This is a genomic window from Gluconobacter sp. Dm-74 (assembly GCF_018256135.1).
GTDB classification, from domain to species: domain Bacteria; phylum Pseudomonadota; class Alphaproteobacteria; order Acetobacterales; family Acetobacteraceae; genus Gluconobacter; species Gluconobacter cadivus.
The window spans coordinates 112,868-168,207 of record NZ_JAERLX010000004.1; the positions used below are offsets into that span (position 1 = coordinate 112,868).

Here is a 55,340-nt window from a genome sequence, read left to right on the forward strand (position 1 = left end):
GGTCGTCCCGGCCGTCGCTCGGACATCAAGAAGGCGTATGTACAGCTTGCTGAAGGTCAGTCCATTGACCTTACAGCCAAGCTGGGCTGACGCGGGGTAGGATACCATGGCACTCAAGCACTTTAATCCCACGACGCCGAGCACACGCGGCACCGTGCTGATTGATCGCAGCGAGCTCTTCAAGGGCAAGCCGATCAAGCAGCTCACGGAAGGCAAGAACAAGTCCGGCGGCCGTAACAATCACGGTCGTACCACAGTTCGTTTCCGTGGCGGCGGGCACAAGCAGTCCTATCGTTATGTCGACTTCAAGCGTCGCAAGTTCGATGTGGCCGCAACGGTCGAGCGTCTCGAATACGATCCGAACCGCACGGCGTTCATTGCGCTGATCAAGTATGAAGACGGCGAACTCGCCTACATCCTTGCTCCGCAGCGCGTGAAGGTTGGCGATCGCGTCATCTCCGGCGCCCACACGGACGTCAAGCCTGGCAACGCCATGCCGCTGGGTGCAATGCCGGTCGGAACGATCGTGCATAACATCGAGCTGAAGCAGGGCGCTGGCGGCAAGCTGGCCCGTTCCGCTGGCACCTATGCCCAGCTGGTCGGTAAAGACGCCGGTTACGCTCAGATCAAGCTGCAGTCCGGTGAACTGCGTCTTGTTCGTGGTGAATGCATGGCAACCGTTGGTGCCGTGTCCAACCCGGACAACATGAACCAGCACATGGGCAAGGCTGGTCGTTCCCGCTGGCTCGGACGTCGTCCGCACAACCGTGGCGTTGTCATGAACCCGGTCGACCATCCGCATGGTGGTGGTGAAGGCCGGACCTCTGGTGGTCGTCACCCGGTTACGCCGTGGGGTGTTCCGACCAAGGGTTACAAGACGCGTGTTAACAAAAAGACGGATAGTCTGATCATCCGTCGCCGTAAGTCCGGCAAGTAAGAGGGGGCAAACAGAGATGGCACGTTCCGTCTGGAAGGGCCCGTTCGTTGACGGGTATCTGTTCGGTAAGGCCGAAGCGTCGCGCGCTTCGGGTCGTAATGAAGTGATCAAGATCTGGTCGCGTCGTTCGACGATCCTTCCGCAGTTCGTTGGACTTACGTTCGGCGTCTATAATGGTCACAAGTTCCTGCCAGTGCAGGTCACGGAGAACATGGTCGGTCACAAGTTCGGTGAGTTCTCGCCGACACGGACCTACACCGGTCATGGCTCTGACAAGAAGTCGAAGCGGGGCTGAAAATGAGCAAGCCAAAGCATATCCGCACGCTTGCTGACACGGAAGCGCAGGCTATCGCCCGCAACATCCGCGTCAGCCCGCAAAAGCTGAACCTGGTTGCGGCAATGATCCGCAACCAGCCGGCTGACAAGGCTATCGCCGCTCTTGCCTTCTCGCGTCGTCGTATCGCGCAGCAGGTCAAGAAGACTCTTGAGAGCGCCGTGGCCAACGCTGAGAACAACCATCAGCTCGATGTCGATCAGCTGGTGGTCAAGACTGCAGAAGTCGGCAAGTCCATTGTCATGAAGCGTTTCCACGCTCGTGGCCGTGGCCGTTCTTCTCAGATCCAGAAGTTCTTCAGCCACCTGAAGATTGTTGTTGCCGAGCGTGCGGAAGCACCGGAAGAGACGAAGCCGTCTCGCGGAACCAACAAAGAGCAGAAGGCAGCCTGATCCATGGGACATAAGGTCAATCCGATCGGGCTTCGGCTCGGCGTCAACCGTACCTGGGACAGCCGCTGGTACGCTGGTCAAGATTATGCGCGTCTGCTGCATGAAGATCTGAAGCTTCGTGCGTTCCTGCGTCGCAAGCTGTCCGGCGCAGGCGTGTCCCGCGTTGTTATCGAGCGTCCGGCAAAGAAGCCCCGCGTGACGATCTACGCTGCCCGTCCGGGCGTCGTGATCGGCAAGAAGGGCCAGGACATCGACGCGCTCCGCAAGGAACTGAGCCGTATGGCTAAGACCGATGTGGCGCTGAACATCGTCGAGATCCGCAAGCCGGAAATCGATGCCACTCTCGTTGCCGAGAACATTGCTCAGCAGCTGGAGCGTCGCGTTGCATTCCGTCGTGCCATGAAGCGCGCAATCCAGTCCGCAATGCGTTTGGGTGCCCAGGGCATCCGGATCACCTGCGGTGGTCGTCTGGGTGGTGCTGAAATCGCTCGTGCCGAAAAGTATCGTGAGGGACGCGTTCCCCTGCATACCCTTCGCGCCGATATCGATTACGGTACGGCAACTGCCAAGACAACGTATGGTACCTGCGGTGTGAAGGTATGGATCTTCAAGGGTGAGATCCTGGCTCATGACCCGCTGGCACAGGATCGTCGTGCTGCGGAGCAGGCTCCCCAGCGTTAAGACTGTGAGCGAAAGCTCACAGTTCCTTTGCTGGTGCTGATTTGAGGATTTAACAACATGCTTTCCCCGAAGCGGACAAAGTTTCGTAAGGCCCACAAGGGCCGCATTCACGGTCTGGCGAAAAGCGGAACCCAGCTGAACTTCGGTGCCTTCGGCCTGAAGGCGCTGGAGCCGGAGCGGATTACCGCTCGCCAGATCGAAGCCTCCCGTCGTGCGATCACGCGTGCCATGAAGCGTGCCGGTCGCGTGTGGATTCGTATCTTTCCGGATACTCCGGTCTCGACAAAGCCTGCAGAAGTGCGTATGGGCTCCGGTAAGGGTAACCCCGAGTACTGGGCCGCACGTGTCAAGCCGGGTCGTATCCTGTTCGAGATCGAAGGCGTTCCGCCTGAGGTTGCCAAGCTGGCCCTGAGTCTGGGGGCTGCAAAGCTTCCGATCAAGACCAAGTTCGTTCAGCGTATCGGAGACGCGTAATGGCCGACACGTACAAGCCTGCCGATCTGCGCGCGAAGAGCGAAGATGAGCTGAATGCTCTTCTGCTCGACCTCAAGCGCGAACAGATCAACCATCGTTTTTCGGCTGCCACGGGGCAGTCGGAGAACACAAGCCGCGTCAAGGTCGTGCGCCGTGCAGTAGCACGTATCAAGACACTGGCTCACACATCGAAGAACCGTGCGGGCGCCAAAACGTCCGCCGCTAAGTCCTGAGAGGAGACGGACGATGCCAAGGCGCGTCCTGACAGGTCGGGTCACGAGCGACAAGATGGACAAGACGGTCACCGTTCTTGTCGATCGTCGCATCATGCACCCGCTCTACAAAAAGTTTATTCGCCGCTCCAAGAAGTACGCGGCTCATGACGAAGAAAACGTCTGCCAAACGGGCGATCTGGTCCGCATTGAAGAATGCGCGCCGATCTCCAAGCGCAAGACGTGGTCTGTCGTGTCGCGCAACGGTGAGGAGCTGGCTGCAGCGTCCTCTTCCGTCAGCGCATAAGGGGGTAGGCACATGATTCATCCCGAGACCAACCTTGACGTCGCCGATAACTCCGGCGCACGTCGGGTGCAGTGCATCAAGGTGCTGGGCGGCTCCAAGCGGAAGACTGCCTCGGTCGGCGACGTCATTGTCGTGTCCGTCAAGGAAGCAATTCCCCGCGGCAAGGTGAAGAAGGGTGACGTCCATCAGGCCGTTATCGTTCGCACCTCCTACCCGGTTCGTCGTGCAGATGGCTCCGCCATCCGCTTCGACAAGAATGCCGCTGTTCTTCTGAACAAGCAGCAGGAGCCGATTGGTACGCGTATCTTTGGCCCGGTGGTTCGTGAACTGCGTGCGCGCAAATTCATGAAGATCATCTCGCTGGCTCCGGAGGTGCTGTAATGGCTGCTCGTATCAAGAAGGGTGACCAGGTTCTGGTCCTCTCCGGCAAGTCCCGTGGCGTTCGCGGCGAAGTTCTCGCTGTGATGCCGAAGGCCGAAAAGGCTGTTGTGCGCGGCGTGGCTATTGCCAAGCGTCACACGAAGCCCAACCGCGCAGGCGGAGAAGGTGGAATCATCGAGCGCGAAATGCCGATCCATCTTTCCAACCTGAAGCTGGTTGATCCGAAGAGCGGCAAGCCGACGCGTGTTGGCTTCCGCATTCTGGAAGACGGTCGCAAGGTTCGTGTTGCCAAGGCAACCGGCGAAGTGATCGAAGGCTGAGGAACGCAACAATGAGCGAACAGAAGAACGCTTTGCCGCGTCTGCACCAGCGTTACGAAGATGTGCTGAAGAAGCAGCTTCGTGAGCAGTTTGGTTATGCCAACGAACTCCAGGTTCCCAAGCTCGAGAAGATCGTGCTGAACATGGGCGTTGGTGAAGCCGCCGGTGACCAGAAGAAGCTTGATGCCGCTTTTGCGGAAATGACCGTGATTTCGGGTCAGAAGCCTGTCAAGACCCTTGCTCGCAAGGCCATTGCTGGATTCAAGATCCGCGAAGGTCTGCCCATTGGCTGTAAGGTCACGCTCCGTCGTGCCCGCATGTACGAGTTTCTTGACCGTCTGGTGACGATCGCCATGCCACGCATCCGCGATTTCCGCGGCCTGCCGGCAAACAAGGGCTTTGATGGACACGGCAATTTTGCCATGGGCATCAAGGAACAGATCGTGTTTCCTGAGATCGAGTATGACAAGATCGATGCCGTTCGCGGTATGGACATCATTTTCGTGACCAGCGCCAAGTCTGATGCTGAAGCAAAGGCCCTGCTGAAGGCCTTTGATCTGCCGTTCAACGGCTGATCCATAATTTTTCAGACCGATCACGGTTAAAATCAGGATTCGGCCTTCCATTGGAAGGCCGCTTTCCTTTATAGACACGCTGATTGGAAAACCGTCGGGATAGGCCTGACAGGTTCCGGGAGAAAATTCGAGATGGCGAAGGTCTCAGCGGTAAACCGTAATAACCATCGCGCTGCCCTGGTGAAGCGCGACAAGGAAAAGCGGACCGCTCTCAAGAACATCATCAAGGATCGTACACTGTCGGTTGAAGACCGCTTTGATGCGACCCTTAAGCTGGCCCAGATGCCGCGCAATGGATCCGCGACCCGTGTCCGTCTGCGTTGCAAACTTTCTGGTCGCCCCCGTGCCAACTATCGCAAGTTCGAGCTGAGCCGTATTGCTCTGCGTGATCTTGCCTCCGCCGGCCAGATTCCTGGCATGGTCAAGTCGAGCTGGTAAAGGGTAGATCGAATGTCTTTGTCTGATCCACTGGGCGATATGCTGACCCGGATCCGCAATGCACAGCGTGCCCGTCATGCTGTCTGCGTTGCGCCTGCATCCAAGCTGCGCGCAAGCGTTCTGGAAGCCCTGAAGCGTGAAGGCTACATCCGTGGCTTTGCTGCTGAAGAGCTTCGCAAGGGTGTCGCACAGCTCCGTATCGAGTTGAAGTATGTAGAAGGCCAGCCGGTCATCAAGGAAATCCATCGCGTTTCCAAGCCCGGCCGTCGCGTCTACTCGAAGATCAAGGAACTTCCGCGCGTTTATGCCGGCCTTGGTGTGTCGATCCTGTCCACCCCGCGTGGCGTCCTGTCGGACGTCGAGGCTCGCGCTGCCAACGTTGGCGGCGAGGTCCTCTGCCGCGTCTTCTAAGGAGGATCGCATGTCTCGCGTAGGTAAATATCCCGTCGAAGTTCCGGCTGGCGTGCAGGTTTCTCTTGCTGATGGCGTCTTCAAGGCCAAGGGCAAGCTGGGTGAACTGACTGTGCCGGTTTCCCGTCATGTGGAAGTCAAGATCGAGGGCGGCAACGTCTCCGTCGCTCCTGTCGGTCGTCGCTCCCGCGAAAACTGGACCATGTGGGGAACGACCCGCGCTCTGATCGCCAATACGGTCAAGGGTGTGTCTGACGGTTTCACCAAGGGGCTTGAAATTCAGGGTACGGGTTTCCGTGCTGCTGTTCAGGGTTCCAATCTGGTGATGAACCTCGGCTTCTCGCACGATGTTGTCTATCCGATTCCGGAAGGCATCAAGATCACCACTCCGCGTCCGACCGCGATTGTCGTTGAAGGCAATGACAAGCAGCGTGTTGGTCAGGTTGCGCTCGATATTCGCAGCTTCCGCAAGCCGGAGCCCTATAAGGGCAAGGGCGTTCGGTACGACACCGAGGTTCTGCGTCGCAAGGAAGGTAAGAAGAAGTAATGGCAACGCAGCAAGGATTGCAGGAACGCCGCCGTCAGCGGCTGCGCTTCCAGCTTCGTCGCAAGAGCGGCGGCCGGCCGCGTCTGTCGGTCTTCCGTTCCAGCAAGCACATTCACGCCCAGATCATCGACGATGCGCAGGGCCGTACACTCGCCAGCGCCTCCACGCTGGAGAAGACGCTTCGCGACGCTGGCAAGACCGGTGCCGATGTGTCCGCGGCTACGGTTATCGGCAAGCTGATTGCCGAGCGTGGTGTCGCGGCTGGCGTCAAGACCGTCGTGTTCGACCGCGGCTCTTATCTGTATCATGGCCGGGTCAAAGCCCTGGCAGAGGCTGCCCGTGAGGGCGGACTCTCGTTCTAAGGAGATCACACATGGCACGTGAGCCAAGAGAAGGCGGCCGTGGTGGTCGTGAGCGCGAGCAGGGCGATGATCTGATCGACAAGCTCGTCACCATCAACCGTGTTGCCAAAGTCGTAAAGGGTGGTCGCCGTTTTGCGTTCGCCGCCCTCGTTGTTGTCGGTGATCAGAAGGGTCGCGTTGGTTACGGTGCGGGCAAGGCTCGTGAAGTTCCCGAGGCAATCCGCAAGGCAACCGAGCGTGCAAAGCGCACGATGATCCGTGTGCCGATGAAGGAAGGTCGTACCCTCCATCACGACACGTTCGGTCATTACGGTGCTGGCAAGGTTGTTGTTCGTGCGGCTGAAGCCGGTACGGGTATCATCGCTGGTGGTCCGATGCGCGCAGTGTTCGAAAGCCTCGGCGTCAATGACGTTGTGGCCAAGAGCCTGGGAACGCGGAACCCGCACAACATGATCAAGGCAACTTTCGCTGCGCTTGAAAAGGCCAGCAGCCCGCGTCATGTTGCGTCCCGTCGCGGCAAGAAAGCTGCTGAACTGTTTGGCAAGCGCGAGCAGGGCCAGACAGAAGCGGAGGTGACAAATGGCTGAGAATGGCAAGACCGTTCAGGTTACGCAGATCGCTTCGGTCATCGGTCGTAAACCGGGCCAGGCTGAGACCATCATTGGTCTTGGTCTGCGTGGAATTGGTTCCACGCGCACGCTGGAGGATACTCCGGCCGTGCGTGGAATGATCCGCAAGGTTGCCCACCTCATCAAGGTGGAGGGTTGAAATGAACCTCAACGAACTGCGTGACAACGAGGGTTCTCGTTATCGCAAGAAGCGTCTTGGACGTGGCATCGGGTCCGGCAAGGGCAAGACGTCAGGCCGTGGCGTTAAGGGTCAGAAGGCTCGTGAAGGCGTCTCGCTCAATGGCTTCGAGGGTGGTCAGCTTCCGCTGTACCGTCGTATGCCGAAGCGTGGCTTCGTGAACATTTTCCGCAAGGAATATGCTCCGGTGAACCTCGGTGCGATCTCCAAGGCCATCGAAAACGGAAAGCTGGACAAGGCTGCAACCGTCACTGAGGAGACCCTGCGTAAGGCTGGTCTTGTCAACGGAAGCAAGCTGGCCGGTGTCCGTCTTCTGGCCCATGGTGAACTCTCGCATGGCGTGACCATCGAAGTTGCTGGCGCCTCTGCTGCTGCTCTGGCAGCAGTCGAGAAGGCTGGTGGTACCGTTAAGGTGCTCGAGACCAAGAAGGACGCCCAGGCTGAGGCCTGAGTTCTCTTCTCCCGGGCTTTGTCCGGGTTAGGGTTGGATAGTGAACAGCGTCCCGTGCTTATGTGCGGCGACGCTGTTTTCATGAAAGGACAGGTGGATGGCTTCCGCAGCAGAGCAGCTCGCCGCCAATCTCAATATGAGTTCGTTTTCCAAGGCGACCGAACTCAAGAAGCGCATCTGGTTTACTCTCGGAGCGCTGATCGTCTATCGACTTGGCACCTATATTCCGGTGCCCGGCGTCGATGCGACCGTGATGGGGCAGCTTCTTGCCCAGCATCAGGGTGGCATTCTGGGGATGTTCGACATGTTCACGGGCGGTGCGCTTGGGCGTATGACCGTGTTCGCATTGAATATCATGCCGTATATCAGCGCCTCGATCATTATTCAGCTTCTTTCCACGGCGCTTCCTTCCATGGAAGCGATGAAGAAGGAAGGTGAGGCGGGTCGTAAAAAGCTCAATCAGTACACGCGCTATCTTACTGTGTTTATCGCTCTTTTCCAGGCTTACGGCATTGCCGTCGGGCTTGAAAACATGACGGCGCATGGTGCGAATGCTGTGGTAGCTCCGGGAGCGTTCTTCATTGCCTCCTGTGTGGTGACGCTTGTCGGCGGGACGATGTTCCTGATGTGGCTGGGCGAGCAGATTACGTCCAGGGGTGTCGGGAATGGCATTTCCCTCATCATCTTTGCGGGTATCGTCGCCAATCTGCCGAATGCTCTGGCCAGTCTTTTCGAACTGGGACGGACAGGAGCGCTTTCGCCAATTTTCGTGGTGATTTTTCTGGTTCTGGCGATTGCTGTCATTGGCTTCATCGTCTTCATGGAGCAGGCACAGCGTCGCGTTGTGATTCAGTATCCGAAGCGTCAGGTCGGAAACCGTATTTTCGGCGGTGACTCCACCCACATGCCGCTGAAGGTCAACACTGCCGGTGTTATTCCACCGATCTTTGCATCGTCCGTATTGCTGATTCCTGTGACCATTTCCGGTTTCATGAACGGTCATTCGATGCCGGGATGGCTCTCCATTCTGGGGCAGCAGCTTGGCCAAGGGCAGCCGCTCTACATGCTGTTCTATGCTGCGATGATCCTGTTCTTCTCCTATTTCTATGCGGCGATTACATTCAATCCCGAGGAAACGGCAGAGAACCTGCGGAAGCAGGGTGGCTTCATTCCGGGCATTCGGCCGGGTGCGAGCACGGCTACGTATTTTGACAGGATCCTGTCCCGTCTGACCGCGATCGGCGCTCTGTATCTGGTTGTGGTGTGTCTGTTGCCGCAGATTTTGATCAGCAAATATAATGTCCCGTTCTATTTTGGGGGGACGAGTCTGATCATTATCGTCTCGGTCACGATTGATACGGTCACGCAGATTCAGTCTCATCTGGTGGCGCATCAGTATTCGGGTCTGATCCGCAAGCAACGTAGTCGCGGAAGCCGTGGCGGAGTGCAGGGAGGCACGAGACGTCGATGAACATCATTCTTCTTGGGCCGCCCGGAGCCGGCAAGGGAACACAGGCCAAACGGCTTGAAGCCCTCTATGGCTTCAAGCAGATTTCCACGGGCGATATGCTGCGCGCTGAGGTGGCCGCTGGTTCGGCAATTGGCAACGAAGCCAAGGCGATCATGGAGAAGGGACAGTTCGTTCCAGACCCGATTATCGTTGCCATGATTCAGAACCGTATCGCACAACCGGATTGCCAGCGTGGATTCATCCTTGATGGCTTTCCCCGGACAGAAAGTCAGGCCGAGGCGCTCGATGCGATGCTGTCTCTGCGTGATCTGACAATCGGTGCGGTCATTCTGCTGGACGTCAACGAAGACGAACTTGTGGAGCGTATCGCCAGCCGCAAAAGTGAGGACGGAACGCGGCGTCCGGACGACAACCCCGAGGTTGTCCGTGCGCGTCTGGATGTCTATCGCAAGCAGACCGCTCCGATCCTCCCTTATTATGAAAAGGCCGGGCGTCTGCTTCATGTCGACGGCATGAAGGACGTTGAAAGTGTTGGCAAAGCACTCGATGCCATCGTGACAGGCACGGCAAAAAACTGAGTTTCAGACAGATATCACGAAAAAGTGATCTCTATTATTTGACTCAGGTGGGGTGGGCAGTCTATTGCGCGCCCTCGACATAGGTGTAGCCAAACTGTTCGTGCGTCTGCCGGAATCGGTAGGCAGCAGGTTTGGCTACAAGATCATCGACCTGGCCATGGCTGGGGATATAACAGTCTGAAGCGGCTCCGGGCCGTTTCAATGGGAGTAACAAGCGTGGCACGTATTGCCGGCGTAAACATTCCGACCAACAAGCGGGTCGTCATTGCCCTGCGTTATGTCTATGGCATCGGTCCGGCGACAGCGCAGTCCATCTGCATGAAGCTCGAAATTCCCGATGCCAAGCGCGTCAACGAGCTGTCTGACGACGAAATCGTCAAGATCCGCGAACTGATCGATTCCGAACTGCGCGTCGAAGGCGATCTTCGTCGTGAAACCGCAATGAACATCAAGCGTCTGATGGACCTCGGTTGCTACCGTGGCCTTCGTCACCGTCGTGGCCTCCCGGTCCGCGGTCAGCGTACGCACACCAATGCCCGTACCCGCAAGGGCAAGGCTGTGGCGATTGCAGGCAAGAAGAAGGTTACGCGCTAATCCGCGCATAATTTTTTTTCATCGACGTTTTGCTTAAACTTTTAGGACGACCTCTCTCATGGCGAAGGCCGCTGCTCCGCGTATCCGTAAAAAGGAACGCAAGAATATCATTTCCGGTGTTGCTCACGTGCTTTCCACGTTCAACAACACCATGATCACCATTTCTGACGCACAGGGCAACGCGATTGCCTGGTCGTCGTCGGGTGCGCAGGGCTTTAAAGGCTCCCGTAAGTCCACGCCGTATGCTGCTCAGGTCGCTGCAGAAGATGCCGGCCGCAAGGCACGCGAGCATGGCATGGAAACGCTTGAGATCGAGGTCTCCGGTCCGGGTTCGGGGCGTGAAAGCGCTCTTCGTGCTCTTCAGGCCGTAGGGTTCAACATTACGTCCATCCGCGACATGACGCCCGTGCCGCACAATGGCTGCCGTCCCCGGAAGCGTCGTCGCGTCTGAGTGATGCTGTGCTGCGTATCGCGTGCGATACGTAGCATCTGTAAGTGATTGCATCTTTTACCGCACCGATGGTGCGGGCCCAGGTGCCGCCAATCCCCTTGGCGTGCTTCGTTGTTTGAAAGGCCACGACCTTGGTTCTCCAGAAAAACTGGCAGTCCCTCATCAAGCCGGAGAAGCTTGAAGTCGAGCCCGGACCGGTTGCCTCGCGCATCGCCACTGTCGTGGCCGAGCCTCTGGAACGCGGCTTCGGCATGACGCTCGGTAATGCACTGCGTCGTATTCTCCTGTCGTCACTGCAGGGCGCTGCCGTGACCGCCATCCAGATCGATGGCGTGCTGCATGAATTCTCCGCCGTGCCGGGTGTGCGTGAAGACGTCACGGACATCGTCCTGAACGTCAAGCAGCTTGCTCTTCGCATGCATGGTGAAGGCCCCAAGCGCATGATCCTGACGGCCACTGGCCCGGGTGAAGTGACCGCTGGCCAGATCCAGGCAGGTCATGACATCGAGATCATGAATCCCGATCTGGTGATCTGCACGCTCGATGACGGCGTGAAGCTCGGCATGGAATTCACCGTCAATATGGGCAAGGGCTATGTTGCAGCAGCAGCAAACCGTCCCGAAGATGCTCCGATTGGCCTGATTCCCATCGATGCGATTTATTCGCCAGTCCGTCGGGTTTCCTATAAGATCGAGCAGACGCGTGTCGGTCAGGTCACTGACTATGACAAGCTGCTGTTGACGGTTGAGACCAACGGTGCGGTGACACCCGAAGACAGTTTGGCTCTTGCAGCCCGGATTCTTCAGGATCAGCTGCAGCTGTTCATCAACTTTGATGAGCCGCGTCCGGTCCAGCATGAAGAGCCGCAGGATGACCTGCCGTTCAACCGCAATCTTCTCCGCAAGGTTGACGAACTTGAGCTGTCGGTGCGTAGCGCCAACTGCCTTAAGAACGACAACATTGTTTACATTGGCGATCTGGTGCAGAAGTCCGAACAGGAAATGCTCCGTACGCCTAATTTCGGGCGCAAGTCGCTCAACGAGATCAAGGAAGTTCTCACCGGTATGGGGCTGTCGCTCGGCATGAGCGTCCCAGCCTGGCCGCCCGAGAACATCGAGGATCTGGCCAAGCGTCTCGACGAGACGTTCTGAGAACTTTCAAGGTAAGGAAAACTAGCAATGCGTCATGGTGTGAGCGGGCGTAAGCTCAATGTCACCTCTTCTCACCGCGCTGCCATGTTCCGCAACATGGCCGTGGCTCTCATCAAGCACGAGCAGATCACGACGACGCTCCCGAAGGCGAAAGAACTTCGCCCGGTCGTCGAAAAGCTGATCACGCTCGGCAAGCGTGGTGATCTGCACGCCCGTCGTCAGGCCTTCGCGCAGCTGCGTGACGATGCCGTCGTGACGAAGCTGTTCTCGGCTGTCGCCGAGCGTTACAAGGGACGTGCCGGTGGCTACTCCCGCGTTCTGAAAGCTGGCGTGCGTTATGGCGACAATGCCGATATGGCCGTGATCGAACTGGTTGATCGCGATGTCGCTGCGAAGGGCCAGGACAGCGGACCGAAGCAGAACGTTGCTGCGGAGCAGGAAGCCGCCTGAGGCTCCTGTTTTTTTAAGCATTGAGAAAGGCCGGGGCAGGAATGTCCCGGCCTTTTTTGATTCGTGGTTTCTTGGTCACGCAAGTGTGTGATATGTAGTCAGCACTCTTTGCAGAATCTTTCCTGTCTCTTTCAGAGACAGTCTGAATTTCCGTTCCTTCACAAGGCGCGGTTTCTCCCTTTTGAAGAATGCTCCGTCGTTCTTTTTCATAGGGGCTGCATCATTCTGAGAAACAGGCCCGAGCACTCTCGTAGGGCCTGCCACGACGCATCGAATATGTATCCCGGCAATGAGGCCCGGATGGGTTCGTGATGCGTCCAGCGTTTGGAGAGCGTTATAATGTCTGAATCTTCTCCTCCAAAACATGGGTTGGCGGAAACCCTTGGAATACCCAGAGCCCTGTTCTGGGCGTTCGTGGGACAGCTCCTGTTCATGGTCGGTGATGGTGTGGAGGCGGGGTATCTCGATACCTACATGCTCCATCATGGCCATACGCAGGGTTTCGTGAATGAAATGTTCACGTTTTATGGCATCACCGTGATGATCGCCGCCTGGTTCTCCGGGCCTCTGTCGGATCTCATGGGACCGAAGAAAGTCATGTGGCTTGGTCTCATTCTGTGGAGCGTGCTTGAAGTCGGGTTCCTGGCTCTGGGACTTGGGCCAAACAGTGGGCCGATGATCCTGATGTTCTATACGCTGCGAGGGTTTGCATACCCGCTGTTTGCGTATGGCTTCCTCGTCTGGATTGCCGCCGCAACGCCGACAGCCATGCTGGGCTCGGCGGCGGGCTGGTTTTGGTTTTCCTTTTCAGCAGGTCTGCCCACTCTGGGATCGCAGTTCGCACGCTTTGCCATTCCGGAAATTGGCGAGCTTCGCACCTTCTGGTGTTCCTTGGGGCTTGTGATTCTGGGCGGTCTTGTTGCGCTGCTGTTCACGCATGAACCGACGGGTAAGAAACGCCTTCTGCCGGACCATATTCCGACCAAGGATATTTTCTTCGGCTCCATGAGCATCATGTGGCGTGAGCCGAAGACGCTGATCGCGGGTATCGTTCGCGTGATTGATACATCTTCGGAATATGCGTTTCTCGCAATCATGCCCGCGTTTTTCGTGGATCATCTTGGCTTCTCCCTTGCCCAGTGGCTGAACCTTCTGTCGCTCATTTTCCTGAGCAACATCCTGTTCAACCTTGTCTCGGGCATGGTGGCCGATACGCTTGGACACCGGTTTGTCGTGGCCGTTTTCGGTGGGATCGGTGGTTTCGTGGCCATTCCGCTGTTTTATTATGTGCCGCTCTGGTTTCCGGGAAATTTCTGGGCCGTGGCCGCAGCAGGAATTTTCTATGGCGCGACCGTCGCGGCTTTCGTGCCGCTGTCAGGCTTAATGCCGCAGATCTGCCCACGCGAGAAAGCAGCGGCACTGTCCATCCTTGGTCTGGGCGCCGGTGCGTCCACATGGGTCGGACCGGCTGTTGTTGCTGGTTGTGAAGCGGTTTTCGGACCGGGCATGCAGTATGTGATCTGGACGTTTGCGGTGATCTATCTGCTGTCTGCCGGGATGACGATGGCTCTGACCATCTCTCCTGAAGCGCAGCGCTATAATGAAGAAGCCGCACGTCGGGGCGAAGATGCTCCGGCAGTCGGTCACTGAGTGGACGGTCTCATTCAGATCATCCCTTAAGTGTTCTGACGATGTAAAAGAAAAGGCAGTCCGATAGCGGACTGCCTTTTCTTGTGTTGGGAGGATGTCATGGCGGGAAGAAGATTTACGAACACGGATTCGGAGCGCTTGCAGCCCGGGATGATCGAGAGTTCCTGTAAAAGCGCGCTCGTAACAAAAATTTCTCGGGTAACAAAAGAAACGGAAGCACTTGTCAGTGATCTGATGGTGGATCAGCCTCTCTTCTGGCTGCTGGCCGCATCTTTTATCGGGTTTTTCCTGGGAAAGCGTCTTTTAAGAAGAAATTAAACTTCCGCACGTGCGTGACGTTACGACATGACCACGAACTCTTGGGCAAGGAACTGCCGTCATGCTGCACTACGCGATTGTTTTCTTCATCATTTCCATCATCGCCGGCGTTTTCGGTTTCTCAGGCATCTCTGCCGCCACAGCAGGTATTGCCAAGCTGTTTTTCATTCTCTTTCTGGTCCTGGCGGTGCTGGCCATTCTCGCAGGTGTGGCAGGACTGCACGCGCTCTGATCACCTGATACGATGCTGATATGAAGAGGGCGGGTGCCGATGGCCCCGCCCTTTTTTTATGATCTTTAGTTCCCGTTCTTGTCCCTCTGGATGAAGGAAGGCAGGAACGGATTATCCGTCTGAAGCGAATTTTTGCTTGGAAGCTGTTGCGTCGTCCAGCCTCCGCCCAGATCCGTCATGAGCTTGACCTCGGCGAGAAACTGCTGCTGCCGCACGCTGAGCTGGGTCTCCTGATACTGAAGGGCGTTCTGTTCGGCGGTGATGACTGTCGTGTAAATCTGCGTTCCGGCGAGATACTCGTTCATGGACACCTGAACGGCGCTTTCGGCGGTTTTCACGGCAGCATTCTGCAAGGCAAGCTGCTGATCGAGATAGCGCAGGCCGGACATCTGGTCCTCGGTGTCCTGAAGGGCTGCGAGAACCGTCTGGCGGTAGGTGGCTACGGCATTGTCGTAATCGGCTTCTGCGCTGCGCACCGCAGCGGAACGCGCGCCGCCCTGGAAGATGGTCTCGCTCGCCGCTGCACCGAGGCTCCATGTGCGCGTAGCAGTCTGGATCAGCTGTTCAAGAGGATTGCCGCTATAACCATAGGACGCGGAGAGCGTGACCTGTGGGAAGAACGCGCCGATCTCGTACCCGATTTCCGCATTATAGGCTTCCATGTTGCGCTCGGCCTGCGCCACGTCCGGACGACGCTGAAGCAGCATGGAGGGCACGGCGACGGGGGCGGCGGGGATCGTCTCGGGGAGGGGAGAGGCTGCCAGCGTGAGTTCTGCTGGAGCCCGGCCCGTCAGCATGGCGATGGCGTGCTCGTACTGTGCGCGGGCGATATGGGCGTTTGACAGGCTGGCCTGCGTCGATTGCAGCAGGTAGCGGGCCTGAAGAACGCTGGTCGGATCAGCGACACCGGCATCAAGCTGATTCTGGAGGATTTCCAGATTGTGGCGATACAGATCCACGTTGCGGGCATAGAGCGCAATCAGGCTGTCCTGATAGCGCAGATCGAAATAGTCCTGCGCGAGTTGAAGCTGATAGGACAGCCGCATGTTCGCAACGAGGGCGGCGTCGGCCTGTGTGGCGGCAACCTGCTGCTGAACCTGCCGGCGGATCATGCCCCAGACGTCGACGGTCCAGCTTGCGGACGGTCCGGTGGTCCATGTGTTGGACGTGTAGGACTGGCTGGACGTGTAGGGAATGCCGTTGCTGGCATTCGAGGTGCTGCCGCCCTGTGAGTTGCGGTTGAAGCTGAACTTGCCGCTCAGGGTCGGGAAAAGCTGCGCACGGATCGAATCAATCGTTGCGGCCGCCTTGCGGTACTGTGCTTCATATTCTTTCAGGCTCTGGTTGGACGTGGCCACGCGTTCTTCAAGGTCGTTGAGAACGGGATCGTTAAAGATCGTCCACCAGTCTCCTTTGGGCATTTTCGCAAGATCGGGGGCAGCCATCTGCCAGCCCGGCGGCGGGGGCGCTTCCTTGAATTTGGCGGAGATGATGGCTTTCGGACGATGATAGTTCGGCCCGACCATGCCGCCGATACAGCCGCTCAGGAAAGGCAGGGTCGCTGCCCCCAGCAGGGCAGTGCGCAGGGTGGATTTACGGAGGGCGGGCATCAGGACTGTGTTCCCCGGGCTGAAAGATGGAAAAAAGAGGCGACGTGGGCACGCAGACGGCCCATGGCGCGTCCGAACCGGTCGAGATACAGGAAAATGACGGGCGTGCTGTAGAGCGTCAGCAACTGGCTGACCACGAGACCGCCGAGAATGGCGATCCCCAGCGGTCGGCGGAGTTCGCAGCCATATCCGTTGCCGATGATGAGGGGCACGGCACCGAACGCAGCGGCCAGAGACGTCATAAGGATCGGGCGGAAACGCAGATGGCTGGCCTGACGGATAGCCTCTCTGGCCGACAGCCCTTCACGCTGCGCCACGAGGGCGAAGTCGATCAGCATGATGGCGTTTTTTTTGACGATGCCGATGAGCAGGATCACGCCGATCATGGCCATGAGGGAGAATTCCTCTCCGCAGATCTGAAGAGCCAGAATGGCGCCGACGCCTGCGGATGGCAGCGTTGAGAGGATCGTTAGGGGATGGATCAGGCTCTCATACAGGACGCCCAGCACGATATAGACGGCGGCGAGGGCGGCGAGGATCAGCAGAACCTCACTCCCTGCGGATTTCTGGAAAGCCGCCGCGTTGCCCGCAAACCCGCCGTGAATGTCTGACGGGACATGCAGCTTTACCATGGCGGCCTGAACGGCATCCACGGCCGTGCCAAGCGAGACGCCGGGAGCAAGGTTGAAGGACACGGTCGTCGCGACGGATTGTCCTTCATGGCTGACGGTCAGGGCCGTGTTGGTATTGCGCTGGCGTGAGAGGACGGACAGGGGGACCATGTTGTCCACGCTGGTGGCGACGGCTGCACCGCTTGATGCCGATTTTCCACCTGCCAGCGCGTTGGCGACCGAGTTCTGATAAGACTGCTCACTCTGCGACAGGGTCGTGACAGCCGTTGTGGTGCGGGCGCGGATGTTGTTCGATGCCGTTCCGCCTGCTGCTGTTCCGCCGGACGTGCTGATCCACATCTGTTGCAGCATCGACGGATCCTGCCAGTAGCGGGGCGCTGCTTCCATGATGACGCGGTACTGGTTGAGGGTGCCGTAGATAATGGAGGCGGCGCGCTGGCCGAACGCATCATAGAGCGTGTTGGAAATGAGCTGTGGCGTGACGGAGTAGCGGGCTTCCGTGTCGCGGTTGATCGCGATGTTGATCCCCTGACCGCCCTGTTCCACGTCCGATGTCACGTCCATGAGCTCCGGCAGTCTGGAAAGCGCGGTCACGATCTTGGGAGTCCATTCGAACAGGTCTTCCGCGGAAGGGCCCTCAAGCGAATACTGATAGGCGGCGTCTCCGGGCCGCGCGCCCGTCCGGACACTGCCGGGGGCCATCAGACGGAGCTGCGCGCCAGGAATATGGGAGAACCTGCGGGTCAGGCGCTGGATGGTGGTCGCAAGATCGTCCGTTCGCTCGGACTTGGGCTTAAGTGCGATGAACATGTTGGCTGAGTTGGCCGAACGTCCACCGACACCGCCCATGACGCCTACGACATCCCGGTCGGACGCGACGCTCTTCATGGCCTTGACCACGATTTTCTGAAGCGCCTGAAACGAGATCGACTGATCGGCGACCACGCGCCCCATGATCTGCCCGGTGTCTTCGGAAGGGAAGAAACCCTTGGGCATCTTCACATACAGCACACCGGCCAGCACCAGAGTGGCGGGCAGGGACATCGCGATCAGGAACTGATGCCCCAAGGCCCAGTCCAGCGATTTGCCGTAACCCGACGTTGTGGCGCTGATCATGCGTTCGAGGAAACGGCCGGTTTTCTTCCACAGACCGGGGCCGTTATCGTCCGTGTGGGTCAGGAGCTGGGCGCTGATCATGGGCGTCAGCGTGAGGGACAGGAGCAACGAAATACAGAGCGTGATGACCATGGTCATCGCGAACTCATGGAACAGCCGCCCCGCGATCCCGCCCATGAGCATGATCGGTGCAAACACCACGATCAGCGAGACCGTGATCGAAACGACCGTGAACGCGACTTCGGTCGTGCCTTTGATAGCGGCATCCTGTCGGTCGTAACCCATCTCCATGTAGCGCGCGATATTTTCCAGAACGACGATGGCATCATCGACCACGAAGCCCGTCGAGATCGTCAGGGCCATCAGTGACATGTTGTCGAGCTGGTACCCCATCAGCGCCATGGCCCCGAAGGTTCCGACGATCGAGACCGGCACCACGATGGCCGGAACCATGATGGCGGACAGACTGCGCAGGAACAGCAGGACGACGACGACGACGAGCACGACGGCGATCACGAGGGTCTGTTTCGTATCGTCCAGCGAGGCGCGGATCGTCTTGGAGCGGTCGATCAGGATCGAAATATTGGTATTGCCGGGCAGGGCGGACTGAAGGGCTGGCAGGCGGCCGCGGATGCCGTCGATCGTCTTGATGACGTTCGCGCCACCCTGCGAGAAGACCGTACAGATGATGGCGGCATTTCCGTTCAGATACCCCGCCTGTCGGAGATCTTCGACGCTGTTCTTGACGTCCGCCAGATCCGTCAGGCGGACAGGCTGGTTGTTGCGATAGGCGATGACCAGATCGCGGTATTCTTCCGCATCCGTCGCCTGATCGTTGGTGGAGAGCATCATCCGCTCGCCATTGGCATCCAGAAAACCTTTGGGCGTATGAGCATTGGCGGAGGCGAGGGCAGCGCGCAGATCCTCGAAGCCGATCCCGTAATGGAACAGGCGCAGCGGATTGATTTCAACACGCACGGCGGGAAGGGACGCGCCGCGGATTTCCACATCACCGACGCCCTGGATCTGGCTGAGCTGGGGGATGAGGATGTTACTTGCGAAATCGTAGAGTTCTTGCGGCGTCCGGGTGCTGGACGATAGCGTCAAAGCGAGGATGGGCGGACCGTTGGAGTTCGCCTTCATATAGGTCGGATTGCTGCGAAGGCTGGTGGGCAGATCCTGCCGTGCGCCCTGCAAAGCGGCTTCCACGTCACGCGCAGCACCGTTGATGTCTCGTGACAGGTCGAACTGAAGGGTGATGCGCGTCTGGTTGACCATGGATTCCGAGGTCATTTCCGTGACGCCGGAAATCGCCCCCAGATGTCGCTCCAGAGGCCCTGCGATCGTGCTCGCGATTTCTGAGGGGGAGCCACCGGGCTGGTTCGCGGTCACCATGATGACCGGAAAGTCCACGTCCGGCAGATCGGCGACGGGCAGGGCGAAATAGCCCATCACGCCGCCGATTACGAGAGCTACCGCCAGCAGCGTCGTGCCAACGGGCCTCAGGACAAAGAGGCGGACCAGATTCACGGAGCGCCTGTATGAGGGCTTGGAGACTGGGGCTGCGACGGTGGGCTATGGCGGCGGTGGCGCTGTATGAAGGCACGCGTTTTCGTCCCTAGTTCATCCATGAACAGATAGATGACGGGCGTGGTGAACAGGGTCAGAAGCTGGGACATCATCAGGCCGAAAACGATGGCCACACCCAGTGGTCGGCGCAGTTCGGAACCGACGCCCGTGCCGATCAGCAGGGGCAGGGCACCGAACAGGGCGGCCAGCGTCGTCATCAGGATCGGACGGAAGCGGAGCATCGCCGCCTGCTTGATGGATTCAAGCGGCGTATGGCCCTCCAGACGTTCGGCTTCGAGGGCGAAGTCGATCATCATGATGGCGTTTTTCTTCACGATGCCGATCAGCAACACGATGCCGATGATGCCCATGATGTCGAGATCCATCCCGAACAGATAGAGCCCGATCAGCGCACCGATGGCGGCGGAAGGCAGGGTGGAGAGGATCGTGATCGGGTGGATATAGCTCTCATAGAGAATACCCAGCACGATATAGACCGCGATCACGGCTGCCATGACCAGCCAGACCTCGTTCGATAGCGACGAGCGGAAGGCAGCCGCCGTGCCCTGGAAAGCAGTCTGGAACTCCGGCGGCAGGCCGATCTGCTTTTCCACACGCTCGATGGCGTTGGTCGCAGCCCCCAGCGAATAGCCGCTGGCGACGTTGAACGACACCGTCGTGGCCGGGAACTGGCCGAAATGGCTGATGAGCAGTGGGGCGAGGACATGCGTCATCGTCGTCACCTGCGACAGCGGCACGAGCCCCGATGTCGGCTGGCGCGTCGGGCCGGACGTGCTGCCACCGGCCTGCGAGGAAATGCCCGGCAGGTAAAGCTGGCTCAGGGATGTCAGGTCAGTCTGGAGTTTCGGATCGGCTTCCAGAATAACGCGGTACTGGTTGGACTGCGTGTAGATCGTCGTGATCTGGCGCTGGCCGTAGCTGTCATACAGCAGATTGTCGACCGTCTGCGGCGTGATGGAGTATCGCGCGCCGGTCGGCCGGTCGAGCGAAAGCTGGGCGACCAGCCCCTCGGCCTGAAGATCGGACGTGACATCCCGCAGCGACGGTTCCTTGCGCAGGGCATCCACGAATTTCGGCACCCAGATTTTGAAGGTGTCGTAATCTGGGTTTTCCAGCATGAACTGGTACTGCGTGGCGGAAATCGAGGAATCCAGAGACAGGTCCTGAATCGGCTGGACGTAAAGCTGCGCCCCGATCACCTGATCTCCGGTGGAGGACAGGCGATGCATGATGGCTTCAAGGCTGGACGTCCGCTGGTCACGCGGTTTGAGGTTGATCAGGAAGCGCCCGACATTCAGCGTCATGTTCTGGCCGTCGATACCCACGAAAGACGAGATGCTGGCGACATCCGGGTCTTTCAGGATCACGTCTCCAAGAGCGGCCTGACGGTTCTTCATGCCTTCAAAGGAGATGGCCTGCGACATCACGGAGATGCCCTGAATGACGCCGGTATCCTGTGTCGGGAAAAAGCCTTTGGGAATGGTCCAGGCCAGAACGCCGGTCAGGACGATCGTTCCCAAGGTGACCAGAAGGGTCGTGACACGAAAGCGCAGCACGACATCGAGCCAACGTCCGTAACCCGCGATCAGGGCGTTGATGCCGCGTTCGGTGCTATTGGACAGGCGGCTCCAGACTGTGTTTTTCGTGGACGGCGCATGCGTGTCGGACAGCAGACGGGCGCACATCATCGGCACCAGCGTCAGAGCGACGACGGCTGAAATGATGATGGTGATGGAGAGCGTCATCGCGAATTCATGGAACAGACGCCCAACGACGTCCTTCATGAACAGCAGGGGGATCAGCACGGCGATCAGCGAGACCGTCAGCGAGATAATGGTGAAGCCGATCTCCCCCGCGCCTTTGAGCGCAGCGGTGTAGCGGTCTTCCCCGGCCTCGACGTAACGGGCGATGTTTTCGATCACGACGATGGCGTCATCGACGACGAAGCCGGTCGCGATCGTCAGAGACATCAGCGACAGATTGTCGAGCGAGAAGCCCAGCAGATACATCGCAGCCAGCGTCCCGATCAGCGACAACGGAACGGACAGGCTGGGAATGATCGTCGCCGGAACATTTCGCAGGAACACGAAGATCACGCCCACCACGAGAAGCATGGCGAGCGCCAGTTCATATTCTACGTCGCTAACCGAGGCGCGAATGGTCGTGGTGCGGTCCGTCAGAGGCGTAACGTCAATGCCCGGCGGCAGGTCGAGTTTGAGCTGCGGCAGAACGCGCAGAACGTTGTCCACAACACCAATAACGTTCGCACCGGGCTGGCGCTGTACGTTCAGGATCAGCGCAGGCGTGCGGTTGGCCCAGGCGGCAAGCTGTGCGTTCTCAGCCCCTTCAACCACCGTCGCAATGTCGCGCACGCGGATCGGACCGTTGTTCTGATACGCGATCACCTGGTTCATGAGCTGTTCGACGGACTGGATCTGACCGTCGATGCGCAGGGACGTGGAGCGCTTGGGGCCGTCGAATGTGCCGGTTGGGGAGTTGACGTTGACCGTGCTGATGATGGTGCGCAGCGTGTCGATCGCGATGCCGTAAGAGGTCAGCTTCGGAATGTTGACCTGAATCCGGTACGCCTTGCGATTGCCGCCCGACAGGGTGACAAGACCGACGCCGGAAATCTGGCTGATCTTCTGTTCAAGCCGCGTGTTGACGTAATCTTCGACTTCAGGAAGCGGCAGCGTTTTTGACGTGATGCCGAGCGTCAGGACGGGGGTGTCCGCCGGATTGACCTTCGCATAGATCGGAGGGGCGGGCAGATCGCTCGGCAGCAAGGAGGTGGCGTTGTTGATCGCGGCCTGAACTTCCTGCTCGGCCACGTCCATCGACATGTCCAGCCCGAAGCGCAGCGTGACGACCGAAGCCCCACCAGAAGACTGAGACGTCATCTGGTCCAGCCCGGCCATCTGGCCGAGCTGGGTTTCCAGTGGTGCGGTGACGGATGTGCTCATCACGTCCGGCCCGGCACCCGGATAGAATGTCGAGACCGTGATCGTCGGATATTCGACCTGCGGCAGGGCTGAGACGGCCAGAAAATGGTAGCCGAGCAGACCGCTCAGCAGGATGGCGAACATCAGAAGGCTGGTGGCAACCGGGCGCTCGATGAACAGGCGGGACGGATTCACGATCTTGATGTTCCCTGTTTGACTGTTCTGAATGGCGATCAGTGGTTGCCGGTGTCGGCGGACGAGGACGGGTCGTTCTTCTGCTGGGGCGCATCCGAACTCTGCTGCCCGTCACGATGATGACGGTGCTGGCTGGCGCTCTTGTGCTCGGCTTCCGTCGTCTGCGCTGCTGCTGACGAGGTGTCGGGGATGGAGACCTTCTGGCCAGGGCGCAGATGGCTGACGCCATCCGTCACGATCCGGTCGCCGCTGCTCAAACCTTTTTCGATTACGGCGTTCGTGCCATCGGTCGTACCGACCGTCACGGGCACGACTTCCACGGTCATGTCAGGTTTGACGCGATAGACGAAGCGACCGTCCGGGCCTGTCTGAAGAGCATTGGCGGGCACGAGCAGGGCGTCATGCAGCGTCGTGACCAGCAGATGCGGGTTGACGAACTGGTTCGGGAAGAGGTGCTCGTCCTCGTTCGCAAAGATGCCACGCATCCGGACCGTACCCGTTGCGGTGTCGATCTGGCTGTCGAGCGCCTTGACGGTGCCGGTGGCAATTTTGTGGGTGTTGTCGCTGTCCCACGCTTCAACGGACAGTTCGCCGGTCTTGTCCAGATATTTCATGACCTCCTGCAGCTGATTCTGCGGAACCGTGAAGATCACGGAGATGGGCTGCATCATCGTCAGGATGGTCAGACCACCGGACTGGCCAGCCGTCACATAGTTGCCGATGTCGAGCACGCGGATACCGACACGGCCTTCGACCGGCGCAATGATGTGACAGTACATCACGTTCAGTTCGGCATTGCGGACATTGGCCCGGTCGAATTCGACCTGACCTTCAAGCTGCTGCACCGTGAATTCCTGATCGCGCGCCGTCATGGCGGAGGTCGAGTTCTGTTTGATCAACCGCTGGTAACGGGCGTTGTCCACACGGGCCTTTTCAAGCTGCGCCATATCGGCGGCCAGTGTGCCGCGATATTGGGCGAGCGTGGCCTCATAGGGGCGCGGGTCGATCAGTTCGAGTTCGTCACCCTTATGGACGTGCTGGCCTTCCTTATAATAAACGGCCGAGATATGGCCGTTGACGCGCGGCGTGATCGTCACGTTTGTCACGGGGACGACTGTGCCGAGCTCCTGAAAGATCACGGGCATGTCGCCGGTATGGACGGTTGCGACGGCAACGGGCTGCACGCTTCCATCGGCTGCGGCACCACGACCGTGCTTGTGTGTCGCGCCATGAGGGCGGAAGATCGCGAACAGGATCAGAAGAGCAATCAGAAGAACAACGCCCCAGAGGATCCAGCGCCGACGGCGGGACCGCGCAGGAGGGGGAGAAGACTGGGCGGTGCTGTTCGTAAGGCGGTCGCTGGAGCTGGCCGTCTGCTGATCCATGGTGGTTCTGTCTTTCCGCATAGCAGAGCGCAGGGCTCTCAGGCGACGATGTTATGTGTTTTCATGCTTATACGGCAGGAGGCCAGCGCCTGCCATGACGCGACCTTAAATCCTGTTCAGTTTTGGTAATGAAAATCAAAAAGACCGAAAATGATACTTTTCGTTACATTTATGGATATGAGGTTGGCCGCAGGGCTTGTCTCTTTTCGGTGCAACGATCATATCGGGTTGGAACCGGATGTCTCTGTTATGCGTTTGCATTGAGGACAGGTTAATCCGGACAGAGGAGAACAAAATGGCCGATACAACTGAAACGAAGGTCGAAGGCCTTGTGGATGAAGCCAAGGGCAAGCTCAAGGACGGTTTTGGCGGCTTGACCGGCGATGCGAAGCTTCAGGCCGAAGGCAAGTTCGATCAGCTTTCCGGCATGGCACAGCAGGAATTCGCCGATCTGTACGACGAAGGCGAAACCAAGCTCGAAGCCGCAACGGCGTTTGTGCAGGATCGTCCGCTGATCTCGCTGGTGATCGCCACAGTTGTCGGAATGATCGTTGGTGGTCTGCTGTTCGGTCGTAAAAGCGACTGAGGCCCAACAGGCGTTTCGACCATAGGGACGTCTTTGTGCTAAAAGCCTTCCGGAGTAATCCGGGAGGCTTTTTTTCATGGAATGGTTTTACGACAACAACGGGCAGCAGGCCGGTCCAGTCTCCCGTGAGGAAATCCTGCGTCTGATCATGCAGCGGCAGATCAAGCCCGAAACGCTCGTCTGGACACAGGAATTCGGCGCAACATGGCGTCCGGCCAGCGCTGCGGGGCTTGTCTCTCCGCTGACGGGGCTATTGCGGATGTCTGCGGGGAGTTCGGAGCACTGGGCCTGGGCGCTTCTGGTGGGGCCATGGCTGATCCAGCGCCTGACGTTGCTGATCCTGGACTGGCGCCAGATCCCGGACAGTGGCCGGATAGGGCCGCTGTCCGTCGTCGGGATGATGTCGCTGCTCCTGTTCTTCATATCGTTCATGCTGGACCGTAATTCCCTTCGCGAAAGCGGAAAGACGCCGCCGGGTTTCTGGTGGTGGCTGTTTCTGCCGGGATATTTCTGGAAGCGGCGCCAGATCGTCGGCCGGGGGCTGTCGCTGCTGGTCGTCAGCCTTGTGCTTCTTGCCGTCAATGTGACGGAGAAAATCTATCAGTTCCCTCAGATCGAGAAGGAACTTCAGATGCAGCATGGACAGACGGCCCAGCCCGCTCCATCGGCTCCATCAGAGCCCGGTCAGGAGAATCAGCAGGAAGAGCTCTGACACCGTAGGTAAAGAGTCTTTCCCACCACACTTGACATATTAAACTTAGAACAAACGCATTTTTGGGCTTCCCTTTCGAGTCGCCATGATTCAAAACCGATTCGGTCACCTGATTTCGCGGTGATCTGTCGGGGAGACGCTCACAAATGCCGGATTACGCCCTGGAAGCTGCCCATGGGGGGCTGGTCGTCGGGATCGACGAAGTCGGGCGTGGTCCTCTGGCAGGACCGGTGGTGGCTTCTGCCGTAGCTTTTACGGCACAGCCGTCTGACACTCTGGCTGCCCTTCTCGATGATTCCAAGAAACTGACGGCTCGGCGCCGGATGCTCGCCTATGAGGCCCTGATGGCTGACGAACAGGCGCTGATCGGCATTGGCGCGGCATCCGTTCTGGAAATCGAGCAGATCAATATCGCTCAGGCCTGTTATCTGGCCATGCGCCGGGCGCTGTCCCGGCTCGGCCGGATGCCAGACCTTGCCCTTGTGGACGGCAAACATGCCCCGAAACTCCCCTGTCCCATCAAAATGGTGATCGGTGGCGACGGGATCAGCCTGTCCATTGCCGCAGCCTCCATCATCGCCAAGGTGACGCGGGACCGCCTGATGGCGCGTCTGGCCATGCGCCACGATGCTTATGGCTGGGAGCGCAATGCGGGTTACGGCACGGCTGCACACATGCAGGGCCTGAAACTCCGTGGGGTGACACCCCATCACAGGCGCGGGTTCGCGCCGATACGAAACATGATTGAAGCAGAGGCACACGCAGCATGAGCGGTGAATTTCCCGTCGACCAGATCCTGCGTGGAGAATGCATCGAAACGATGAAGACGCTGCCCGATGGGAGCGTGGACTGCATTTTCGCCGATCCGCCATACAACCTCCAGTTGCGCGGCGAGCTTCGTCGTCCGGACGAGACTGTCGTGGACGGCGTGGATGACGATTGGGACAAGTTCGCGGATTACGCGACCTATGATAATTTCACGCGCGAATGGCTCAGAGAAGCACGCCGGATTTTGCACAAGGACGGCACGATCTGGGTCATTGGCTCCTATCACAATGTCTTCCGTCTGGGCGCTATTATGCAGGATCTGGGATTCTGGATCCTCAACGACATCGTCTGGCGCAAATCCAACCCGATGCCGAATTTCCGCGGGCGGCGTTTTACGAACGCGCATGAGACGCTGATCTGGGCGGCACGTGGTCCGCAGAGCAAATATCGATTCAACTATCAGGCTATGAAGGCCCTGAACGACGACCTTCAGATGCGCTCTGACTGGTATTTGCCGCTCTGCACGGGCAATGAGCGCCTGAAGAACGAACATGGCCTGAAACTGCATCCGACGCAGAAGCCGGAAAGCCTGCTGCATCGCGTTCTGGTGGCGTCGACCAATGCCAATGATGTGGTGCTGGACCCGTTCTGCGGCAGCGGCACGACCCCGGCAATGGCCAAGCGTCTGGGGCGTCATTACATCGCCATCGAACGGCACCCGGATTACGTCAAGGCCGCGCGGGAGCGTGTGGCGCGGGAAGAGCGCCTGACCTCCGAGCAACTGGCGACGACGCCAGCACGGCGCGAAATGCCGCGTATCCCGTTCGGAAGTTTCGTGGAGACGGGCGTTCTACCCGCAGGGACGGTGCTCTACGATCGGCAGAAGCGTCTGAAAGCAACCGTGACCCCGGATGGTACGCTCGTATCGGGCAACCAGCGCGGCTCTATTCACAAGCTCGGCGCAGGTCTGACGGGCGCGCCGTCCTGCAATGGCTGGACGTTCTGGTATTTCGAGCGCGACGGCCAGTTCGTTCAGATCGACGTCCTGCGTCAGGAAAGTCAGGCGCTGCGCAACGTCGGTTGACGGAAAACCAGCGCCCATAAAAAAAGCCGGAGAATGTTCTCCGGCTTTTTTTGCGTCTGGATCAGGAGCGTTTAGTGCCCTGCAAAGCCGAGGAAGCCGATGGAAGGATCGGCCTTGCCGCCGCTTGCGTCGAAATGCGGGGAAGCGGCGACGGAGGCGCGTTTGGGCGTGACGGATTTCCCGCCGATCGTCAGATGACCGCTGCCGTTCTTCATCTCCACACCCTGATCGGACACGCTGTTCTCGATCTTACCGTCCGGATTATAGGTCCGCATCGAAAGCAGCAGGAACATGATGTCCTTGCGGTTCAGGTCGATGGCCATGTCCAGCGGCGTCTGGTCCAGAACATTGTGCCCACCCATATCGGCGCCGCGGTTGAGCGCTTCTTTTGCCGCGTTAAGCGAGCCGCGGTTGATGGCATCGAACAGGGCGACGGTCGGGTTCACGTCGGCGCGGGCATGACCGGCATCGTCGTCGGAGGATTCTGCTCCCGGGAGGGCGGAAGGCGGCGCGGCGCGCTGGGCGGCCTTGCGGGCTTCGGCTTTCTTCTGGTTGGCCTCGGCTTCCTGTTCAGCCTCGGCGTCGTCGGCATCCTGAGCCTGGGCGTGATGCCAGGGTACGAGAATCGTCGGCGTCATTGCCAGAGCGGCAACGAGCAGCAGGCGGGGCAGGGTGGGGAGCAGTCGCATAAAACCAATATACTGTGATCGTTCGTCCTGCGCGAGTCTGCAGATGCCTCTCGGAGGTGCCGGATTGTGACATTTTTTCAATGACCTTCCCGCCACCAGCCGATTGCGAGGAAAACCAGCGCTGCAAGCAGGGCTGCCCATGCCGGAACGAGGTCCGTCGTTCGCGTTTCGCCTGCGACAGCGGCCGTGGTGACGGGCAGGCCCATCCAGTCCGAGCCGGTCATGGCCGAGCCAATGGGAACCTGTTTCAGATGGGGCGTATGATCCGCAACCCACGCCACGGTTCCTCCCGATGCCTGAGCGCTGCCGCCCATGACGGTTGCGGTGGCGCGCAGATCCTGCCGTTCGACCGGATCGTGGGAAACGGGGCTGGCGAAAGCGACCAGACCATCCTGCCGGACACTCCAGATGCCGGGTGTTGTGGCGGCCAGCGTGACGTGCCAGACGCCATCCGTCTGTTTCAGGGTAACGGGCGTGCGCTTTCCGTCCGGCGCCGTGACGAAAGCCTCAGGCGAAACAGCTTGTCCCGCAGCGTGGCGCTCTATATCGAGTTGGCCGTTTTCGATCCGGGCGGTGAGGCGGTTTTCTTCAAGATCCGGCTCTTTCATGAGCCAGTGTGACAGCCGCCGCAAAAGCTCGGCCTGCGGTCCACCACCGCCTTCGCCACGAGACCACAGCCAGAGCTGGTCCGACATGAGCATGGCCACCCGCCCCCGATCAACACGGTCCAGAAGCAGAAGCGGCGCGCCGTCCGGGCCACGCATCAGGTCTTCGCCGTGCGACTGGTCCGGGCGCAGGGCACGATACCAAGGGCCCCAGTCTTCCGTCAGACCAGCCGTGACGGGATGGGTTTTGCCCAGAGCAGTCAGGGAAGGACGGAAAGCCTGCGTGACGACCCCGTCCGTCCCGACATGGGCCGGAAGAATCTGTGCGAGGCTGGTATCCTGAAGGGTGCCGTCCTGTGTGAATTCAGGCCCAGCCGTCACCAGTAGTCCGCCGCCGTTGCGGACATAATCGGCGATATTGGTCAGGTACTCGTCCGGCAGGATGTTGCTGTTGCGAAAGCCGTCCAGAATGATGAGATCGAAACTGCGGATCTTTTCCTGAAACAGTTCGCGAATGGGGAATGGAATTAGAGCCAGATCCGACAGCGGGGTGCCATCATCCGTGTTGGGGGAGCGCAGAATGGTGAAGTGGACGAGATCCACGGACGGATCGGCCTTCAGTAACCTCCGCCAGACCCGCTCTCCCTGATTGGGAACGCCGGACACCAGCAGCACCCGCAGCCGGTCGCGCACGCCCCGGATCCGCACGACGTCGCTGTTGTTTTCCGTAGATGCCTCGCCGGCCAGCGGAGAGACGGACAGGCCGACAAGCGTTTCGCCGGGATGCTGGACCGGAACCGTGATATCCTGTGGCGTGCCGGTCCGGATCGGGCGGGTTTGCGGCGGGGCATCGCCCGAGCGGATCGTGAGAACGGCGTCGGCTGCACCCGGGGCGCCGAGATCGTCGACCTGAACGCGGATCGTGGCGTTCTGTCCGACGATGGCATAGGGCGGCGTGCTCAGGATGCGCAGGCGACGATCCTGTTCCTCGCCCCGCGCCGTCAGCAGAAGATGCAGCGGAAGTTTCTGTCCGTCCGGTCCCTGAAAGCGCGCTGGAAGATGGGCTGGAACGTCATGATCCATGCCGTCCGTCACGACGATGGCACCTGCGAACCGGCCCTGCGGCAGATCCGCGTGGTCCAGCGCCTCGAACAGGCGGGTGCCGTGGCCTGTGCCGCCGGGAACATCGACGCGATGCAGGGTCAGGCCCGGAAGATGGGCCGCATCCTGCATGATCTGCCGTGCGGTCTGATCCGCGATAGTCGTGCGGGGGCCTACCTGCATTGAGGCCGAACGATCCACAACCAGCAGCGCATCCTGCGGCACCGGACGAAGCACCGGATGAAGTGCGCGCGGCCCGGACAGCCATCCCAGAAGGGCCAGAACAGCGAGAGCCCGCCAGAGCATTCCGCGCGCGCCACGCAGGGCACCGTAAAGCGCGCCCGCAACACTGAGTGCGGCCAGCGTCGCCAGCAGCCAGACGGGCAGCATCGGAGAAAGATCGAACATCATGGTGCGTCCTCCTCGTCGGCGGAGGCGGGACTGGTTGTGGCGGGTGCTGCATCCGGGCTGCCGAGGCGGCGGAGCATTTCAGGATACTGGGCCTGATCGTTCTTGTAGTTTCCGGTCAGGGCGTAGAGCACCATGTTCACGCCGAAACGATAGGCCTGCGTGCGCTGGTCTTCGCCCCCGGGAATGACGGCGAAGGGATGGTTGCCCGAGCCGTCTACGGCCCAGGCATGTGCCCAGTCGCCATTGCCGATGATGACGGGACTGACGTCATCATTCGCCTCGTCCCCGTTGCGCGCGACATAAACTGGCTGTCCGGCAACACGACCGGGAAAGCCGCTGTGTAGCAGATAGAAGGTATGGGCCAGAACGTGCTTGTCCGTCAGCTTGGCTAGTGGGGGCACGACGAGACCATCGGTCACGCGCTGCAACGCAGCCCGGGCAGCGGCGCTGGTTCCGGAATCTGTGTCGGTGCCTGCGCCCTGTTCGTCGATCAGCAGGATCCCGCCATGTTCCATGAAGGTATTGAGCGCTTTCGTTCGTTCGGGATCGGGCTGCATATCTGGCGTGATCGGCCAGTACAGGAGCGGATAGAACGCCAGATCGTCCTTGCCCGGAACGACGCCATCGGGATGGCCGAGCGTCGCGGAACTGCGGGCGCTCGTATAGTCGGAGAGACCCTGAAGTCCTTCGCGGGAGACGGCATCGATATCGTCATGGCCCGTAAGAACATAGGCCAGCCGCGTTTCGAGTGCGGCCTGCGGTACGGTTGCCGGAAGGGTTGCGGATGTCTGTGCCTGCACATGGGCCATCGGCAGAAGTAGCAGACCTGCAACCGCCAGGGCGCCGAGCAGACCGCGCCGCCGCAGAGACAGGATCAGATCCAGCAGCAGCAGTAGCAGACCCGCCGCCATCAGCGCGGGGCCGATCGGACGATCCGCATGCGCGCCATCAGGCAGAATCCGGGTGCCGAGCAAAGGCTCCTCTACCATCGGCGAAGCAGCGTCACCGAGATTGAGTGCGCGCGTTCCACGGGCTGGACCATAAAGCCCGGCAGGATGCGTGACGGAAACATCCGTATGCGCCAGATCCGAAGCGCGAATGGAGCGTGCAGCCTGTGGCGGCATGACGAGGCCTCCATCGCTGCCGACAATACGCCACGGTGCCAGTTCCGCCGGACCGCCGCCCGCCACGCCAGCGGAGCGTTCGATCAGACGCTCCAGCATGTCGGGAAACAGCCCCGAAAGCGGCACGTTGGACCAGTCGGGCGAGGGTGTGACATGGAACAGCACGATCTCTCCATTGCCTTCCGCGCGCGCAGTCACGAGCGGGGTGCCGTCACTTAGAGCCGCCCAGACATGATCCGTCAGGCCCGTTTCGGGCTTGGCCAGAACCTGTCGTGAAACGGTGACATCGGGCGGAATCGTCAGGTCCGAAAACGGAGAGGTCTCGGGGAAGGGCGCCAGCGTCTGGGGTTTCCCCCATGACATCGGGCCGCCCAACTGACGCATCCCGCTCATGAGATGGACGGGAAGGAGCGCATCGGAGGTCGCGTCGGACGCGGCGGTCTGATCGGCCGCGAGACCAGGGCCTGCAAAGCGGACGAGCATTCCGCCATGACGCACCCAGTCCAGAACGCGATGGCGCGTCTGCTCGCCCGAAAGCGCACCATCCGTTGCGATCAGAACCGATAGTGGCGCGCCCAGCAGGGCCGTGGCATCGCCGCTATGCAGGTCCGCAATCGGTTGCAGGGCACGATTCAGGAAGAATGCCGATCCGACAAGAGGTGTCGCGTCGCCGGGCGTCTGGAGAATACCGACCGGGCGGCGGTGATCGGCCTGTCCCATCAGATGCACAGCAGCAGGACCGGTCGCGCCTTCAAGTGTCAGACGGTCGAGCTGATTGCGTAGCAGGGCCGGGAGGGAGAGCGTCTGGTCCTTCCCCGTCGTGAGAGGATAGGCCGCAAGCGTGCCGCCATTGGCGTTGACGGCATGCAGCGTCACGGTCCGGCTCGGGCAGGGCAGCGTATCGACTGTCGCATGAAGCGCACCGTCCTGACCTGTCGCGGCATCAAGGCGCAGGATGTCACAGCCGTTCCAGCGCATATCCTGAACGGACCGCGCCTTCGCAAGCGCGCCACGCAGCGCATCGTCTCCCGTCGCAGCCAGACCGTCCGAGAGAACCATCACGCGCTGGTCCGCCAGATCCCGTTCCCGAAGCAGGGCGGCCAGCGCCTGACGGTCCGTTGGCCAAGGCTGCGGACGCAAATGTGAGAGATGTTCGGATAGGGCATGGGAATCGTGGGTCGTAAACGCTTCGGGCATTGCGCCGTCCGGTGCGCGTGCAGCGTGCAGGAACGTGACGTCCTGACCGTTGCGGATCGCGGTTTCGCCAAGCGCGAGCGCTGCGGAAATACGGTCGGTCCAGTGCGGAATGGCGGCCCAGCCATCGTCGAGAATGAGGGTCAGCGGTCCGTTGCCGGTTTCGGTTTGATGCGGCGTCAGGACAGGGCGCGCCAGCCCGAAAATGATGAGGGCCACCGCCACCATGCGCAGAATCAGAAGCCAGAGCGGGGAACGAGCGGCGTCCTCCCGCCGGGCCGTGAGCCGGTTCAGGATGAGCAGGGACGGAAAGGACTGTTCCTGCGGAGCGGGCGGCGTCGCGCGCACCAGCCACCACAGCGCAGGCAGGGTGAGCAGACCAAGCAGCAGGAACGGAGCAAGAAGGATCATCGGCCGCCTCCGAGCGCCATGTGCAACGCCAGAAGCGCCGGAAGCGGGTTCCGCGACGTGTCATGCACGATGCAGTCGGCATGGAGCGACGCCGCACTCTGTTTCAGGGCCGCAAGATGCGCGTTCATCGCCTGCTCATAGGCCGGACCGAGACTTTCCATGGCGGGAAGAGTCAGAACACCCCCTTCGAGTCCTTCAAACCGAATTCGGCCGGAGTGTTTCAGCTCCCGCTCTGCCGGATCGAGAATGCAGAGGAGATGGGTTCGTACCGGGCGGCTGGCGCAGGTTTTGAGGAACGTGTCGATCCGGTCTTCGTCCCACAGGAAATCGCTGATTACGACCAGATCGGACCGTGGAGGAACCAGAGACATGCGGGGAAATTCGGGCTCATCCGCATCCGGACGCAGAAGGGATGCCGCCAACCGCGGGAGAACCTGACGTGCGGCAAGGGCGCGCCCGGCCTCGATTCCGGTCAGCAGACCCGCGCGCTCGCCGCCACGCAGGGACGCGGACGCCAGCGCCAGCGTGCAAAGCTGCGCGCGTTCGGCTTTGGTGGGCAGGGTATCGGACGACCGCCACTGCATGGAGGGCGAGGGGTCACACCACAGCATCAGGGATTGGGCGTTTTCGCGCTCGCGCTCACGGACCCAGAACGTGTCTTCGACCGGCGAGCGGGCAGACTGACGCCAGTCGATGGACGTTGCGGGCTCGCCGGCATGATAGGGCCGGAACTGCCAGAAATCCTCGCCCGGTCCTGAACGTCTGCGGCCATGAACACCGCTTTGCAGGCTGGCGGCAATCTTTTCGGCTTCAAGAACGAGTGCGGGCAGGGGCAGGCTTTCCGCCTGCGCGGTCGGAGCGCCGGAACTGACGCCCCGGTTGCGGCGGAAGAAACTGCGCAGGGTATCGGACGGACTTTTCACGGCGATCAGAGGAGAGCCTGAGCCTGCTTGCGGATCAGGGCTTCGCTGTCCGTTCCGGCGGCACGGGCGCCAAAGCCCAGCCCGATACGATGGGACAGGACCGGGCTTGCAAGGGCGACAACGTCATCAAGGCTCGGCGCCAGACGGCCATCCAGCAGCGCACGCGCACGGGTGGCGATCATCAGCGCCTGAGCCGCACGAGGGCCGGGTCCGAATGACACGGCCTCCCGGACTTCCGGCGCAGCGGACGGATCTTCCGGGCGCAGCGAACGCGTCAGGCTCAGGATGGCATCCACGATCTGGTCGCCAACCGGCAGACGCCGGACGAGGTTCTGGGCTGCGAGAAGACTTTCCGCATTCATCAGGGCCGAAACCGTCGGCGTCGTGGCGCCTGTCGTCTGAAGCAGCATCTGCCGTTCCGCGTCCCGGTTCGGAAAGCCGAGGCTGATCTGGAGCATGAACCGGTCGAGCTGGGCTTCGGGCAGGGGGTAGGTGCCTTCCTGCTCGATCGGATTCTGGGTCGCGAGAACATGGAACGGGCGCGGCAGGGCATAGTCCTTGCCCCCCTGCGTGACCCGACGTTCCGCCATGGCCTGCAACAGGGCGGACTGGGTGCGGGGGCTGGCGCGGTTGATTTCGTCGGCAAGCACAAGCTGGCCGAAGATCGGGCCGGGCAGGAAGCGGAAGGCGCGTCGTCCATCAGCATCCTGATCGAGAATTTCGGCGCCTGTGATGTCCGACGGCATCAGGTCGGGCGTGAACTGGATGCGCGTGGCCTCCAGACCCAGAACCTGTGACGCCGTGTTGACCAGCAGGGTCTTGCCCAGACCGGGCGCGCCCATCAGAAGTGCGTGACCACCAGACAGGATCGTGACAAGAACCTGTTCGATGACGCTGTCCTGGCCCAGAACAATACTGCCGATGGCCTGACGGACATGATGGAGAACCGGAGCCAGACGATCGGCTTCAGCCACGTCCGCCTCGCCCCGCAGGGTGCCGGCGGAGACGCCGGAAGAATATTGCTGCTCGCTCATAGTGCCAGTCTGACAGGTGTGGGGGTTTCATCAAGGCTCGATTGCACCCAAGTTGGTGTGAGAAGAGAGTTTTTATGCAGTTGGAGGGAAAATTGAGCGATCATCAGTTCCGGCAGGCGGCCCGGCCTGACGTCTTCGCGGCTCCAGATCCGCTGGTGGCACCGTCCTCTTTTCCCGACTGCTCGTCCACGGGGCCTCGAAAGCTGCCCTTTCTGATCCAGCGCGACGGGACGTGGCTGTATCGTGGCTCTGCGGTAAAGCGCAAAGCCATGCTGTGCATGTTTTCGTCCATGCTGACCCGCGATCCTGAAGGTATCTACTGGCTGAAAACGCCGATGGAACAGGGGATCATTCAGGTCGAGGACGCCCCGTTCGTGGCGGTCGAACTGGATTTTCGCGGAACCTGCGGTCGCCAGCAGAACCTGTGTTTCCGAACCAATATGGACGAACTGATCTGCATTGGCCCTGAACATCCGCTGTCGTGCGACTGGGACCGGCCTTCGGAAGAGTGTGCAGGTGTACCTTATATCCATGTGCGGGATGGCGAAGGCGCCTTTCCAATCCAGGCTCGGGTGACGCGCGCGGTCCATTATGAACTCGCGGCTCTCGCCGTTCCCGGTCATGTGAAGGGAAAGCCCTGTCTCGGTGTCTGGAGTCAGGACTGCTTTTTCCCGCTTTCGCGGCCTGCATGACACAGAGCTCTGGTCTGCTGGAGCGGCTGCCGGATCGGAAAGGTCTGGACCGGATCTGGAGTGTCCTGCCTGAGGCCCGTCTTGTTGGCGGTTCCGTTCGTGATTTGCTCGCAGGCGTTTCTGTCCATGATCTGGACCTTGCGACTCCGGAGCCTCCCGAGGACGTTCAGCGTCGGCTGGAAGGTGCGGGAATTCGTGTGATCCCGACCGGCTTGTCTCATGGAACGGTAACAGCGGTGCTGGATGGTGTTCCGTATGAGATCACGACCCTGCGCCGGGATGAAGAAACGGATGGACGTCATGCGATTGTGGTCTGGACGCAGGACTGGGCGGAAGACGCAGCCCGGCGCGATTTCACGATAAATGCCATGTCGCTGGATCGTCATGATCGTCTCCATGACTATTTCGGAGGACAGGAGGATCTGAAAAGCCGTCAGGTCCGTTTTGTCGGGGACGCATCGCGTCGGATTGCAGAAGACGCCTTGAGAGCACTGCGTTTTTTCCGGTTCGACGCGCGTTATGGAAACGGCAATCCTGACCGCGCTGCCTGTAAAGCCGTGTCAGAGCAACTCGGACTGATTGGGACGCTTTCTGCCGAAAGGGTCGCGTCTGAACTTTTGAGAATACTGTCGGGTCCGCGCCTTGCGGAAACAATCGCAGCAATGGCGGCAGTTGGACTCTTGCCGGTGATCCTGCCGAACCCGGACCCGGCCGATTTGAACCGTTTGCTGAATTGCGGTGTTCCGGCAGACCCCCTGCTCAGGTTATTTGCTCTCTGCCACGAGAGCAGCCGGGCGTTGCCCGGACGACTGAAACTTTCCAATGCGGATGCGGCAAGAATTGACGTCTGGGCCTCAGACAGACCGGCCTTGTCTCCGGGCATGTCTGACGATGACTTGAGACGACTGCGCGCGGAGCAGGATCTGGACCCGCTTGTGGAACGGAGCTGGCTGCAACAGGCCCGTCTTACGGGCGGACCTGACAGAATTTGGGACGTTTTTCGCTCCAGATTGCAGGCGCTGCCACAGCCGCATTTCCCGTTATCGGGCAAGGATGCCCTTGCTCACGGCATTCTGCCGGGACCGGGCATGGGGCAGTGGTTAAAAAAAGGCCGGGACTGGTGGATGGCGCAGGGATGTCTGCCGGATCAGGCGCAGTGTCTGGCCTATCTTGTCGCGCATCCGTGAGATGGCGGTTTCGTCCTTTTCGCAAGGTTTGCTACACCCCCGGACATGACGAAAACCACAGCCCTTGATACGGACAGCCGCGTCCTGATGAAACGCATCTGGCGCGAGGAAATGCGCCAGCATGTGGGACGGATCATTTCCGTCGTTGTTCTGACCGTTCTGATGGCCGCGCTGACCGCGCTTTATCCCGCCGTCATCAAGCGGGCCGTGGACATGTTTGCGGCGCATGATTCCCGGATCCTGTATCAGGTCCCGGCTCTTGTCGTGCTTGTGACCGGACTCAAGGCCGCGTCCCAGTATGGGCAGACAATTGCCGTGCAAGGGCTTGTTCTGGCGGTGATTCGCGGGTTGCAGTCCCGCATGTTCGCGCATTCGCTTCAGGCAGATGTCTCGACGATTGAAAAGGACGCGCCCGCCAAATGGGCCGCCCGCTTCACGACCGACGCCATTTCGATCCGCGAGGCCATGATCCGCGTGGTCAACGCGCTCGGAGACGCCGTGACGGTGGTGGGGCTGGTGATTTCCATGATCGTGACGGACTGGGAACTGAGCCTGATCGCGCTCGTACTGTATCCGGTGGCGGCTGTCCCCATCCAGAAGTTGGGCAAAAAGGTACGCCGCGCCTCGGGCGGTATGCAGGAGCAGATTGGCGAAACGTCGGCCCTGCTGAACGAAAGTTTCGCTCTGGCCCGGCAGATCCGTATCTACCGTATGGAAGACCGGGAAAGCACGCGGGTCGATCACTCCCTCGATCTGCTCCATTCGGCATTTCTGCGCATTGCAAAAGGCCGTGCCCGCGTCGATCCGGTGCTTGAGGTTCTGGGTGGTGCAGCCGTGGCTGCCGTGCTGGGGTTCGCGGGCTGGCGGGCTGCTCAGGGCGGCGCAACGCTCGGAGATTTTACTGCGTTCATCGCAGCCCTTCTCACCGCATCCCGCCCCATCCGCGCGCTGGGCTCGCTCAACACGGCTCTTCAGGAAGGGCTGGCCGGATTGTCGCGTGTTTTCGCAGTGATTGACGAACCCCCTGCTGTGATGGAGCGGGCGGGTGCAAAGCCCCTTCCAGCAGGCAAGGGACACTTGGTGTTTGAGCAGGCCGGTTATCGTTATGAAGACGGCCGGGTTGCGTTGCGCGGCCTGACGTTCGATGTGCAGCCCGGAAAAACCGTGGCGCTTGTCGGTCCCAGCGGGGCCGGAAAATCCACGGCTCTGTCCCTGATCCCGCGTCTGCATGATGTGAGTGAAGGGAGCATTCAACTGGAAGGCGTGGATCTGCGCGATCTGACGCTCTCATCCCTTCGTGATGCCATCGCCTATGTCAGCCAGGACACAACCCTGTTCGACATGTCTCTGATCGAGAATATCTGGATCGGGCGACCGTCAGCGTCGCGGGATGAGGTCGAAAAGGCATGCGCCATGGCGGCAGTCGATTTTCTCGATAATCTGCCAGCAGGACTGGAAACGCGGGTGGGGCCGGGCGGACGTCGACTGTCGGGCGGCCAGCGTCAGCGTGTGGCACTGGCCCGTGCTCTTCTGCGCAACCCGCGGGTGCTGCTTCTTGATGAAGCAACGAGCGCGCTGGATTCTGAAAGTGAAGCGCGGGTTCAGAAAGCCTTGGCCAATCTGCGTTCGGGCCGCACGACCGTGATCGTGGCGCACCGGCTTTCAACGGTTCAGGCGGCGGATCTCATCGTCGTTATGGATCATGGTGCCGTCGTCGAAGCGGGCACGCATGCGGAACTTCTCAGACAGGACGGTCTTTATGCGCGGCTGGTACGAACCCAGTCTTTGGCGGCGGCCTGAAACAGGGCCGTCAGTTCTGGAATTAAAGCGGCATACAGGTCTTTCTTGAAGCCCAGATCGCGTTCCAGAACATCATTCGGCTCAACCCATTCCCAGCAGTCGAATTCTGCTGGCGCATGAAGGTCCAGCCGAATATCGGAGTCTTGTCCTTCATATCCCATCACGAACCACTTCTGGGTCTGTCCCCGGAAGCGGCCTCCCAGAGCTTTGCCGATCAGGGCAGATGGCAGATCATAGGACAGCCATCCCTCACGCTCGGCAAGAATGCGGGCGTTGCTTGTGCCGATTTCTTCGCCCATCTCTCTTATGGCGGCTGTTTCGGGCGTCTCGCCCTCATCGATCCCACCTTGCGGGCACTGCCAGACACGCCCCGGAAGATCTGTCCGGCAGGCGATGAACAGCTTGCCCTCCCGATTAAAGAGCGCAATTCCGACATTCGGACGATAGGGCAGGGTCATGCAATCGCTCATAAAGGGGCAAGCGGGCTGGAAGACAGCAGATTGGCGGCCTGATCGTTTGCAATGCCGCTATCGACGAAACTGGACGGCGGCACCAGAACAAAGCTGGCTGCGGCCGGGCCTTTGAGCCAGTTTGCAAGACGGTCGATCATGACGGGGGTGACAGGACCGACCATAAGCAGAATTTTCGTGGGCTTTCCGTCCTGGGGCAGTAGAGCGGCAAGACGGCTGTCCAGAGTGGCCGCGTCCGTGTCGCCATCAATCCAGGCCGTCGCGGTCATGCCGCGTGTACGGCGACCATCCTGTGCAGAGCCAGCCAGATAAAAAAGCCCTTTACTGCTGATGAAACTGGCAATCGGAGCAAAATCCGGCGAGGTCGCATATCCGCCACCCGGCTGATCGTCTCCGTTTTCAGAAGCGTCCGTCAGGCCTTCTGCGCCTGTGGCTCTGGACAGGCACCATTCCAGTTCTCGCTGGTCATCGGCGGCGGAGTTGCCGTATCCGAGTGCATGCGGGCCTTCATCGACGCGTTCGGGGTGTGCGCTCTGCATCGGAAGCGTGACATAGACTTCACGATGGCTGGCATGGGCGCGGGCAATAATGTCGCCGATATTGCTCACATAAGGCGAAATCCCGACCGCAACTGGGGCTGGAATGCGCGAAAGAACGTCGTAGGTCAGCGCGTCGGAATAACCGAAACCCTGAAGCACGATTGCAATGGCGGTTTTGTCCGCCGGAACTGCGGGTGGAGGCGGTCTGACGACGGCTGCTGGACTGGCGGCGGCAGGCGACGGCAGAGGTTGTTGCGTCACTGCGGTTGAGGGGGCTGCCAGTGTGGGCGGAACGGCTTTGGCGGGAATGACTGTCGGTGCCGCAACCGGCATTGCAGGTTGCTGCACCTCAGATGGACTGACAGAACGGACTGCCTCTTTCGGCACCGGTGTGGAGACGATTGAGGAAGCGTTCTGTGCAGGCGGAGCTTCCGGTCGTGCCGGGGGGGTAGTTTTTGCCAGAACGACAGGTTTCTGCTGATGAAACAGAAACGCTGCCGCTCCGGCTCCTCCTGCCAGAAGGACGGCCCAGAACGCGATCAGAAGGCGTCCGATAACGGGAAGTCGTTGCCAGAGCCCTGCGCGGCTGGAGGCGGGACGGTTCTGCACGATCCGGGATGTCCTTAGTTAGTGATGTGCTTCAGGCGGTTTGGGGGCAGCAGGAGCGGCAGCTTTGACTTCGGTTGCCGGTGCTGTCGCAGGAGCAGGATTTGAAATGCCTGCCATCGCGTTGACGACCTTGATGGCTTGCTGAAGCTGGAAATCTGTCGCGGGCTTCGTCGCGTCAAATGCGGGCCAGTTGGCATCCGGCATTTTGGGAATGGATTTCGCAATCGGCGGAATATCTGTGCGTGGCGTTTCGGTTGTCCGGTTGCCGCCGATATTCGTCAGAATATGGGATAGATCCGCTTCACGATATCCGTAAGAATCGTCGTCCTTTGTTTCGGAGACGGGGATATCGGGGGTGATGCCAAGGCCCTGAATGGAGCGGCCGGACGGCGTGTAGTAGCGGGCTGTCGTCAGGCGGACTGCACCCTGATCTCCGATCGGGATCAGGGTCTGGACCGAACCCTTACCGAAAGTTTTTTCGCCGAGGATGATGGCGCGGTGATGGTCCTTCAGCGCACCAGCCACGATTTCACTGGCCGAAGCGGAACCACCATTCGTCAGAACGACGATCGGAAGGCCATTGGTGATGTCCGTACCCTTCGCGTCCCAGCGCTGGTTGTTTTCCGCATGGCGGCCACGGATGGAGACGATTTCTCCGTCCTTGATGAAATCGTCCGCGACCGCGATGGCCTGATCGAGTTTGCCGCCCGGGTTGGAACGCAGATCGAGGATGATCCCGGTCAGCTTGCCGCCGGGGGTCTTGGCCGCTTCTGCCTTGAGCTTGTCGAACGCGGCATGCATGGCGCCTTCGAGATCGTCATCGAATTCGGTCAGACGGATATAGCCCGTGCTGCCGTAGAGAGCAGATTTTACGATCTGGACATGGACGATTTCGCGCGTCATGTCGAAGGTCAGGGTTTTGCCGGTCTTGGGGCGAACGACTGTCAGGCTGATTTTGGTACCTGGATCGCCGCGCATCTTGCGGACGGCCTGATCGAGCGTCAGGTCATCAATGCTTTTGTGGTCGACCATCGTGATGAAATCGCCCGGCTGGATGCCCGCACGTGCGGCCGGAGTGCCGTCGATCGGGGAGACGACACGGACATGGCCGGATTCACCCTGAACCTGAAGACCCAGACCGCCGAACTTGCCCGAAATCTCGGTCTGCATGTCGTGGAACTGGGCTGCGGTCATATAGGAGGAATGGGGGTCGAGGTTGCCGACCATGCCATCCAGCGCGTTGTTGATGAGGTCCTTGTCGGACACGGGGTGGACATATTCCGCCTTCACCACGTCCATGACCGTTCCCAGCAGAGTCAGCAGACGAACGGTTTCCGCGCTGTTGTCATGAGAAATCTCACGGGCGAAGGCTGCGCCCGGAAAGTCGCTGGAGCCAGCAAGACGCAGGGCGCCCGGTCCGACAGCCAGTCCGGCCAGAAAGGCGGTGCCCAGCAACAGGCCACTGCGAAACTTCATGTGATCTCCATCCTCGGGCACGAAGGAACCTGCTGGCCGACGGTGCTCCGCAGGGAGACTAGGCCGGTTCAGGTTGCCAAATTACTAAGATACGATCCTACAAGGTCAGACGCGCTCGGCAAACCGGGTCAGAGGAAAGGAGCCGGGCTGACCACCTGTGCGCCATGGCGGAGCTGGACAAAAAGCATTCCTTCCGCCGCAGGCATCTGGCCGAGTGTGGCAGCTTTCCTGATGCTTTGGCCACCCGAAACAGTGAGTTGGCCGAGCCCCGATAACACGAAACGATAGTTGCGTCCGCAATCGAGGATCAGCATTTGCCCAAAAGAGCGGAAAGGACCGGCAAATTCGACTCGGCCCGTACAGGGAGCCTGTACGGGGGCAGAAGAGAGGGCGGCATAGGTAATACCGGTGGCCGGTCCGGCTTCTGTTGCCTGCCCCCAGCGGATCGCAACATGGCCCGGAACCGGGGCGTGGCCGCCGGTGCTGGAAACACCCTGTCCGGCGGAAGAGAGTGATTGGGCCTGAGAGCGCGCATGGCGGGCGCGCTCGAATTCGTGCTGGCGGGCGAGGGCCGCGGCTTCTTTTTCGAGCTCGGCGCGGGCCTGTGCTTCCTGTCGTACCAGACTGGCGATTTCCGAAGAAAGTTCCGCTGCGGCCTGCATGGCGTCGGCGACGGCTTTGCGGGCTTTTTGCGCGCCCTGATCTGCGACGGCTTCCTGATGCGCGGCAATTCGAGTCCGGGCCGCGGCGGTGTTGCGTTCATGCGTCTGTTGCGTCAGCAGGTCCGATAATTTTTTCTGGTGCTGTTCCAGATCGCTGCCGATGGCATGGAGTTCGTCTTCGCGGGACTGAAGGGTCTGGGCGCGCTGTCGGGTGAGCTGGGAAAACCCACCGAGAATGGACAGGGCGGTGACGCTTTCGGACGCTGTTTCCGGAGATGCCAGCAATGCTGCGTCAGGCGCGATGGACAGGCGCGCTGCGATGGGGAGCAGGGGTTGCAGGGCGGCATTCTGTTGCCGGATGTCGGCCTGAATGGCTGTCCGTTTGTTTTTTAGTTCTGAGATGTTGGCCTGTAGAGTCTGGATGCGACTCTGGGTGCTGTCCATGGCGGACTGTGCCGTATGGGTCTGGGCGGTATAAGCGAGTGTCCGGGCTGTATCCTGCCGGGCTTTTGCCTCGGCCTGCGCCGACGCGATCTGTTTGGCGCGCAGGGTTGCGGCTTCTGCGGCCTGTTGCTGTTCCAGTGCGCGGCGTGCGGCCTGTGCGCGGGCGAGGGCTTTCTGCCCCGCGCTCGGCGCTGTCGCCGTTGATTTGGCAGGATGGTGGTGTGACGCATGATGCGCTGTCGCCCAGTGGGGCGACAGGAGCAAGGCAAGCGGCAGAATGTGTCGTGGATCAGGGGCTTTCAAGCAGGGAGACACCCGTCATTGCGTCAGGCTGCCTGATATTCATGAGAGCCAGCATTGTCGGGGCGAGATCCGCCAGACGGCCGTCATGAATGGTTTTGCCGTCTGCGTGGGCGAGAATGACCGGCACGACATTCAGGGTGTGGGACGTATGGGCACCGCCCGTTACGGGGTCTCGCATGGTTTCGCAGTTGCCGTGATCCGCTGTTACGAGCAGGGCCCCGCCTGCTTTGACAATGGCGTCATTGATACGGCCCAGCCCCTGATCGACCGTTTCGCAGGCCTTGATGGCGGCGGGCAGGGAGCCTGTGTGACCGACCATGTCCGGATTGGCGAAATTCAGGACGATCATGTCAAATTTACCGCTCTCGATGGCGGCAACGGCCTTGTCCGTCAGTTCGGGTGCGGACATTTCGGGCTGAAGATCGTAGGTCGCGACTTTGGGGGACGGGACCAGAATGCGCTCCTCACCCTCGAACTGGACTTCGCGGCCACCGTTGAGGAAGTAGGTGACGTGCGGATATTTTTCCGTCTCCGCCATGCGGAGTTGCGTTTTGCCCGCTTTGGCCACCACATCTCCCAGTAGATCGTCGAGCGGTACCTTGGAGAACAGCACACTCATGTAGGGGGCGAGATGGTCGGAGTATCGGGACATGCCGCAGACGGAGGCGAACTTTATTTTCCGCCCGCTCTCATATTCCGCAAAGTCCGGCAGAACCAGAACGTCCAGAAGCTGGCGGATGCGGTCTGCGCGGAAATTGCAGGAGAGGATGCCGTCTCCGTCCTTCATTCCGGCGTAATCGCCCAGAACGGTGGGAAGAACGAATTCATCGCCCTTGTCGCGGTCGTAACTGGCCTGAAGAGCGGAGAGCGCATCCGGAGCGTGAGGCCCCTCCGCATCGCGAATGGCCGAGACGGCTAGCCCGACACGTTCCCAGCGGCGATCGCGGTCCATGGCGTAATAGCGGCCGCTGAGTGTGGCGACTTTTACGCTGCCTGGCAGGTCCGTCAGGAATTTGCCGATGAACTGCTCGCCTGAACGCGGCGCGGTATCACGACCATCGCTGAAGATATGAACAGCGACGGGAACGCCTGCTTCGCTGACGATTTTGGCCAGTGCAACGACATGATCCTGATGGGCATGCACGCCGCCGGGCGAAATCAGGCCCATGAGGTGGCAGGTTCCACCCGAGGCTTTCAGCGCCGCAATATGGTTCAGAAGGACGGGGTTCTGGGCCAGAGAGCCATCCCGGGCGCTGCGGGAAATGCGGGGCAGTTCCTGCATGACGACGCGGCCTGCGCCGATATTCAGATGCCCGACTTCGGAATTGCCCATCTGGCCGTCCGGAAGGCCCACATCCTCGCCGGATGTTTTTAGAAACGCATGTGGACTGGTGGCCCAGAGCGTGTCGAATGTCGGGGTATTGGCGAGGCGGACTGCGTTGTCGGAGTCATCTTCACGCCAGCCGAAGCCGTCGAGAATGACCAGCATAACGGGGCGGGGCGTTGAGGATGCAGACATGACAGTCTCCTGAAGGGAAAGAAGGAGGGAACTGCCGTCCATCATGCCACCATTCCCCGCAAATGCGAACGCCCGCCATGAAGGCGGGCGCTGCATTGTGATCGGAGGCAGGGCTCAGAGTTTGTCGATACCGCTTTTGACAGTATCCTTGGCGTCCCCCACGCCCTTCTGGACCTTTCCCTTGAGGTTTTGGGCGATGCCCTCAGCCTCAAGCTTCTCATCGTTCGTCACGTGGCCGACTTCTTCCTTGATCTTGCCCGTCACCTGATTGGCAACGCCTTTGATCTTGTCTTCGATGGAACTCATGACCGGATCCTTCCGTCTTGATGTTGTGCAGATATTAACGGGTTTCATCGTGCCAGGTTGCGTTCTGACAGTTTAAGATGCGTGACAAAATACGGCCGCGCTTTCATACATCCCCAAAGATCCATTCCCAGAAGACGTCCCTTAGAGTTTCCGGAGAACCAGCATGACCCAGAGTTGCGGCCCGACCGGGCAGAACGGCAGTGGTTGCGGCGTCGGCCTGACACCGGAGCAGCGGCGCATCCTGCACGAGCATGGCACGGAACGTCCCGGTTCCAGCCCGCTCAATGATGAAAAACGTGCGGGAACCTATGCCTGTGCGGCCTGTGGGCGCCCGCTGTTCTCCTCGGAGGCTAAATATGACAGCGGCAGTGGCTGGCCGTCATTCTTTCAGCCTCTGGCTGGGGGCGTCGAGACCACGCAGGACAGCCGCTATGGCATGGTCCGCACGGAAGTTCACTGTGCGAACTGCAAGGGTCATCTGGGGCATGTCTTTCCCGATGGGCCGCCGCCCACGGGGCTGCGTTATTGTATGAATGGTCTGGCGCTCGATTTTCGCCCGGCCGAAGGAGAAAAAGCATGAGCAAGGCGCTGCCGCCTATCGTCCTCGACCATCCGCTGGTGCGCCACAAGCTGACCCGTCTGCGTGACCACAACACATCCACGGCGGGTTTCCGTCGGCTGACGCGTGAACTCAGCCTGCTGCTGGCCTATGAAGCCACGCGAAACCTTTCGCTGGCGCCGCGTCATATCGAAGCGCCGAGCGGGCCGATGGAAGGTGAGGAACTGGACGGCAAGAAGCTGTGTTTCGTTTCCATCCTGCGGGCTGGCAACGGCCTTCTGGACGGGATGCTGGATCTGGTGCCTTCCGCGCGCGTGGGGCATATCGGTCTGCGCCGGGATCATGAGACGCTGGAAGTGAGTGAATACTACTTCAATATGCCGAGCGACGTTCCGGGCCGCACCTGCATCGTTCTGGACCCGATGCTTGCGACAGGCCACTCGGCTGCGGCTGCGCTGACCCGCGTGAAGGCAGCCGGGGCGACGAACCCGATTTTCGCCTGCCTGCTGGCTGTTCCGGAGGGTATTGCCCATATGGCAGAACTGCACCCTGACGTGCAGATCGTGACCTGTTCGATTGACAGCCATCTGGATGAGCATGGCTATATCGTTCCGGGCCTTGGAGATGCGGGCGACCGTCTGTTCGGGACGCGCTAAAGCACGGGCACACGGTCTTGTGTGCTGAAATGTCAGGCGTTTTGTGGCGGGTATGGAGGTTCATCCTGAGGAGAGCGTTCCATGCCTGCCTATGCCCTGTTCATTCGTGAAAAACTGGCCGATCCGGCTGAATTCAAAAAATATTCGGAAGTTGTGGCTGAAACCTTCAAAGGGTTTCCGGCCAAAATCCTTGCGGCCTACGGCAAGCAGGAAAAACTCGAAGGCACCGAGCCTGATGGTGTGGTGATTATCGAGTTCCCGGATGCTGCCTCGGCCCGCGCCTGGTACGAAAGCCCGGCCTACCAGAAGGCTGCGGAGCATCGCTGGAAGGCCGGGCCGTATAATGTCGTGATCGTGGACGGGGTCTAAGGATCAGTCCCGCCGGACGATGTAATGCCGCGCCAGATCGGTCTCGATCTGGTGGGCATGTTCGGTATCGCGGGCTTCCACCATCACCAGCAGTTCTGCGGTCTGAACAGACGGGGAGGCGAACAGGCGGTGATGGGAAACTTCGATGATGTTTCCGCCGTAATTGCCGATGCGGGTGGAGATATCTGCCAGCATGCCCGGACGATCGGGGATCTGGAAGATCAGCCGCAGGATCCGTCCATCCCGGAGCAGGGAGCGCAGGATCGTATTGGCGAGAATGCGCGCGTTGATGTTGCCGCCCGAAAGCGGCAGGGCGACGCGGCGTCCTTTGAATAATTCAGGATAGGCGAGGACGGCGGCAAGGCCCGTTGCGCCCGCACCTTCGCACACCTGCTTGGCTTTTTCGGCCAGTGTCGTGACGGCGCTCTCGACCTGAAGCTCGCTGACAACGAGAACTTTGGAAATCCGGTTACGAAACGCGCTCAGGCAGTGATCGCCGAGTCTGGTAACGGCGATGCCTTCCGCAATGGTCGATCCGCCCAGTGTCGGGCCGTCTTCCTTGGGATAGCTGGACAGTGAGGCATAGGCTTCAACCTGTACGCCGATCACCTCAACGTCCGGGCGCAGGGCCGACATGACGGTAGCAAATCCACCAATCAGTCCACCGCCACCGACCGGCACGACGACCGTGTCGATGTCCGGTGCGTCCTGCAGAAGCTCAAGTGCAGCCGTGCCCTGACCGGCGATAACGGCCGGATCATTGAACGGATGGACGAGAACGCGTCCGTCCTGCTTCTGAAGCTCGGCGGCAGTTTCACTGGCCTGCGCGAAATCGTCGCCTGCGAGCACCACGTTCGCGCCCCAAGCCTGCGTTGCCGCGACCTTGGTGGCGGGCGTGAAGCGCGGCATGACGATGGTGGCATCAATGCCGAGAAGACTGGCCTGACGGGCCACACCCTGAGCGTGATTGCCTGCCGAGACGGTAATCACGCCACGGGACCGCTCTTCCGGCGTCAGGAGGGCCATTTTGTTGGCCGCTCCGCGCTCCTTGAAGGAGCCGATCGCCTGAAGGTTCTCGAGCTTGAGCGTAATCTCCGCGCCTGTCAGTTTGGACAGGGCAGGACAGGAAATCGTCGGCGTGCGGACCACCGTGGATGCGATGCGCTCATGGGCGCTTTCGATATCCGCAATGGTCACAACAGGGGCGGTGGACGTCAGGACGTCAGACATTAGCGATATGCGACCTTGAGGATTTCATAAGTCCGGTCTCCGCCGGGAGCGGGGACCGACACGGTATCACCGACATCCTTGCCGATCAGCGCCTTGGCCAGCGGTGAGGAAATCGAAATCAGGCCCTGCTTGATGTCAGCCTCATGGACGCCGACGATCTGGTACAGGGCTTCCTTGTCGGTTTCTTCGTCAACCAGTTCGATGTGTGCGCCAAAGCGGACACGCGTTCCGGTCAGGGTCGAAGGATCGATAACTTCTGCGTTGGAAATGATGCTTTCCAGCTCCAGAACACGGCCTTCGATGAAGGACTGACGGTCACGGGCGGCGTGGTATTCGGCGTTTTCGGACAGGTCCCCATGTTCGCGGGCTTCTGCGATAGCGCGGATGACGGCCGGACGGTCGACGCTCTTGAGGGTCCGCAGTTCGTCTTCGAGACGCTGCTGTCCCTTCGCGGTCATGGGGATCTTCTGCACTCTGAAATCCTCGAAAAAGCGTGACTGAAATTTGATAAACAGCCTGACAACATAGGATTTCAGGGAGTTTTTTGCAAGATGGCGTATTTTTATTTATCGAAAAGCGATAAAAATCTTGTTGGATCATAGGTGTATGTGCTTATCGTTTTTCGATAAGGAGGCATTATGAAGAAAATGAATACCTTGCGCTTTGTTCGTCAGATCCTGCGTTTTCTCTCTGGCATCTCATCAGTGATGTTATGGAGCGAATTGGTCCTGTTGACAGTTGTTCTTGTTTTCACACCGATCTTCTATGTGTTCTGGGACAAGGCGACCCATTCTTTATCGCAGGAGGGGAAGGACGTATTCAGTTTGGTAATGGGAGTGATTGAACTCTATATTTTAAAAAATATTCTCAGGAATTCTATCAGCATTATTGATAATGTCCTCTGTGGGAAGATTTTTTCTCGAAACAATTCTGTGATGATTTGGGATATTTTCAGAAAAATCCTTTGTTTTGTTTGTATTGGTTTTTTCGGAGAGATGCTTTCAAGCCTCTTTGACCCTGCAGCATACGGTCCATTCTCATGGACTACCTCTCTTTCGGACCTTGTTGATTTCGCGCTGTGTCTGGGGCTGCTTTATCTTATCGCCTTACTTTTCGAGATGGGTGTTCAGCTTCAGTCCGAAATTGATGAGGTCATCTGATGCCGGTGCAGGTCAATCTGGATGAGGTGCTGAAGGCGAGGGGGATGTCTTTGACGGAACTGTCGGAGAAAGTGGGGCTGACGCTGGCCAATCTTTCAATTCTTAAGACAGGCAAAGCAAAGGCGATCCGGTTTTCAACCCTTGAGGCTTTATGCCGGGTTCTCGACTGTCAACCGGGCGATCTTCTTCGATATTCAGGCGACTAGAAACGAAAAACCCCGCCAGAGTGCTCCGGCGGGGTTTTTCAGGGTCAGGAAGGGTTCAGAACGCGCCCTTGAAGTAGGACTGGAGCGGGGCAACGCCCAGATCGTCTTCCTTGAGCACCGCGATGGCATAGGTCGCCGCACGGGCGCCTGCGATCGTGGTGTAGTGCGGGATTCCCATGGTCAGGGCGCTGCGACGGATTTCGTAGCTGTCCTGTGCGGCCTGACCGCCCTGTGAGGTGTTGATGACCATCTGCACGTCACCCGAGCGGATGGAATCCACGCAGTTCGGACGCCCCTGCATCACCTTGTTCACGCGCTTTACGGGAATATTGGCGTCTTCCAGACGGGACGCCGTGCCGCTGGTGGCGAGGATCGTGAAGCCCATGGCGACCAGTTTGCGGGCCAGTGGCTGGACATGGGCCTTGTCGCTGTCACGGACGGACAGGAACACAGTGCCTGCAAGCGGCAGCGTCACGCCAGCGGCAAGCTGGGACTTGGCAAAGGCGCGCTCGAAGCTGGAATCCAGCCCCATGACTTCACCCGTAGACCGCATTTCCGGGCCGAGGATCGTGTCGGCATTAGCGAAACGGTGGAACGGGAACACTGCTTCCTTAACCGCGACATGCGGAGACACCGCACCGCCATCGAGCTTGAACTCGGTGAGCTTCGCACCCGCCATGACGCGCGCGCCGATCTTCGCAACCGGAACGCCCGTTGCCTTGGCAACGAACGGTACGGTCCGCGAGGCGCGGGGGTTCACTTCGAGAACGAAGACTTCCTGATCCTTGATGGCGTACTGGACGTTCATCAGGCCGCGGATGCCCAGTTCGCGGGCCATGGCTTCGGTCTGCGAGCGCAGTTCCGTCACCAGTGCCGGGGAGAGGGTGTAGGGCGGCAGGGAGCAGGCGGAGTCACCGGAGTGGATGCCGGCTTCCTCGATGTGTTCCATCACGCCTGCGACATAGACGTTCTCGCCGTCGCAGATGCAGTCCACGTCCGCTTCGATGGCATCGTTGAGGTAGTGGTCGAGCAGGACGGGGCCGGTCGAGACTTCCGGGCCTGCAGCGCGCAGGACTTCGTTGAGGTAGCGCTTGAGGCCCGGCTTGTCATAGACGATTTCCATCGCGCGACCGCCCAGAACATAGGACGGGCGGGCGACGACCGGATAGCCGACCTCTTCCGCGATGGCCTCGGCTTCCGCCGGGCTGCGGGCGATGCCGTTGCGGGGCTGGCGCAGGCCGAGCTTGCGCAGCATGGTCTGGAAGCGCTCGCGGTCTTCGGCGCGGTCGATCGCGTCCGCGGGTGTGCCGAGCAGCGGGATGCCAGCGTCTTCGAGGGCACGGGACAGCTTGAGCGGGGTCTGGCCGCCATACTGCACGATGCAGCCCAGAACCTTGCCCCCCTTGGCTTCGGTGCGGATCAGGGCGATCACGTCCTCGGCGGTCAGGGGCTCGAAATACAGGCGGTCCGAGGTGTCATAGTCGGTCGAGACCGTCTCGGGGTTGCAGTTGACCATGACCGTCTCGAAACCGGCTTCGCGCAGGGCGTAGGCGGCGTGGACGCAGCAATAGTCGAACTCGATGCCCTGACCGATACGGTTCGGGCCGCCGCCGAGAATGATGATCTTGTCGCGGTTCGTCGGGCGGCTTTCGCATTCCGGCGTACCGAACCCACCTTCATAGGTGGAGTACAGATAGGGCGTGTCGGAGGCGAATTCGGCGGCGCAGGTGTCGATGCGGCGATAGACCGGCGTGACAGCCAGTTTTTCACGCAGTTCCGCAACAGCCGTGACGCTCTGGCCGGAGAGGCGGGCGAGCTGGACGTCAGAGAAGCCCTGAGCCTTGAGACGGCGCAGGTTGTAGGCGTCCGTGGGCAGGCCGTTCTTTTCGATGTCGCGCTCGGAGGCCACGATGTCTTCGAGCTGGCGGAGGAACCACGGCTCGAACTTGCAGGCTGCGTTGACCTGTTCGACCGACAATCCGGCGCGGAGGGCCTGTGCGGCCATCAGGATGCGCTCGGGGCGCGGCTCGGCCAGAGCGGCGAGATAGGCGTTGTGCGAACCGTCGCCGGGGGCTTCGACCGGGTCAAGGCCGGTGAGGCCCGTTTCCATCGAGCGTAGCCCCTTCTGGATGGCTTCGGCGAAGGAGCGGCCGACCGACATGGCTTCACCGACCGACTTCATGGACGTCGAGAGAAGCGCCGGGGAGCCAGGGAACTTCTCGAAGGTGAAGCGGGGGATTTTGGCGACGACATAGTCGATCGTCGGCTCGAAGGAGGCCGGGGTCGTTTTGGTGATGTCGTTCTTGAGTTCGTCCAGCGTGTAGCCCACAGCCAGCTTGGCGGCGATCTTGGCAATCGGGAAGCCAGTGGCCTTCGAGGCAAGTGCGGAAGAACGCGACACGCGCGGGTTCATCTCGATGACGACCAGACGGCCATCGGCGGGGTTGACGCCGAACTGCACGTTGGAACCGCCGGTCTCGACGCCGATCTTGCGCAGGCACGCGATCGAGGCGTCCCGCATCCGCTGGTATTCTTTGTCGGTCAGCGTCAGGGCGGGGGCGACGGTGATGGAGTCACCGGTATGGACGCCCATCGGGTCGATGTTCTCGATGGAGCAGATGATGATGCAGTTATCCGCGGTGTCGCGGACCACTTCCATCTCGTATTCTTTCCAGCCGAGGACGGATTCTTCGATCAGGACTTCGGTCGTGGGCGAGGCATCGAGGCCACCTGCGACGATCTGGTCGAACTCTTCGCGGTTATAGGCGATGCCGCCGCCAGCGCCGCCCATGGTGAAGGACGGGCGGATGATGGCGGGCAGGCCGACATCGGCCAGGGCCGCGCGGGCTTCTTCGAGCGTATGGGCGATGGTGCTGCGGGGGCTTTCGATCCCGATCTCGTCCATGGCTTCGCGGAACTTCTGGCGATCTTCGGCGCGGTCGATGACTTCCGCGTCCGCGCCGATCAACTCCACGTTGTGCTTTTTGAGGAAGCCGGACTTGTCGAGCGCCATGGCGGCGTTCAGGGCTGTCTGGCCACCCATCGTCGGCAGGACGGCGTCGGGCTTTTCTTTGAGGATGATGCGCTCGACGAATTCCGGGGTGATCGGCTCGATATAAGTCGCATCCGCCAGACCGGGATCAGTCATGATGGTGGCGGGGTTCGAGTTGATCAGAATGACCCGATAGCCTTCCTCACGCAGGGCCTTGCAGGCCTGTGCGCCGGAATAGTCGAATTCGCAGGCCTGTCCGATGACGATCGGGCCAGCGCCGATGATCAGGATGGACGAAATGTCTGTCCGTTTTGGCATGGCTCAGGCTCCTGCTTTAGCGCGACGGTCCATGACCGCGACGAAACGCTCGAAAAGATAGAAACTGTCAGACGGGCCGGGGCTCGCCTCGGGGTGGTACTGGACGGAGAAGGCGTCCTTCGTGGTGGACGCGATGCCTTCGTTGGAGCCGTCGAACAGGCTCACATGCGTCACCTTTACGTCGGCGGGCAGGGATTTTTCGTCCACTGCGAAACCGTGGTTCTGGCTGGTGATTTCCACGCGGCCGGTTTCGACGTCCTTGACTGGCTGGTTGGCGCCGCGATGGCCGCGCTCCAGCTTGTAGGTCTTGCCGCCCAGTGCTTGTGCAAGAAGCTGGTGGCCGAGGCAGATGCCGAAGACGGGCACTTTTGCGTCCAGCACCGTGCGGATGGCGGGGACGGCATAGGTGCCGGTCGCGGCCGGATCGCCGGGGCCGTTGGAGAGGAACACGCCTTCGGGCTTGAGTTCCAGAATCTCTTCGGCCGTGGCCGTGGCGGGCAGGACGGTGACGTCACATCCGGCGGTCACGAGGCAGCGCAGGATGTTGTCCTTGGCGCCGTAATCCATGGCGACAACGCGGCGGCGGTTTTCGGTCCGCGCCGGGCGGGTGGTTTCCCACACACCCTGTGTCCAGACGCGCTTGGGCTGCGTGACGTCTTTGGCAAGGTCCATGCCTTCGAGGCCGGGCCACTGGCGGGCGCGGTTCAGCAGGCTGTCCGTGTCGATGCGGCCGTTTTCCGGGAAGGCGAGAATGGCGGTCTGGGGGCCGTTGTCGCGCAGGGTGCGGGTGATGGCGCGGGTATCGACGCCGCTGATGCCCGCACGGTTGTGCTGCTTCAGCCATGCGGCGAGGGGCTCGTTGGAGCGCCAGCTTGCGGGGGCCGTGATGTCTTCCTTCACGACGGCACCGAGGGCAGCCATTTTCGGGGCCTCGTTGTCATCGGCGTTCGTGCCGACATTGCCGATATGCGGGAAGGTGAAGGTCACGATCTGTCCGGCGAAGGACGGGTCTGTCAGGGTTTCCTGGTAGCCGGTCATGCCGGTGGAGAAGCACAGTTCACCGACGGCGCCTTCCGTATGGGCGCCGAAGCCGCGGCCCCACAGGACTGTCCCGTCTGCAAGGACAAGGGCGGCGTTGGCGCCGGGAGGGCAGGGATTGGACACGTCCGTCTCTCTTTCTTGTTCTTGCGGGGCTTGTTCTTGTGGGGTTTGAGGTGCGGTGAGATCCGCTGTCAGATCCTGAAGGGCGATTCCCGGCACGCGCAGCAGGGCCGGCCAGTGTTTGGTGGGGACCATGCGGGACTGGCGCCATTTGCGCACGGCCTCCAGCCCGACGCCGGCGAGAGCGGCGATTTCGTCCGCGCCTCCGGCTTTTTCAATGATTCTGTCGATGTCCATGGTCGCCCCGTTGCTGGCTGCCGGATAGGCTCTGGAGCCTCTGAATACGGGATCGGAAACGGAATGGGAAGTTTTTTCCCACTGCCCGTTTTGCGTCATCGGAAGGGGTGGGAAGTTTTTTCCGAATGGCTTGTTTTGGAGCCACAGGGCCTGCCGGATTGTTGCAATCCGGCTTTTGTGCGATTTTGCCGCCATTCACGGAATGAGGGACGGCTTCATGCGGGCTGTCCGATAAAGGAGAACGGCGATGTCGCTTCGCAAGCAGATCATGGATGACCTCAAGACGGCGATGAAGGCCGGTCAGTCCGAGACGGTGGCGCAGATCCGCGGGATTACGGCCAAGATCAAGGATCTGGATGTCGCGGCCCGTGCCAAGAGCGCCGAGGTGACGGATACGGACATCATTTCCGCCCTGCGTTCCATGATCAAGTCCCGCACGGAATCCGCCACAATGTATCGCGAGGGTGGCCGTCCGGAACTGGCGGAAAAGGAAGAGGGCGAGATCGCCACGATCAAGTCCTACCTGCCGCCGGAACTTGATGAGTCCGCGCTGAAGGCCGGGATTGCCGAAGCGGTGCAGAAGACCGAAGCGACGGGCATGAAGGACATGGGCAAGGTCATGGCGGCTCTGAAAGAGCGCTTCGGCGCAGATCTGGACCCGGCGAAGGCCAGTGCGTTGGTGAAGGCGCATCTTTCAGCCTGATCGACCGTTCAGAAACCCATGATGCAGAAAGCCGCTCCTTCGGGGGCGGCTTTTTTGTTGGGACGGACGTTTGACAGCGGAGCGTGGAGGTCATCACTCTGATGTCCGGATTTTACGAATGAGGCCAGAATGTCCGCAGGTGGTTCAACGAAGGTCGTTTTCATTGCCCTGGGGGTCAATTTCGGGATTGCCTGTGTGAAGGGGGCCGCTGCGCTGCTGACCGGTTCGGCGGCCATGCTGGCGGAGACGGTTCATTCGTTTGTCGACTGCGGCAACCAGATCCTGCTGCTGGTGGGGATGAAGCGGGCCGCGGCTCCGGCGACCAAAGAGCATCCTCTGGGACATCACCGGGAGCTTTATTTCTGGACGCTGGTTGTGGCGGGCGCGCTGTTTGTCGGCGGTGGTGTCGCGTCCCTGCATGAAGGCTGGGAGAAGGTCTGGCATCCGTCGGCGATGGAGCCTGTTCACATTCTGGGACACGTCCTGCCCGGTTGGTGGCTGAACGTGGCCATTCTCGGGATTTCGGGCAGCATGGAGGGCTATGGTTTTCTGGCGGCCATGAAGTCCATGCCAGCGGGCAAGGGATCTTTGTGGACCATGATCCGGCGCAGTACCGATCCGGGGCTGTTTGTCGTGCTGTTCGAGGACGGGGCGGCGCTGGTCAGTCTGATGATCGCGCTGGTCTTTACGGTTTTGTCCGTTGTGACGGGATGGCATGTTCTGGATGGTGTTGCGTCGCTGCTGATCGGGGTGGTTCTGGTGATCGTGGCGGTGCTGCTGACGAACGAGACGCGCTCTCTGCTGGTCGGGGAGAGCAATCCGGAAATTGACGCCTATGTGCGCAAAGAGGCGATGAAGCTGCCGGGCGTGGTCGGGGTGAATGAGGTTGTAACCGAAACGCGGGGCCCGGGGAGCATTATCGTGCTGCTGTCGCTGGACTGGGAGGATACGCTGACGGCAGGTCAGGTCGAGCAGGGCGTGTCAGCGCTGGAGCGGATGACACGGGCGCGGTATCCGTCGGTCATGCGGATGTATGTCGAGGCACAGGATCATAAGGATGGGGTGCCGGTTCCGATCTGAAACGGGCTTTCTTCAATGGAACCGGG

59 protein-coding genes (1 of these 59 cut by a window edge) are annotated in these 55,340 nt (G+C 60.2%); 40 read left to right on the forward strand and 19 right to left on the reverse strand.

Annotated features, from left to right (window positions below; genetic code table 11):
• From JK208_RS08195 to JK208_RS08320, 26 genes are all read left to right on the forward strand, one after another.
• Positions 1-90, forward strand: partial view of a 50S ribosomal protein L23 gene (locus tag JK208_RS08195; protein WP_194255033.1) — the 3' end only. 207 nt of this gene lie to the left of the window's left edge; 90 of the gene's 297 nt are visible here — the last part of the coding sequence; its start codon lies off the left edge, out of view; the stop codon is at positions 88-90.
• A gap of 16 nt (positions 91-106) precedes the next feature.
• Positions 107-937: a 50S ribosomal protein L2 gene (rplB, locus tag JK208_RS08200; protein ID WP_099286917.1), complete on the forward strand. Its 831-nt coding sequence runs from the start codon at positions 107-109 to the stop codon at positions 935-937.
• Positions 938-953: 16 nt separating this feature from the next.
• Complete coding sequence (rpsS, locus tag JK208_RS08205; RefSeq protein ID WP_011251962.1) at positions 954-1,232, forward strand: 30S ribosomal protein S19; 279 nt, start codon at positions 954-956, stop codon at positions 1,230-1,232.
• 2 nt (positions 1,233-1,234) lie between these two features.
• A complete protein-coding gene (gene rplV, locus JK208_RS08210) occupies positions 1,235-1,663 on the forward strand; it encodes a 50S ribosomal protein L22 (RefSeq protein WP_062029303.1) in 429 nt (142 codons plus the stop codon).
• A gap of 3 nt (positions 1,664-1,666) precedes the next feature.
• Positions 1,667-2,344 (forward strand): 30S ribosomal protein S3, encoded by a 678-nt coding sequence (rpsC, locus tag JK208_RS08215; RefSeq protein ID WP_011251960.1) that lies wholly within the window; start codon positions 1,667-1,669, stop codon positions 2,342-2,344.
• Between the two features lie 57 nt (positions 2,345-2,401).
• Entirely contained in the window at positions 2,402-2,818 is a 417-nt protein-coding gene (gene rplP / locus JK208_RS08220) for a 50S ribosomal protein L16 (RefSeq protein WP_011251959.1), read from the forward strand.
• Positions 2,818-3,051, forward strand: coding sequence for a 50S ribosomal protein L29 (rpmC, locus tag JK208_RS08225; protein ID WP_062029304.1), 234 nt, complete (start codon positions 2,818-2,820; stop codon positions 3,049-3,051). Before rplP ends, rpmC begins: the two co-directional genes overlap by 1 nt.
• 13 nt (positions 3,052-3,064) lie before the next feature.
• Positions 3,065-3,337 (forward strand): 30S ribosomal protein S17, encoded by a 273-nt coding sequence (gene rpsQ, locus JK208_RS08230; protein ID WP_194262297.1) that lies wholly within the window; start codon positions 3,065-3,067, stop codon positions 3,335-3,337.
• Between the two features lie 12 nt (positions 3,338-3,349).
• A complete protein-coding gene (rplN, locus tag JK208_RS08235) occupies positions 3,350-3,718 on the forward strand; it encodes a 50S ribosomal protein L14 (RefSeq protein WP_011251956.1) in 369 nt (122 codons plus the stop codon).
• Complete coding sequence (rplX, locus tag JK208_RS08240) at positions 3,718-4,038, forward strand: 50S ribosomal protein L24 (protein ID WP_146859703.1); 321 nt, start codon at positions 3,718-3,720, stop codon at positions 4,036-4,038. Before rplN ends, rplX begins: the two co-directional genes overlap by 1 nt.
• 11 nt (positions 4,039-4,049) lie before the next feature.
• Positions 4,050-4,613 (forward strand): 50S ribosomal protein L5, encoded by a 564-nt coding sequence (gene rplE / locus JK208_RS08245; protein ID WP_099286916.1) that lies wholly within the window; start codon positions 4,050-4,052, stop codon positions 4,611-4,613.
• Positions 4,614-4,745: 132 nt separating this feature from the next.
• Positions 4,746-5,051, forward strand: coding sequence for a 30S ribosomal protein S14 (gene rpsN, locus JK208_RS08250; RefSeq protein ID WP_011251953.1), 306 nt, complete (start codon positions 4,746-4,748; stop codon positions 5,049-5,051).
• A gap of 12 nt (positions 5,052-5,063) precedes the next feature.
• A complete protein-coding gene (rpsH, locus tag JK208_RS08255) occupies positions 5,064-5,462 on the forward strand; it encodes a 30S ribosomal protein S8 (protein WP_011251952.1) in 399 nt (132 codons plus the stop codon).
• A 10-nt stretch (positions 5,463-5,472) separates the two neighbouring features.
• Positions 5,473-6,009: a 50S ribosomal protein L6 gene (gene rplF / locus JK208_RS08260; RefSeq protein ID WP_211575417.1), complete on the forward strand. Its 537-nt coding sequence runs from the start codon at positions 5,473-5,475 to the stop codon at positions 6,007-6,009.
• Entirely contained in the window at positions 6,009-6,371 is a 363-nt protein-coding gene (gene rplR, locus JK208_RS08265) for a 50S ribosomal protein L18 (protein ID WP_146859707.1), read from the forward strand. The genes rplF and rplR overlap by 1 nt, the downstream gene beginning before the upstream one ends.
• Before the next feature lie 11 nt (positions 6,372-6,382).
• The gene (gene rpsE / locus JK208_RS08270; protein WP_099286913.1) at positions 6,383-6,958 is read left to right on the forward strand and encodes a 30S ribosomal protein S5; all 576 of its coding nucleotides are present in this window, start codon (positions 6,383-6,385) and stop codon (positions 6,956-6,958) included.
• Complete coding sequence (gene rpmD, locus JK208_RS08275) at positions 6,951-7,139, forward strand: 50S ribosomal protein L30 (RefSeq protein ID WP_194262298.1); 189 nt, start codon at positions 6,951-6,953, stop codon at positions 7,137-7,139. Before rpsE ends, rpmD begins: the two co-directional genes overlap by 8 nt.
• Before the next feature lies 1 nt (position 7,140).
• On the forward strand, positions 7,141-7,629 hold the full coding sequence (gene rplO, locus JK208_RS08280; RefSeq protein ID WP_194262299.1) for a 50S ribosomal protein L15: 489 nt from the start codon (positions 7,141-7,143) through the stop codon (positions 7,627-7,629).
• Positions 7,630-7,726: 97 nt separating this feature from the next.
• The gene (gene secY / locus JK208_RS08285) at positions 7,727-9,100 is read left to right on the forward strand and encodes a preprotein translocase subunit SecY (RefSeq protein ID WP_211575419.1); all 1,374 of its coding nucleotides are present in this window, start codon (positions 7,727-7,729) and stop codon (positions 9,098-9,100) included.
• Positions 9,097-9,678 carry an adenylate kinase gene (locus JK208_RS08290; protein ID WP_211575420.1) on the forward strand — a complete coding sequence of 194 codons (582 nt, stop codon included), beginning with the start codon at positions 9,097-9,099 and terminating at the stop codon, positions 9,676-9,678. Before secY ends, JK208_RS08290 begins: the two co-directional genes overlap by 4 nt.
• Before the next feature lie 216 nt (positions 9,679-9,894).
• A complete protein-coding gene (gene rpsM, locus JK208_RS08295) occupies positions 9,895-10,272 on the forward strand; it encodes a 30S ribosomal protein S13 (RefSeq protein ID WP_211575423.1) in 378 nt (125 codons plus the stop codon).
• A gap of 58 nt (positions 10,273-10,330) precedes the next feature.
• Positions 10,331-10,723, forward strand: a complete 393-nt coding sequence (rpsK, locus tag JK208_RS08300; RefSeq protein WP_011251943.1) for a 30S ribosomal protein S11 — start codon at positions 10,331-10,333, stop codon at positions 10,721-10,723.
• A gap of 131 nt (positions 10,724-10,854) precedes the next feature.
• The gene (locus JK208_RS08305; protein WP_011251942.1) at positions 10,855-11,874 is read left to right on the forward strand and encodes a DNA-directed RNA polymerase subunit alpha; all 1,020 of its coding nucleotides are present in this window, start codon (positions 10,855-10,857) and stop codon (positions 11,872-11,874) included.
• A 27-nt stretch (positions 11,875-11,901) separates the two neighbouring features.
• Positions 11,902-12,324 carry a 50S ribosomal protein L17 gene (gene rplQ, locus JK208_RS08310; RefSeq protein ID WP_099286909.1) on the forward strand — a complete coding sequence of 141 codons (423 nt, stop codon included), beginning with the start codon at positions 11,902-11,904 and terminating at the stop codon, positions 12,322-12,324.
• Between the two features lie 339 nt (positions 12,325-12,663).
• Complete coding sequence (locus JK208_RS08315; RefSeq protein ID WP_211575431.1) at positions 12,664-13,974, forward strand: MFS transporter; 1,311 nt, start codon at positions 12,664-12,666, stop codon at positions 13,972-13,974.
• A gap of 379 nt (positions 13,975-14,353) precedes the next feature.
• Positions 14,354-14,524, forward strand: a complete 171-nt coding sequence (locus JK208_RS08320; protein WP_194262303.1) for a DUF1328 domain-containing protein — start codon at positions 14,354-14,356, stop codon at positions 14,522-14,524.
• 65 nt (positions 14,525-14,589) lie between these two features.
• Here the strand turns inward: JK208_RS08320 and JK208_RS08325 are convergent, their stop codons facing one another.
• The 4 genes from JK208_RS08325 to JK208_RS08340 are packed head-to-tail and all read right to left on the reverse strand — an operon-like array spanning position 14,590 to position 23,994.
• Complete coding sequence (locus JK208_RS08325; protein ID WP_194267935.1) at positions 14,590-16,134, reverse strand: efflux transporter outer membrane subunit; 1,545 nt, start codon at positions 16,132-16,134, stop codon at positions 14,590-14,592.
• A complete protein-coding gene (locus tag JK208_RS08330; RefSeq protein ID WP_211575435.1) occupies positions 16,134-19,412 on the reverse strand; it encodes an efflux RND transporter permease subunit in 3,279 nt (1,092 codons plus the stop codon). The genes JK208_RS08325 and JK208_RS08330 overlap by 1 nt, the downstream gene beginning before the upstream one ends.
• The gene (locus tag JK208_RS08335; protein WP_211575436.1) at positions 19,409-22,609 is read right to left on the reverse strand and encodes an efflux RND transporter permease subunit; all 3,201 of its coding nucleotides are present in this window, start codon (positions 22,607-22,609) and stop codon (positions 19,409-19,411) included. The genes JK208_RS08330 and JK208_RS08335 overlap by 4 nt, the downstream gene beginning before the upstream one ends.
• A gap of 38 nt (positions 22,610-22,647) precedes the next feature.
• On the reverse strand, positions 22,648-23,994 hold the full coding sequence (locus tag JK208_RS08340; protein ID WP_211575438.1) for an efflux RND transporter periplasmic adaptor subunit: 1,347 nt from the start codon (positions 23,992-23,994) through the stop codon (positions 22,648-22,650).
• A 295-nt stretch (positions 23,995-24,289) separates the two neighbouring features.
• Between JK208_RS08340 and JK208_RS08345 the strand changes: the two genes are divergently transcribed.
• The 4 genes from JK208_RS08345 (at position 24,290) to JK208_RS08360 (ending at position 27,144) form a co-directional block, all read left to right on the forward strand.
• The gene (locus tag JK208_RS08345) at positions 24,290-24,580 is read left to right on the forward strand and encodes a CsbD family protein (RefSeq protein ID WP_194267939.1); all 291 of its coding nucleotides are present in this window, start codon (positions 24,290-24,292) and stop codon (positions 24,578-24,580) included.
• A 76-nt stretch (positions 24,581-24,656) separates the two neighbouring features.
• Positions 24,657-25,292: a DUF4339 domain-containing protein gene (locus tag JK208_RS08350; RefSeq protein WP_211575439.1), complete on the forward strand. Its 636-nt coding sequence runs from the start codon at positions 24,657-24,659 to the stop codon at positions 25,290-25,292.
• 146 nt (positions 25,293-25,438) lie between these two features.
• On the forward strand, positions 25,439-26,062 hold the full coding sequence (locus tag JK208_RS08355) for a ribonuclease HII (RefSeq protein WP_211575440.1): 624 nt from the start codon (positions 25,439-25,441) through the stop codon (positions 26,060-26,062).
• A complete protein-coding gene (locus JK208_RS08360) occupies positions 26,059-27,144 on the forward strand; it encodes a DNA methyltransferase (RefSeq protein WP_211563462.1) in 1,086 nt (361 codons plus the stop codon). The genes JK208_RS08355 and JK208_RS08360 overlap by 4 nt, the downstream gene beginning before the upstream one ends.
• Before the next feature lie 71 nt (positions 27,145-27,215).
• Here the strand turns inward: JK208_RS08360 and JK208_RS08365 are convergent, their stop codons facing one another.
• The 5 genes from JK208_RS08365 to JK208_RS08385 all read right to left on the reverse strand — a co-directional run bounded on the left by JK208_RS08365 (position 27,216) and on the right by JK208_RS08385 (position 34,636).
• Entirely contained in the window at positions 27,216-27,833 is a 618-nt protein-coding gene (locus JK208_RS08365) for an ankyrin repeat domain-containing protein (protein WP_211575441.1), read from the reverse strand.
• 77 nt (positions 27,834-27,910) lie between these two features.
• Positions 27,911-29,950, reverse strand: coding sequence for a glutamine amidotransferase (locus JK208_RS08370; protein WP_211575445.1), 2,040 nt, complete (start codon positions 29,948-29,950; stop codon positions 27,911-27,913).
• The gene (locus JK208_RS08375) at positions 29,947-32,679 is read right to left on the reverse strand and encodes a DUF4159 domain-containing protein (protein ID WP_211575448.1); all 2,733 of its coding nucleotides are present in this window, start codon (positions 32,677-32,679) and stop codon (positions 29,947-29,949) included. Before JK208_RS08375 ends, JK208_RS08370 begins: the two co-directional genes overlap by 4 nt.
• Positions 32,676-33,602: a DUF58 domain-containing protein gene (locus tag JK208_RS08380; protein ID WP_211575450.1), complete on the reverse strand. Its 927-nt coding sequence runs from the start codon at positions 33,600-33,602 to the stop codon at positions 32,676-32,678. Before JK208_RS08380 ends, JK208_RS08375 begins: the two co-directional genes overlap by 4 nt.
• Before the next feature lie 5 nt (positions 33,603-33,607).
• A complete protein-coding gene (locus JK208_RS08385; protein ID WP_194262316.1) occupies positions 33,608-34,636 on the reverse strand; it encodes a MoxR family ATPase in 1,029 nt (342 codons plus the stop codon).
• Between the two features lie 152 nt (positions 34,637-34,788).
• Between JK208_RS08385 and JK208_RS08390 the strand changes: the two genes are divergently transcribed.
• The 3 genes from JK208_RS08390 to JK208_RS08400 are packed head-to-tail and all read left to right on the forward strand — an operon-like array spanning position 34,789 to position 38,315.
• Positions 34,789-35,328: a DUF1285 domain-containing protein gene (locus JK208_RS08390; RefSeq protein ID WP_249202047.1), complete on the forward strand. Its 540-nt coding sequence runs from the start codon at positions 34,789-34,791 to the stop codon at positions 35,326-35,328.
• Positions 35,325-36,515 (forward strand): CCA tRNA nucleotidyltransferase, encoded by a 1,191-nt coding sequence (locus tag JK208_RS08395; RefSeq protein ID WP_211575451.1) that lies wholly within the window; start codon positions 35,325-35,327, stop codon positions 36,513-36,515. The genes JK208_RS08390 and JK208_RS08395 overlap by 4 nt, the downstream gene beginning before the upstream one ends.
• 45 nt (positions 36,516-36,560) lie before the next feature.
• Entirely contained in the window at positions 36,561-38,315 is a 1,755-nt protein-coding gene (locus JK208_RS08400) for an ABC transporter ATP-binding protein (RefSeq protein WP_194267949.1), read from the forward strand.
• On the opposite strand, the gene JK208_RS08405 is transcribed toward JK208_RS08400, so the two are convergent.
• The 6 genes from JK208_RS08405 to JK208_RS08430 all read right to left on the reverse strand — a co-directional run bounded on the left by JK208_RS08405 (position 38,273) and on the right by JK208_RS08430 (position 44,643).
• The gene (locus tag JK208_RS08405; RefSeq protein ID WP_211575454.1) at positions 38,273-38,785 is read right to left on the reverse strand and encodes an RNA pyrophosphohydrolase; all 513 of its coding nucleotides are present in this window, start codon (positions 38,783-38,785) and stop codon (positions 38,273-38,275) included. The genes JK208_RS08400 and JK208_RS08405 overlap by 43 nt on opposite strands.
• Positions 38,782-39,933: a divergent polysaccharide deacetylase family protein gene (locus JK208_RS08410; protein WP_211575457.1), complete on the reverse strand. Its 1,152-nt coding sequence runs from the start codon at positions 39,931-39,933 to the stop codon at positions 38,782-38,784. Before JK208_RS08410 ends, JK208_RS08405 begins: the two co-directional genes overlap by 4 nt.
• Positions 39,934-39,951: 18 nt before the next feature.
• Complete coding sequence (locus JK208_RS08415) at positions 39,952-41,409, reverse strand: S41 family peptidase (protein WP_194267952.1); 1,458 nt, start codon at positions 41,407-41,409, stop codon at positions 39,952-39,954.
• A 128-nt stretch (positions 41,410-41,537) separates the two neighbouring features.
• Positions 41,538-42,818, reverse strand: coding sequence for a murein hydrolase activator EnvC (locus JK208_RS08420; protein WP_211575462.1), 1,281 nt, complete (start codon positions 42,816-42,818; stop codon positions 41,538-41,540).
• Positions 42,805-44,337 carry a 2,3-bisphosphoglycerate-independent phosphoglycerate mutase gene (gene gpmI, locus JK208_RS08425; protein ID WP_211575465.1) on the reverse strand — a complete coding sequence of 511 codons (1,533 nt, stop codon included), beginning with the start codon at positions 44,335-44,337 and terminating at the stop codon, positions 42,805-42,807. The genes JK208_RS08420 and gpmI overlap by 14 nt, the downstream gene beginning before the upstream one ends.
• Positions 44,338-44,451: 114 nt before the next feature.
• Positions 44,452-44,643 carry a CsbD family protein gene (locus JK208_RS08430; RefSeq protein WP_062033238.1) on the reverse strand — a complete coding sequence of 64 codons (192 nt, stop codon included), beginning with the start codon at positions 44,641-44,643 and terminating at the stop codon, positions 44,452-44,454.
• 163 nt (positions 44,644-44,806) lie between these two features.
• Between JK208_RS08430 and msrB the strand changes: the two genes are divergently transcribed.
• The 3 genes from msrB (at position 44,807) to JK208_RS08445 (ending at position 46,227) form a co-directional block, all read left to right on the forward strand.
• Positions 44,807-45,223 carry a peptide-methionine (R)-S-oxide reductase MsrB gene (gene msrB, locus JK208_RS08435; protein ID WP_211575468.1) on the forward strand — a complete coding sequence of 139 codons (417 nt, stop codon included), beginning with the start codon at positions 44,807-44,809 and terminating at the stop codon, positions 45,221-45,223.
• Complete coding sequence (gene upp, locus JK208_RS08440; protein ID WP_099286883.1) at positions 45,220-45,858, forward strand: uracil phosphoribosyltransferase; 639 nt, start codon at positions 45,220-45,222, stop codon at positions 45,856-45,858. The genes msrB and upp overlap by 4 nt, the downstream gene beginning before the upstream one ends.
• Positions 45,859-45,939: 81 nt before the next feature.
• Entirely contained in the window at positions 45,940-46,227 is a 288-nt protein-coding gene (locus JK208_RS08445) for a DUF1330 domain-containing protein (protein WP_146859768.1), read from the forward strand.
• Positions 46,228-46,230: 3 nt separating this feature from the next.
• Here JK208_RS08445 and JK208_RS08450 read toward each other — a convergent pair whose 3' ends face one another.
• Complete coding sequence (locus tag JK208_RS08450; protein ID WP_211575469.1) at positions 46,231-47,457, reverse strand: threonine ammonia-lyase; 1,227 nt, start codon at positions 47,455-47,457, stop codon at positions 46,231-46,233.
• Positions 47,457-47,930 carry a transcription elongation factor GreA gene (gene greA / locus JK208_RS08455; RefSeq protein ID WP_099286880.1) on the reverse strand — a complete coding sequence of 158 codons (474 nt, stop codon included), beginning with the start codon at positions 47,928-47,930 and terminating at the stop codon, positions 47,457-47,459. The genes JK208_RS08450 and greA overlap by 1 nt, the downstream gene beginning before the upstream one ends.
• Before the next feature lie 165 nt (positions 47,931-48,095).
• Here greA and JK208_RS08460 point away from each other — a divergent pair, with 165 nt between their 5' ends.
• Together JK208_RS08460 and JK208_RS08465 are read left to right on the forward strand one after the other, a co-directional pair.
• Positions 48,096-48,617: a hypothetical protein gene (locus tag JK208_RS08460; RefSeq protein ID WP_211575470.1), complete on the forward strand. Its 522-nt coding sequence runs from the start codon at positions 48,096-48,098 to the stop codon at positions 48,615-48,617.
• Entirely contained in the window at positions 48,617-48,823 is a 207-nt protein-coding gene (locus JK208_RS08465) for a helix-turn-helix transcriptional regulator (RefSeq protein ID WP_211575471.1), read from the forward strand. Before JK208_RS08460 ends, JK208_RS08465 begins: the two co-directional genes overlap by 1 nt.
• Positions 48,824-48,878: 55 nt before the next feature.
• On the opposite strand, the gene carB is transcribed toward JK208_RS08465, so the two are convergent.
• Entirely contained in the window at positions 48,879-52,133 is a 3,255-nt protein-coding gene (gene carB / locus JK208_RS08470; RefSeq protein ID WP_211575472.1) for a carbamoyl-phosphate synthase large subunit, read from the reverse strand.
• 3 nt (positions 52,134-52,136) lie between these two features.
• Positions 52,137-53,531 carry a glutamine-hydrolyzing carbamoyl-phosphate synthase small subunit gene (carA, locus tag JK208_RS08475; protein ID WP_211575475.1) on the reverse strand — a complete coding sequence of 465 codons (1,395 nt, stop codon included), beginning with the start codon at positions 53,529-53,531 and terminating at the stop codon, positions 52,137-52,139.
• Positions 53,532-53,778: 247 nt separating this feature from the next.
• Between carA and JK208_RS08480 the strand changes: the two genes are divergently transcribed.
• Together JK208_RS08480 and JK208_RS08485 are read left to right on the forward strand one after the other, a co-directional pair.
• On the forward strand, positions 53,779-54,234 hold the full coding sequence (locus JK208_RS08480) for a GatB/YqeY domain-containing protein (RefSeq protein ID WP_194262332.1): 456 nt from the start codon (positions 53,779-53,781) through the stop codon (positions 54,232-54,234).
• A 129-nt stretch (positions 54,235-54,363) separates the two neighbouring features.
• Positions 54,364-55,314 (forward strand): cation diffusion facilitator family transporter, encoded by a 951-nt coding sequence (locus tag JK208_RS08485; RefSeq protein WP_211575478.1) that lies wholly within the window; start codon positions 54,364-54,366, stop codon positions 55,312-55,314.
• Positions 55,315-55,340: the final 26 nt, after the last annotated feature.

What these genes read in the sequence shown, in the direction of transcription:
- msrB (WP_211575468.1), top strand. Translation starts at nt 44,807, where the DNA reads ATGACCCAGAGTTGCGGCCCGACCGGGCAGAACGGCAGTGGTTGCGGC.
- JK208_RS08290 (WP_211575420.1), top strand. Translation starts at nt 9,097, where the DNA reads ATGAACATCATTCTTCTTGGGCCGCCCGGAGCCGGCAAGGGAACACAG.
- upp (WP_099286883.1), top strand. Translation starts at nt 45,220, where the DNA reads ATGAGCAAGGCGCTGCCGCCTATCGTCCTCGACCATCCGCTGGTGCGC.
- rpsN (WP_011251953.1), top strand. Translation starts at nt 4,746, where the DNA reads ATGGCGAAGGTCTCAGCGGTAAACCGTAATAACCATCGCGCTGCCCTG.
- rplE (WP_099286916.1), top strand. Translation starts at nt 4,050, where the DNA reads ATGAGCGAACAGAAGAACGCTTTGCCGCGTCTGCACCAGCGTTACGAA.
- rplN (WP_011251956.1), top strand. Translation starts at nt 3,350, where the DNA reads ATGATTCATCCCGAGACCAACCTTGACGTCGCCGATAACTCCGGCGCA.
- JK208_RS08395 (WP_211575451.1), top strand. Translation starts at nt 35,325, where the DNA reads ATGACACAGAGCTCTGGTCTGCTGGAGCGGCTGCCGGATCGGAAAGGT.
- JK208_RS08450 (WP_211575469.1), bottom strand. Translation starts at nt 47,457, where the DNA reads ATGTCTGACGTCCTGACGTCCACCGCCCCTGTTGTGACCATTGCGGAT.
- secY (WP_211575419.1), top strand. Translation starts at nt 7,727, where the DNA reads ATGGCTTCCGCAGCAGAGCAGCTCGCCGCCAATCTCAATATGAGTTCG.
- JK208_RS08370 (WP_211575445.1), bottom strand. Translation starts at nt 29,950, where the DNA reads ATGATGTTCGATCTTTCTCCGATGCTGCCCGTCTGGCTGCTGGCGACG.
- JK208_RS08350 (WP_211575439.1), top strand. Translation starts at nt 24,657, where the DNA reads ATGGAATGGTTTTACGACAACAACGGGCAGCAGGCCGGTCCAGTCTCC.
- rplB (WP_099286917.1), top strand. Translation starts at nt 107, where the DNA reads ATGGCACTCAAGCACTTTAATCCCACGACGCCGAGCACACGCGGCACC.
- rpsK (WP_011251943.1), top strand. Translation starts at nt 10,331, where the DNA reads ATGGCGAAGGCCGCTGCTCCGCGTATCCGTAAAAAGGAACGCAAGAAT.
- rplR (WP_146859707.1), top strand. Translation starts at nt 6,009, where the DNA reads ATGGCAACGCAGCAAGGATTGCAGGAACGCCGCCGTCAGCGGCTGCGC.
- rplP (WP_011251959.1), top strand. Translation starts at nt 2,402, where the DNA reads ATGCTTTCCCCGAAGCGGACAAAGTTTCGTAAGGCCCACAAGGGCCGC.
- rplX (WP_146859703.1), top strand. Translation starts at nt 3,718, where the DNA reads ATGGCTGCTCGTATCAAGAAGGGTGACCAGGTTCTGGTCCTCTCCGGC.
- JK208_RS08315 (WP_211575431.1), top strand. Translation starts at nt 12,664, where the DNA reads ATGTCTGAATCTTCTCCTCCAAAACATGGGTTGGCGGAAACCCTTGGA.
- rpsE (WP_099286913.1), top strand. Translation starts at nt 6,383, where the DNA reads ATGGCACGTGAGCCAAGAGAAGGCGGCCGTGGTGGTCGTGAGCGCGAG.
- JK208_RS08445 (WP_146859768.1), top strand. Translation starts at nt 45,940, where the DNA reads ATGCCTGCCTATGCCCTGTTCATTCGTGAAAAACTGGCCGATCCGGCT.
- rplV (WP_062029303.1), top strand. Translation starts at nt 1,235, where the DNA reads ATGAGCAAGCCAAAGCATATCCGCACGCTTGCTGACACGGAAGCGCAG.
- rpsC (WP_011251960.1), top strand. Translation starts at nt 1,667, where the DNA reads ATGGGACATAAGGTCAATCCGATCGGGCTTCGGCTCGGCGTCAACCGT.
- rpsH (WP_011251952.1), top strand. Translation starts at nt 5,064, where the DNA reads ATGTCTTTGTCTGATCCACTGGGCGATATGCTGACCCGGATCCGCAAT.
- rpmC (WP_062029304.1), top strand. Translation starts at nt 2,818, where the DNA reads ATGGCCGACACGTACAAGCCTGCCGATCTGCGCGCGAAGAGCGAAGAT.
- JK208_RS08485 (WP_211575478.1), top strand. Translation starts at nt 54,364, where the DNA reads ATGTCCGCAGGTGGTTCAACGAAGGTCGTTTTCATTGCCCTGGGGGTC.
- JK208_RS08415 (WP_194267952.1), bottom strand. Translation starts at nt 41,409, where the DNA reads ATGAAGTTTCGCAGTGGCCTGTTGCTGGGCACCGCCTTTCTGGCCGGA.
- rpsS (WP_011251962.1), top strand. Translation starts at nt 954, where the DNA reads ATGGCACGTTCCGTCTGGAAGGGCCCGTTCGTTGACGGGTATCTGTTC.
- JK208_RS08360 (WP_211563462.1), top strand. Translation starts at nt 26,059, where the DNA reads ATGAGCGGTGAATTTCCCGTCGACCAGATCCTGCGTGGAGAATGCATC.
- JK208_RS08375 (WP_211575448.1), bottom strand. Translation starts at nt 32,679, where the DNA reads ATGATCCTTCTTGCTCCGTTCCTGCTGCTTGGTCTGCTCACCCTGCCT.
- JK208_RS08320 (WP_194262303.1), top strand. Translation starts at nt 14,354, where the DNA reads ATGCTGCACTACGCGATTGTTTTCTTCATCATTTCCATCATCGCCGGC.
- JK208_RS08400 (WP_194267949.1), top strand. Translation starts at nt 36,561, where the DNA reads ATGACGAAAACCACAGCCCTTGATACGGACAGCCGCGTCCTGATGAAA.
- carB (WP_211575472.1), bottom strand. Translation starts at nt 52,133, where the DNA reads ATGCCAAAACGGACAGACATTTCGTCCATCCTGATCATCGGCGCTGGC.
- rplQ (WP_099286909.1), top strand. Translation starts at nt 11,902, where the DNA reads ATGCGTCATGGTGTGAGCGGGCGTAAGCTCAATGTCACCTCTTCTCAC.
- JK208_RS08355 (WP_211575440.1), top strand. Translation starts at nt 25,439, where the DNA reads ATGCCGGATTACGCCCTGGAAGCTGCCCATGGGGGGCTGGTCGTCGGG.
- rpsQ (WP_194262297.1), top strand. Translation starts at nt 3,065, where the DNA reads ATGCCAAGGCGCGTCCTGACAGGTCGGGTCACGAGCGACAAGATGGAC.
- carA (WP_211575475.1), bottom strand. Translation starts at nt 53,531, where the DNA reads ATGGACATCGACAGAATCATTGAAAAAGCCGGAGGCGCGGACGAAATC.
- JK208_RS08385 (WP_194262316.1), bottom strand. Translation starts at nt 34,636, where the DNA reads ATGAGCGAGCAGCAATATTCTTCCGGCGTCTCCGCCGGCACCCTGCGG.
- JK208_RS08340 (WP_211575438.1), bottom strand. Translation starts at nt 23,994, where the DNA reads ATGGATCAGCAGACGGCCAGCTCCAGCGACCGCCTTACGAACAGCACC.
- gpmI (WP_211575465.1), bottom strand. Translation starts at nt 44,337, where the DNA reads ATGTCTGCATCCTCAACGCCCCGCCCCGTTATGCTGGTCATTCTCGAC.
- JK208_RS08325 (WP_194267935.1), bottom strand. Translation starts at nt 16,134, where the DNA reads ATGCCCGCCCTCCGTAAATCCACCCTGCGCACTGCCCTGCTGGGGGCA.
- rplF (WP_211575417.1), top strand. Translation starts at nt 5,473, where the DNA reads ATGTCTCGCGTAGGTAAATATCCCGTCGAAGTTCCGGCTGGCGTGCAG.
- rpmD (WP_194262298.1), top strand. Translation starts at nt 6,951, where the DNA reads ATGGCTGAGAATGGCAAGACCGTTCAGGTTACGCAGATCGCTTCGGTC.
- JK208_RS08465 (WP_211575471.1), top strand. Translation starts at nt 48,617, where the DNA reads ATGCCGGTGCAGGTCAATCTGGATGAGGTGCTGAAGGCGAGGGGGATG.
- JK208_RS08480 (WP_194262332.1), top strand. Translation starts at nt 53,779, where the DNA reads ATGTCGCTTCGCAAGCAGATCATGGATGACCTCAAGACGGCGATGAAG.
- rplO (WP_194262299.1), top strand. Translation starts at nt 7,141, where the DNA reads ATGAACCTCAACGAACTGCGTGACAACGAGGGTTCTCGTTATCGCAAG.
- JK208_RS08405 (WP_211575454.1), bottom strand. Translation starts at nt 38,785, where the DNA reads ATGAGCGATTGCATGACCCTGCCCTATCGTCCGAATGTCGGAATTGCG.
- JK208_RS08345 (WP_194267939.1), top strand. Translation starts at nt 24,290, where the DNA reads ATGGCCGATACAACTGAAACGAAGGTCGAAGGCCTTGTGGATGAAGCC.
- JK208_RS08365 (WP_211575441.1), bottom strand. Translation starts at nt 27,833, where the DNA reads ATGCGACTGCTCCCCACCCTGCCCCGCCTGCTGCTCGTTGCCGCTCTG.
- JK208_RS08430 (WP_062033238.1), bottom strand. Translation starts at nt 44,643, where the DNA reads ATGAGTTCCATCGAAGACAAGATCAAAGGCGTTGCCAATCAGGTGACG.
- JK208_RS08460 (WP_211575470.1), top strand. Translation starts at nt 48,096, where the DNA reads ATGAAGAAAATGAATACCTTGCGCTTTGTTCGTCAGATCCTGCGTTTT.